Source organism: Tautonia sp. JC769 (assembly GCF_040717455.1).
Classification (GTDB): domain Bacteria; phylum Planctomycetota; class Planctomycetia; order Isosphaerales; family Isosphaeraceae; genus Tautonia.
On record NZ_JBFEFH010000009.1, the window covers coordinates 1 to 57,671 of the forward strand.

At 68.4% G+C, this 57,671-nt stretch carries 44 protein-coding genes (1 of these 44 running past the window's edge); 24 read left to right on the forward strand and 20 right to left on the reverse strand.

Features of this window, described 5'->3' with window-relative positions:
- Positions 1 to 118: 118 nt before the first annotated feature.
- From AB1L88_RS11140 to AB1L88_RS11155, 4 genes are all read right to left on the reverse strand, one after another.
- Positions 119 to 580: a hypothetical protein gene (locus AB1L88_RS11140; RefSeq protein WP_367096731.1), complete on the reverse strand. Its 462-nt coding sequence runs from the start codon at positions 578 to 580 to the stop codon at positions 119 to 121.
- Between the two features lie 359 nt (positions 581 to 939).
- Entirely contained in the window at positions 940 to 2,451 is a 1,512-nt protein-coding gene (locus AB1L88_RS11145) for a Gfo/Idh/MocA family oxidoreductase (RefSeq protein WP_367096732.1), read from the reverse strand.
- Positions 2,452 to 2,722: 271 nt separating this feature from the next.
- Positions 2,723 to 3,244: a hypothetical protein gene (locus tag AB1L88_RS11150; RefSeq protein WP_367096733.1), complete on the reverse strand. Its 522-nt coding sequence runs from the start codon at positions 3,242 to 3,244 to the stop codon at positions 2,723 to 2,725.
- Positions 3,245 to 3,260: 16 nt separating this feature from the next.
- Complete coding sequence (locus tag AB1L88_RS11155; protein WP_367096734.1) at positions 3,261 to 4,415, reverse strand: Gfo/Idh/MocA family oxidoreductase; 1,155 nt, start codon at positions 4,413 to 4,415, stop codon at positions 3,261 to 3,263.
- Positions 4,416 to 4,865: 450 nt separating this feature from the next.
- Here AB1L88_RS11155 and AB1L88_RS11160 point away from each other — a divergent pair, with 450 nt between their 5' ends.
- Positions 4,866 to 5,348 carry a (2Fe-2S)-binding protein gene (locus tag AB1L88_RS11160; protein ID WP_367096735.1) on the forward strand — a complete coding sequence of 161 codons (483 nt, stop codon included), beginning with the start codon at positions 4,866 to 4,868 and terminating at the stop codon, positions 5,346 to 5,348.
- On the forward strand, positions 5,345 to 7,522 hold the full coding sequence (locus tag AB1L88_RS11165) for a molybdopterin cofactor-binding domain-containing protein (protein WP_367096736.1): 2,178 nt from the start codon (positions 5,345 to 5,347) through the stop codon (positions 7,520 to 7,522). The genes AB1L88_RS11160 and AB1L88_RS11165 overlap by 4 nt, the downstream gene beginning before the upstream one ends.
- Before the next feature lie 434 nt (positions 7,523 to 7,956).
- Here AB1L88_RS11165 and AB1L88_RS11170 read toward each other — a convergent pair whose 3' ends face one another.
- The 4 genes from AB1L88_RS11170 to AB1L88_RS11185 form a co-directional block, all read right to left on the reverse strand.
- A complete protein-coding gene (locus tag AB1L88_RS11170) occupies positions 7,957 to 8,514 on the reverse strand; it encodes a hypothetical protein (RefSeq protein ID WP_367096737.1) in 558 nt (185 codons plus the stop codon).
- Positions 8,515 to 9,677: 1,163 nt separating this feature from the next.
- Positions 9,678 to 10,796 (reverse strand): hypothetical protein, encoded by a 1,119-nt coding sequence (locus AB1L88_RS11175; protein ID WP_367096738.1) that lies wholly within the window; start codon positions 10,794 to 10,796, stop codon positions 9,678 to 9,680.
- Positions 10,797 to 11,450: 654 nt separating this feature from the next.
- Entirely contained in the window at positions 11,451 to 11,921 is a 471-nt protein-coding gene (locus AB1L88_RS11180; RefSeq protein WP_367096739.1) for an SRPBCC family protein, read from the reverse strand.
- Positions 11,922 to 11,984: 63 nt separating this feature from the next.
- A complete protein-coding gene (locus AB1L88_RS11185; RefSeq protein WP_367096740.1) occupies positions 11,985 to 12,800 on the reverse strand; it encodes a DUF6498-containing protein in 816 nt (271 codons plus the stop codon).
- A gap of 246 nt (positions 12,801 to 13,046) precedes the next feature.
- On the opposite strand from AB1L88_RS11185, the gene AB1L88_RS11190 reads away from it, so the two are divergent.
- The 7 genes from AB1L88_RS11190 to nadE all read left to right on the forward strand — a co-directional run bounded on the left by AB1L88_RS11190 (position 13,047) and on the right by nadE (position 26,049).
- Positions 13,047 to 16,436 carry a hypothetical protein gene (locus tag AB1L88_RS11190; RefSeq protein WP_367096741.1) on the forward strand — a complete coding sequence of 1,130 codons (3,390 nt, stop codon included), beginning with the start codon at positions 13,047 to 13,049 and terminating at the stop codon, positions 16,434 to 16,436.
- Complete coding sequence (locus tag AB1L88_RS11195; protein WP_367096742.1) at positions 16,433 to 16,840, forward strand: hotdog domain-containing protein; 408 nt, start codon at positions 16,433 to 16,435, stop codon at positions 16,838 to 16,840. The genes AB1L88_RS11190 and AB1L88_RS11195 overlap by 4 nt, the downstream gene beginning before the upstream one ends.
- A 117-nt stretch (positions 16,841 to 16,957) precedes the next feature.
- A complete protein-coding gene (locus AB1L88_RS11200; protein WP_367096743.1) occupies positions 16,958 to 17,452 on the forward strand; it encodes a DUF427 domain-containing protein in 495 nt (164 codons plus the stop codon).
- A gap of 199 nt (positions 17,453 to 17,651) precedes the next feature.
- Positions 17,652 to 17,840 (forward strand): hypothetical protein, encoded by a 189-nt coding sequence (locus AB1L88_RS11205; protein WP_367096744.1) that lies wholly within the window; start codon positions 17,652 to 17,654, stop codon positions 17,838 to 17,840.
- Between the two features lie 588 nt (positions 17,841 to 18,428).
- Positions 18,429 to 23,234, forward strand: coding sequence for a S8 family serine peptidase (locus AB1L88_RS11210; RefSeq protein WP_367096745.1), 4,806 nt, complete (start codon positions 18,429 to 18,431; stop codon positions 23,232 to 23,234).
- Between the two features lie 253 nt (positions 23,235 to 23,487).
- A complete protein-coding gene (locus tag AB1L88_RS11215) occupies positions 23,488 to 23,856 on the forward strand; it encodes a hypothetical protein (protein ID WP_367096746.1) in 369 nt (122 codons plus the stop codon).
- Between the two features lie 123 nt (positions 23,857 to 23,979).
- A complete protein-coding gene (nadE, locus tag AB1L88_RS11220) occupies positions 23,980 to 26,049 on the forward strand; it encodes an NAD(+) synthase (protein WP_367096747.1) in 2,070 nt (689 codons plus the stop codon).
- On the opposite strand, the gene AB1L88_RS11225 is transcribed toward nadE, so the two are convergent.
- From AB1L88_RS11225 to pheA, 11 genes are all read right to left on the reverse strand, one after another.
- Positions 26,031 to 26,747, reverse strand: a complete 717-nt coding sequence (locus tag AB1L88_RS11225; RefSeq protein WP_367096748.1) for a DUF4058 family protein — start codon at positions 26,745 to 26,747, stop codon at positions 26,031 to 26,033. The two genes, nadE and AB1L88_RS11225, sit on opposite strands and share 19 nt — an antisense overlap.
- 93 nt (positions 26,748 to 26,840) lie before the next feature.
- Positions 26,841 to 29,117, reverse strand: a complete 2,277-nt coding sequence (locus AB1L88_RS11230) for a DNA translocase FtsK (RefSeq protein ID WP_367096749.1) — start codon at positions 29,115 to 29,117, stop codon at positions 26,841 to 26,843.
- A 189-nt stretch (positions 29,118 to 29,306) separates the two neighbouring features.
- Positions 29,307 to 29,582, reverse strand: coding sequence for a DNA-directed RNA polymerase subunit omega (locus AB1L88_RS11235; protein ID WP_367096750.1), 276 nt, complete (start codon positions 29,580 to 29,582; stop codon positions 29,307 to 29,309).
- Complete coding sequence (gene gmk, locus AB1L88_RS11240; protein ID WP_367096751.1) at positions 29,575 to 30,177, reverse strand: guanylate kinase; 603 nt, start codon at positions 30,175 to 30,177, stop codon at positions 29,575 to 29,577. The genes AB1L88_RS11235 and gmk overlap by 8 nt, the downstream gene beginning before the upstream one ends.
- 80 nt (positions 30,178 to 30,257) lie before the next feature.
- Positions 30,258 to 31,139 (reverse strand): YicC/YloC family endoribonuclease, encoded by an 882-nt coding sequence (locus AB1L88_RS11245; protein WP_367096752.1) that lies wholly within the window; start codon positions 31,137 to 31,139, stop codon positions 30,258 to 30,260.
- A gap of 159 nt (positions 31,140 to 31,298) precedes the next feature.
- A complete protein-coding gene (secG, locus tag AB1L88_RS11250) occupies positions 31,299 to 31,859 on the reverse strand; it encodes a preprotein translocase subunit SecG (protein ID WP_367096753.1) in 561 nt (186 codons plus the stop codon).
- Positions 31,860 to 32,000: 141 nt separating this feature from the next.
- Entirely contained in the window at positions 32,001 to 32,783 is a 783-nt protein-coding gene (gene tpiA / locus AB1L88_RS11255) for a triose-phosphate isomerase (protein ID WP_367096754.1), read from the reverse strand.
- Between the two features lie 146 nt (positions 32,784 to 32,929).
- The gene (aroF, locus tag AB1L88_RS11260) at positions 32,930 to 33,967 is read right to left on the reverse strand and encodes a 3-deoxy-7-phosphoheptulonate synthase (RefSeq protein ID WP_367096755.1); all 1,038 of its coding nucleotides are present in this window, start codon (positions 33,965 to 33,967) and stop codon (positions 32,930 to 32,932) included.
- 983 nt (positions 33,968 to 34,950) lie between these two features.
- A complete protein-coding gene (locus AB1L88_RS11265) occupies positions 34,951 to 35,832 on the reverse strand; it encodes a methyltransferase domain-containing protein (protein ID WP_367096756.1) in 882 nt (293 codons plus the stop codon).
- A 254-nt stretch (positions 35,833 to 36,086) separates the two neighbouring features.
- The gene (locus AB1L88_RS11270) at positions 36,087 to 36,740 is read right to left on the reverse strand and encodes a DUF4058 family protein (RefSeq protein ID WP_367096757.1); all 654 of its coding nucleotides are present in this window, start codon (positions 36,738 to 36,740) and stop codon (positions 36,087 to 36,089) included.
- Between the two features lie 46 nt (positions 36,741 to 36,786).
- A complete protein-coding gene (gene pheA / locus AB1L88_RS11275; RefSeq protein ID WP_367096758.1) occupies positions 36,787 to 37,959 on the reverse strand; it encodes a prephenate dehydratase in 1,173 nt (390 codons plus the stop codon).
- A 504-nt stretch (positions 37,960 to 38,463) separates the two neighbouring features.
- Here pheA and dnaK point away from each other — a divergent pair.
- From dnaK to AB1L88_RS11350, 15 genes are all read left to right on the forward strand, one after another.
- Complete coding sequence (dnaK, locus tag AB1L88_RS11280; RefSeq protein ID WP_367096759.1) at positions 38,464 to 40,404, forward strand: molecular chaperone DnaK; 1,941 nt, start codon at positions 38,464 to 38,466, stop codon at positions 40,402 to 40,404.
- 241 nt (positions 40,405 to 40,645) lie between these two features.
- The gene (locus tag AB1L88_RS11285; RefSeq protein WP_367096760.1) at positions 40,646 to 41,050 is read left to right on the forward strand and encodes a hypothetical protein; all 405 of its coding nucleotides are present in this window, start codon (positions 40,646 to 40,648) and stop codon (positions 41,048 to 41,050) included.
- 43 nt (positions 41,051 to 41,093) lie between these two features.
- Positions 41,094 to 41,630, forward strand: coding sequence for an SMI1/KNR4 family protein (locus AB1L88_RS11290; RefSeq protein ID WP_367096761.1), 537 nt, complete (start codon positions 41,094 to 41,096; stop codon positions 41,628 to 41,630).
- Between the two features lie 56 nt (positions 41,631 to 41,686).
- Positions 41,687 to 42,388 (forward strand): Uma2 family endonuclease, encoded by a 702-nt coding sequence (locus tag AB1L88_RS11295; protein ID WP_367096762.1) that lies wholly within the window; start codon positions 41,687 to 41,689, stop codon positions 42,386 to 42,388.
- 16 nt (positions 42,389 to 42,404) lie between these two features.
- Positions 42,405 to 42,758: a hypothetical protein gene (locus AB1L88_RS11300; protein ID WP_367096763.1), complete on the forward strand. Its 354-nt coding sequence runs from the start codon at positions 42,405 to 42,407 to the stop codon at positions 42,756 to 42,758.
- 145 nt (positions 42,759 to 42,903) lie between these two features.
- Positions 42,904 to 45,564, forward strand: coding sequence for an ATP-dependent chaperone ClpB (clpB, locus tag AB1L88_RS11305; RefSeq protein ID WP_367096764.1), 2,661 nt, complete (start codon positions 42,904 to 42,906; stop codon positions 45,562 to 45,564).
- Positions 45,565 to 45,870: 306 nt separating this feature from the next.
- Positions 45,871 to 46,239, forward strand: coding sequence for a hypothetical protein (locus tag AB1L88_RS11310; RefSeq protein ID WP_367096765.1), 369 nt, complete (start codon positions 45,871 to 45,873; stop codon positions 46,237 to 46,239).
- A 263-nt stretch (positions 46,240 to 46,502) separates the two neighbouring features.
- Positions 46,503 to 47,315: a DUF1559 domain-containing protein gene (locus AB1L88_RS11315; protein WP_367096766.1), complete on the forward strand. Its 813-nt coding sequence runs from the start codon at positions 46,503 to 46,505 to the stop codon at positions 47,313 to 47,315.
- Positions 47,316 to 47,455: 140 nt separating this feature from the next.
- Positions 47,456 to 48,262, forward strand: a complete 807-nt coding sequence (locus tag AB1L88_RS11320) for a choice-of-anchor M domain-containing protein (protein WP_367096767.1) — start codon at positions 47,456 to 47,458, stop codon at positions 48,260 to 48,262.
- A 272-nt stretch (positions 48,263 to 48,534) separates the two neighbouring features.
- Positions 48,535 to 49,533 carry a DUF1559 domain-containing protein gene (locus tag AB1L88_RS11325; protein ID WP_367096768.1) on the forward strand — a complete coding sequence of 333 codons (999 nt, stop codon included), beginning with the start codon at positions 48,535 to 48,537 and terminating at the stop codon, positions 49,531 to 49,533.
- 99 nt (positions 49,534 to 49,632) lie between these two features.
- On the forward strand, positions 49,633 to 52,071 hold the full coding sequence (locus tag AB1L88_RS11330; protein ID WP_367096769.1) for a spermidine synthase: 2,439 nt from the start codon (positions 49,633 to 49,635) through the stop codon (positions 52,069 to 52,071).
- Between the two features lie 485 nt (positions 52,072 to 52,556).
- On the forward strand, positions 52,557 to 53,603 hold the full coding sequence (locus AB1L88_RS11335; RefSeq protein ID WP_367096770.1) for a DUF1559 domain-containing protein: 1,047 nt from the start codon (positions 52,557 to 52,559) through the stop codon (positions 53,601 to 53,603).
- Between the two features lie 255 nt (positions 53,604 to 53,858).
- Positions 53,859 to 54,029 carry a hypothetical protein gene (locus tag AB1L88_RS11340; RefSeq protein WP_367096771.1) on the forward strand — a complete coding sequence of 57 codons (171 nt, stop codon included), beginning with the start codon at positions 53,859 to 53,861 and terminating at the stop codon, positions 54,027 to 54,029.
- 165 nt (positions 54,030 to 54,194) lie between these two features.
- Positions 54,195 to 56,027 (forward strand): CRTAC1 family protein, encoded by a 1,833-nt coding sequence (locus tag AB1L88_RS11345; protein WP_367096772.1) that lies wholly within the window; start codon positions 54,195 to 54,197, stop codon positions 56,025 to 56,027.
- The gene (locus AB1L88_RS11350; protein WP_367096773.1) at positions 56,024 to 56,932 is read left to right on the forward strand and encodes a DUF3179 domain-containing (seleno)protein; all 909 of its coding nucleotides are present in this window, start codon (positions 56,024 to 56,026) and stop codon (positions 56,930 to 56,932) included. Before AB1L88_RS11345 ends, AB1L88_RS11350 begins: the two co-directional genes overlap by 4 nt.
- A gap of 109 nt (positions 56,933 to 57,041) precedes the next feature.
- Here the strand turns inward: AB1L88_RS11350 and AB1L88_RS11355 are convergent, their stop codons facing one another.
- Positions 57,042 to 57,671: the end of a sigma-54 dependent transcriptional regulator gene (locus AB1L88_RS11355; protein ID WP_367096774.1), read on the reverse strand. The gene runs 816 nt beyond the window's last position; 630 of the gene's 1,446 nt are visible here — the last part of the coding sequence; the start codon falls outside the window, past its right edge; its stop codon occupies positions 57,042 to 57,044.

Here is a 57,671-nt window from a genome sequence, read left to right on the forward strand (position 1 = left end):
AGTGCCACCCGCCGGGGCACGCTGCGCTTTGCCCCGGCCACACGGCGTTTGTCGTTGTGCGTCGTCACTCAACGACAATCGAGTTTTGGGTCTGATCTTGCCCCGGCCTCCCGTCCGATTAGGAGTCATCATTCTTTTTGGGGGCCGTCTCTCGATCTTCACTTAAAATACGTTCAATTGCACTCAAGTCGATTGAATCAAAGGGATGATCGGTCGGTTTAGATGTTTCGATATGAAATTTAATGAGCTTTTTAACTTCTGTGTTGAACTTTGCTGCATTTGCAAGACTCTGCAATTCTGTCAGTTTGCCAATCGCCCAAGTTAGTTTATTTTTAATATATTCTGCTTGTCTGAGATCTCTAATTTGTATTGCTGTTGACTCTATTAATAGCGTAAGTTCTTCTATGCCTATGTGTATTTCATAGTCGTGGTGTGAATTGCTCGAAAAGTCCTCGACCTGAAATGATTTATAGCAAAGCGTCTGCTCAGAGTCATTCCATCGAAATTCGCTCGATTTTCCTTGCAGAACAATTTCTGACCATCCGTGGTCACGCTCGGAGCCGCGTCGACGAATTCTCATTCGGATGTCTCCAGTTATGCTTTGGGTTATTGCAACGGGTGTAGGAACTGGAAACTTCACGGGCGGGTAGCACTGGTGGCTTCACCCGTGTAAGGCGATGGCAGGCGTTTTCAGGCTTGGAAAGCCCTTGAGGTGGAGCAAGCGGTCCTCGCATCGGTTGTCGATCGGGCCAGGTGTGGAGACGTCGGCCGGTGATTCGAAGGTGGTGGTTGGGGACGAGCGGAGGGGACACTGGTGAGGGCACCAGTGCCACCCAAATTCACTCAGCGAGAGGGGGAATGCGGGGGGCGCGGGGGAGGCTGGGGTCAAGAGGATGACCCCAGCCTCCCGGAAGAGAGTGCCCGTGGAACCCGAGGGGCTCAGGATCGCTTGGCGGGGTCCTGGCCGTCGACCCAGTCGCCTTCGAGCTTCTGGTAGTCGGGGGGGTAGAGGAGGGAGCCTTCGTCGCCGGCTTCCCAGCCGGCGACGTGGTTGGGCTTGCCGCGCTGGTGGGAGACCTTCTCCCACTTCTTGGCCCAGGAGTCGTCGGCCTCGGAGACCTCGCCGGAGTCCTTGTCGAAGAAGTAGGCCTTGCCGTTGCGGTAGCTGTCGACGCCGAGGTTGACGGTGGCGATGGCGGCGTAGCCGAGGTCGGCGGGGCAGAGGGTGTCCTGGTTGCGCGAGCGGACGCACTCGAAGAAGTGGGTCCAGAGGGCGCGGGTGTCGGCGTCGCCGCGGGCGTCGAAGCCGGCGTCGACGACCTCGACGCCGCCCTCGCCGGCGGCCTCGCGGGTCGGCGGGGCCGGGGCGCCGCGGAGGACCTGCGGGGTGATCTCGAAGCCGTTGTAGGTGAACTTGATGGTGCCGGTGTGGCCGCGGATCACCTCGTCGATCGGGGTGTCGTTGACCATGGTGGCGGTGATGATGACCTGGGCGCCTTCGTCGTAGTCGGCCACGACGGTGGCGACATCGGGCACGTCTCGGCCGTCATATTCGAGGTACAGGCCGCCGCCGCCGACGACCCGGCGGGGGAACTTCAGGCCCAGGGCGATGAGCATGTGGGTGAGCTGGTGGACGAACAGGTCGGTGTACATGCCGCCGCCGAAGTCCCAGTAGCAGCGCCACTGGGCGTAGCGGGCGCGGTTGAACGGCTGGTCCTTGGCCAGGCCGAACTCGGTGCCGAGGAACATCTTCCAGTCGACCGTGTTCGGGTTCATGTCCTCGGTCAGGGGGTAGTACCGCCACTGGCCCATGGCGCTGTTGCGGTAGTACTGGGTCTGGGCCTGGACGATCTTGCCGATCTGGCCGCCGGTGATGCGGTCGTGGGCCATCTTCCACTGCGGGTGGGCGGTGGACTGGACGCCGACGGTGAAGACCTGGCCGGTCTTCTTGACGGTCTCGGCCACACGACGGGCTTCGTCGATCGTGTGGGTCATCGGCTTTTCGCAGTAGACGTCCTTGCCGGCCTCCATGAAGTCGATGCACTGCTTGGCGTGCCAGTGGTCGGGGGTGGCGACGAGGACGACGTCGATGTCGTCGCGGTCGAGCAGCGTGCGGTAGTCCTTGGTGACGTTCTTCTTGTCGTCGACGTTCAGGCCGCACTTCTCGGCCGAGGGGTAGAGCCCGCGGCCGACGTCCTTGTTGCCGTCCCAGACGTCGCAGACGGCGGCGATCTTGACGTTCGCCTCGTCGCCGAGCTCCTGGAGGTGGCGGATGTGGCCCTGGGCCCGGCCGCCGGGGCCGATGATGGCGACGTTCAGGCGCTCGTTGGCCCCCTTGACTTCGCCGATCGCCGGGTGCGGGAAGGCCCCCACGGCCGTGGCGGCGCCGGCGGCCAGGCCGGAGGTCTGGAGGAAGCCGCGGCGGTTTACCGTCGTTTTCTTGTCGGTCATCGAGAAATCACTCCGGACGTGGCGGATTGGTTCGGGTGGATCGGTCGCTCGACTTCGGCACGATCGGCCGCGGCGCGGCCCGGGGATGCCCGTCGAGCGAACGAGACTGCCAACGGATCATGTTACCCGATCGGGAGAGGGAGGGGCGAGGGGGAGGGGGTGAGAGTCGGGGGGGAATTTCAGCCACGGATGAAACACGGATCGAACACGGATGGGGGAAGGAGGAAGGGGTTGGCGTCCGGGTTGGGATCGGCTGGTCGGGGGGCGGTTCTCAACAAAAGACGGTGTCGAGGGCCGAAAGGCGGGGGAAATGCTCCCGGAAGAACGGGGCGAAGAACAGGCCGGGGGGCAATTCGAGCGAGGGAAGCGTCAGCAGGGCCGTGCCTGTTTCTTCATGCGTGTATTGCTGATGGCACCAGGAGACGAACGGATGGGGCGTCTTCGGGGGCGAGATGGCGCCGCGATGGAGTTGCTCGTCATCAGGGGGCGGATACGGGGCAATGGCCAGGACGTCGTCGGGGGTCCACCACACGCGCACCGGCAATATGTTCGCCTGCTCAATGATCAGGGTACCGGAGCCGTCGTTGAGGACCGGGAGCAGGTCGTCCCAGGACAGGAAGCGGCCTTGCGCGTTGATCTTGCGACGAAAGCGCCGCTCGATCATTGCATTGAGGACCATCAACCCATACGCGAGGGGAATGGAAAGGAGGACCGCCAGGGGCAAGAGGAGCAAGATGATCGGCGCCAGCGGCCAGAGATACCAGGGCCATGACGGAGGATCGTTGTGGGACATCGGAGAGGCCCCGAGGTCAGGCGATCGAGGGGGCCTCGATCTCGTCGATCGTGACGACCCGGCGTTCGTCGACGGCGCGGCGGACGAGCAGGCCGGTCAGGGTGGCGAGGCGGGCATCGTGCAGGGTGACGGGGGGCGCGATCGGCTCGGGGGAGCGGATGGCGACGAGGAACGAGGAGAGGGCGAAGCGGGTGTCGGGGAGGTTGCCGGGGTGGATCGAGCGGCGGGGGAGGGAGCGATCGCGGAAGGTGGCGGTGCCGGTGCCGAAGTCGAAGCCGCCGGCGGTGCCGACGATGCGCTGGGAGATGCCGGTGAAGGCGTCGTCGGCCGGATCGACCCAACTCTGGACGAACGAGGCGTGGAAGCCGTTCGGCCATTCGAGGGTGACGGAATAGTGGTCGGTCACGTCGCGCTCGGGCTGAAGCTCGGCGAAGATGTCGCGGCGGCCGAAGCCGATGGCGCGCGACGGGGGGCCGTCGGCGACCCAGTGGAGCCAGTCCCAGATGTGCACGCCTTGCTCGATCATCCAGTCGCCGGACTGGTCGCGCTTGCCGAGCCAGCCGTCCTGGCCGTCGACCGGGCCGTTGCTGCTGGTCCAGGAGCTTCGGGCTTCGAGGAGGGTGCCGAGTTCGCCGGATCGGGCCAGCTCGACGCCCTCTCGGAACCGGGGGTTGGAGCGGCGCTGGAAGCCGACGTGGACGACCTGATCGGGGCGGCGGTCGGCCTCGGCGATCAGCAGGTCGCACTCGGCCAGGTCCAGGCCGAGCGGCTTCTCGGCGTAGAGGTGCTTGCCGGACGCCACGGCCAGGCAGCCCCAGGACACGTGCATTTGGTTGGGGATGGCGATGAGGACGGCGTCGACGTCTTCCCTGATGAGCAGGTCGTGTGGGTCGGCGTAGGCGTCGGGCCGACGCCCTCGGGCCTTCTCGGCGATCCCCTGGGCGCGGCGCCGGGGGCGTTCCTCGACGTCGGCCACGGCGACGACCTCGGCCTCGGGCAGGTCGAGGGCCGAGCGGAGGAGGTTCGTGCCGCGGTTTCCCAGGCCGATCAGGCCGAGGCGGACGGGGGGCAGGTTCATCGCTCCCTCGACGTCCTTCCCCTGCGAGATCGCCCAGCCGGCGGCGGCCGAGCAACCGAGGAAGTGACGGCGATTCAGTCGGATCGGGGGCATCGGATCCTCCTCTTCGACTTGAGTCTTTACCGGGGAGCGAGGCCGGCCGACCGTCCCGCGCGGTCGTCCGTAAGGGCGGGCCGAAGCGCACCCTGATTGCGATTGTGCTTTCAGTTTACCATCCGTTCACCTGCGCGGGCAACGGCCGGTCTGATATTGAGCGAGTGGCGATGGCGAAGTCGCTTCGGCCGCTCCCGTAGGGTGATGTCGAGTCTTCGAAGACGCACCTCCGGATTCCAACGCGGATCGGTGCGTCTTCGAAGACTCGACGGCACCCTACAAAAACTGGCGCGCCCTGCGAAACGAAACGGCCAGATTGATCAGGAGGTTGCTCGACCGCGGCGGGGCCGGGTCGGTAGGATCGAGGCTCGGCGTGGACCGGGACGAGGCGCTTGCTCGCCCGGTCGTTTTCCATCGGATCGCGAGCCGACAGCCGTCGAGGAGGGATCGATGCCCCCTACCCTGGAACTTCGCGTCAACGGCCAGCCGCGCAGGGTCGCGGCCGAGCCGGATCGGCCCTTGCTGGGCGTGCTGCGGGATGAGCTGGGCCTGACGGGCAGCAAGTACGGCTGCGGCGAAGGGCAATGCGGCGCGTGCTCGGTCATTATTGATGGCATGGCGGCGCGGTCGTGCGTGGTCCGGCTGCGGGCGGTGGCCGACCGGGAGATCACGACCATCGAGGGGCTCGAAGCCGACGACGGAACGCTGCACCCGGTCCAGCAGGCGTTCCTCGATTGCGACGCCCTGCAATGCGGCTACTGCACGCCGGGGATGATCATGGCCGCGACCGCCCTGCTGCAGGACGACCCGGACCCGACCCCGGAGGCGATCGCCAAGGGGCTCGACCGCAACCTCTGCCGCTGCGGGACGTACCCGAAGATCGTCGCCGCGATCCGCCAGGCCGCCGATCGGATGAACGGGGGTGACCGATGAGCAGGAACACGGATCATCCGACGTTGGGCAATCTGGATTTCGAACTGGAGCCGGAACGCTACGAGCTGATGTCGGGCCTGGCGTCGATCCAGCTGGATCGACGCGACTTCCTCCGGTCGCTCGGCGGCGGCCTGGTGGTGCTCTGCCTGCTGGGCAGGGCCGAGGCGCAGGAGTCACGCCGGGGCCGAACCGGAGGAGGCGGCTCGGGGGGCGAGCCGAGGGAGATCGGCGCCTGGCTGCAGATCGGCGAGGACGGCACGATCACCGCCTTCACGGGCAAGGTGGAGGTGGGCCAGAACGCGCGGACGTCGCTGGCGCAGGCGGTGGCCGACGAGCTGCGCGTGCCGGTCGATGCGGTGGCGATGGTCATGGGAGACACCGACCGCGTGCCGTATGATCGCGGCACCTTCGGCAGCCGGACGACGCCGACGATGGCCCCGCAACTGCGCCGGGCCGCCTCGGCGGCGCGGTCGATCCTCGTCGGCCTGGCCGCCGACGAGTGGGGCGTGGAACGCTCGGAGATCGAGCTGGCCGACGGGGCGGTGACGCATCCGCCGTCGAACCGGTCGATCGGCTTCGGCGCCTTGACGCAGGGGCGCCGGCTCGTCGAGGCGATCGAGGAGGACGACGCGCCCCGGCCCCGCGATCGCTGGGAGGTCGCCGGCCGGGACGCCCCGAAGGCGAACGGACGCGACTTCGTCACCGGACGGCATCGGTATGCGTCGGACATCACCCGACGCTTCATGCTCCGCGGCAAGGTGTTGAGGCCGCCGGCCTTCGGGGCCTCGTTGAAGGGGATGGACGCCTCGAATGCCGAGGCGATCGACGGCGTGACGGTCGTCCGCGAGGGGGATTTCGTCGGCGTCGTCGCCCCCGACGAGCCGACGGCCGAGCGTGCGCTTGAGGCCATCAAAGCCGACTGGACGACGCCCGAGGGGGATCGACCCTCGTCGCAAACGCTCTTCGATCATTTCAAGCGTACGGCCGAAGACAGGCGCGGGCGGGACGATTCCGGCCCGATCGGTCAGGCGCTCAGCCAGGCCGACGCGGTGGTCGAGGCCCGCTACACGATCGCCCCCATCGCCCACGCCCCGCTGGAGCCGCGCGCGGCGGTGGCCGAGTGGGACGGCGACCGCCTGACGGTCTGGACCGGCACGCAGCGGCCGTTCGGGGTGCGGGAGGAGCTGATGAATGCCTTCCGCCTGGCCGAGGATCAGGTCCGCGTGATCGTGCCCGACACCGGCAGCGGCTACGGCGGCAAGCACACCGGGGACGCGGCGGTCGAGGCGGCCCGGCTGGCCCGGGCGGTCGGCAGGCCGGTCAAGCTGGTCTGGTCCCGATCCGAGGAGTTCACCTGGGCCTACTTCCGCCCGGCCGGGTTGATCGAGGCGAGGGCCGGGGCGTCGAAGGACGGCACGCTCGCGGCCTGGGAGTTCACGAATTACAACTCGGGGGGATCGGGGATCGAGCCGCCTTACGCGATCGCCGCGCGTGACATCGCCTTCGTGCGGGCCGATTCGCCGCTGCGGCAGGGGTCGTATCGGGCGCTCGCGGCGACGGCGAACCACTTCGCCCGCGAGTCGATCGTCGACGAGCTGGCCCACGCGGTCGGCATGGACCCGCTGGACTTCCGCCGGAAGAACCTGGACCAGGACCGGGTGCGGGCCGTGCTCGACGCCGCCGCCGAGCGGTTCGGCTGGCAAGGGGCGAGCGTCGAGCCGGGCCACGGCATCGGCCTGGCCTGCGGGATGGAGAAGGGCGGCCACGTCGCCTCGTGCGCCGAGGTCCGCGTCGACGATTCGGGCCGGGTCGAGGTCGTCCGGACCGTGACCGCGTTCGAGTGCGGCGCGATCGTCAATCCGCTGCACCTGACCAACCAGGTCAGCGGGTCGGTGGTCCAGGGGATCGGCGGCGCCCTGTTCGAGGCGATCGCGTTCGAGGACGGCCGGATCCTCAACGACCGCTTCTCCCGCTACCGCGTCCCCCGCCTCGGCGACGTGTTCGATCGCGTCGAGGTCGTCCTCGTCGATCGGCCCGACCTGCCCTCTGCCGGCGGCGGCGAGACGCCGATCGTGGCCATCGCCCCGGCCCTCGGCAACGCCATCTTCGCCGCCACCGGCCGGCGGATTCGCTCGCTCCCGCTCGCCCCCAGAGGCCGATTACCGGAAGCGTAAGGGTACCCTCAATCCTGGATGAGTTTCGCGAGCAGCTTATGGATGGCCCCGATTCCTCTCCACCCGGGGCCACTCCGTCGCACGCGGGCTGGGGAGCACTGGCGGCTTGCTTGCCACCCGTGGTTCTAAGCCCCGACGACGCCCCCATTGCGTTCGTGTCATGGGCCGACGATGCCCATGGTCGCGTTTGTGAGCCTATTAGCTGAGGGGCCTTGGGGGCATGCCCGGCTCGGAAACTCCTAATCTGATCGGGTATTGGTGGCACGCCAGCAGTGCCAACCGGCTGCTGTGCGTCGGAGACGGCTGGGGTCAGGATGCCCCAGCCGTCCGAGGCCGCTGCCTGCCTTGGGTCGAGAGGTCCCGAGTCACTCGCCGCGACATCGACAATCAGGTCGAATCGCTGGACTCGCAACCCGGGGTTGGCGTCCCCGTAATCAATCGACCTCGCAAAGCCTCGTCGCCGCAGCGGCCCTGCTGCCATCGAACGTCTCAAGCGCGACCTGTACGGCATAATTGCCAGGGGCGAGCGGTGGCGTATCGATGCGGATGAGATCCGCAAAATCGTGATCCGGCGACGCCGGCGTCTCAAGGTACTGACGCTCGGCGATCGGTTCGATACCCTCAAGCTCGTCCCCCGGCTGGAAAGCGTCCTCGGGGAGAATCCGGACGACCCAGTACAACGTTTCTGGGATCGACTCATTGACCTCGACCAGGGCGCTTGCCCCGACGGCCAGGGAATCGGCCGTCAGGATGACGCGAAGGTTTCGGACTCCATAATGACTGGTCGGTCCCTGCGGGGATCGGCCGAAGGTCCTCGCGACCTGAGGCGATACCTCGTCTAGTCGATCCTCCGAAACCTCGGGTACGGATTCAGGCGCGGCCGCAATCGTGTTCCGGTTGGCGACCAGCTTCGACGATGTTGCGAATGCTGCACCAGCCAACAAGGCGACGACCGCGATTCGTCCAGCGACAACGATTGCTCGACTCATCATGTCCTCCTGGAGAAACCTGGAGTTGCGCAAACAGGGGATTCACGGACAAAAGCGTGCGTTGAAATTGAAGGTGTCGTTGATGATCGTCTTAAATGAATATCCGTCAACGTCGAGTGTTTGCGGGTCCCCTGGGATTAGAGTATTTGCAGTGTATACAAGGTTAGATCTGTTTGAGGTTCCGCACTCGCCGTAGGCGTCATAAGTAGCTACTCCTTGGACACTTCCTACCAAATATACAACGCAATCTTCCATTCCAGGATCGCAGTCGAAATCGACATGGAACGCGATTTTGGCTCTGACTTCCCAATGACCTTCGATAAAGATTCACTCCTGGCTAATGATATTAAATCCACCGATGGCGGTGGCCTCGGATTCGCAATCCGAATAGCTTGGTAGAGCGGCGCCGAGAGGCGTCGACATCATTGTGAATGATGCTAGCAAGGCCGCAGAAATCGATGGCCAAAGCCGCTGGATCATCATGCCCTCCTATGACCTTGAAGTGCAAAATCAATCGATGCCTAGCAACTCTCCGAAAGACGCAAGGAGAAGCAATAGTTTGTTGTGCCGCAATGTAGGTAAATCTGTTTCCGGAAGTCCTCTAGGAGGATGCCCCTGCATTTGATCCCCTTGCTCGCAGTCTTGCTATTGTTGGTGACGAAGGGGATTTGCCAGTTGAGGTTCCGGTTTATGAGAATGCTCAACCAGTGTCATTGCGATTTTCAGAATAATCCAAGAAAGCCCGATTGCTAGATTTATCTATTTCAGGGATTCTTTGAGGTGTCAAGTGAAATCTTGGATTTTCGCGTGTGATGGCCGACGGGTGGCCGGGGCAAGCGTAGTGTGCCCCGGTGTCGCGGGCTGACTCCACCGGGGCACGCTACGCTTTGCCCCGGCCACACAAGAAACGCAGGTGGCCCAAATAACGTCCGCGTTGAAGGCGTCGGGCGAATCGTACGTCGTCACGTGTCGATTGAATTGGGTCGTGATGCCCTCGCTTCAGGCGGTCGTACCGTAAGAGCAACGGATGGGCGAGCAACCCGGACAGGACGTCTGAGTCCGGTTGGTGTTTCGAGGCCACGATGTCGGGCCGGGGCCTCCGGGGCGCGGGGCGTCTTGAACCGCTCGATGGTCTTGCTACGGCGGCGGTTGCGGTCGGCTGCGCGCTAGCGGCGCTGGGTGTAGCGGCGGACCTCGGGGGTGGTGAGGTAGATGGAGACGATGACGGTGACGGCGAGGATGGCCAGGCCGAGGTTGACCTGCTCCCAGGCGATGCGCTCGGTGAGGGGGACGATCCGGGGGACGAAGACGGCGTCGGGGGGGGGGGAATCGCCGGGGGGAGGGACGGACTGGAACGCGTCGACGGGGGCGGTCGAGGCGACGACGATCGGCATGACGATCAGGGCGACGACGTTGATCAGGCCGCCGAGCAAAAGGGCCGCGATCAGGAAGCGGGCCGAGCGGTTGCGGATCAATCGCACGGCGGCGAAGACCCCGAAGGCGCTGACGGCCGCCAGCAGGAGGAACCCCCAGCGGTGCGGCAGCTCGGGCTGCGTGAGATAGAGCGCGATCGACGCGATCGCCAGCCCCACGCCGACCAGGCCCGAGATGAAGCCGACGATCAGGACGCCGAAGGGGATCGGCGGGGGAGGCAGCGCGGGGGCCTCTTCCAGCAGGTCGAACGACTCGTCGCGCAGCCCGGTCTCCAGGTCGAGGTGGCAGCGGGGGCAGATGGACATGCCGGCCGGGACGACCCCGCCGCACGAGCAGCGCCGGGTGGTGAAGCGGGCCTCGGCCCCGGTCTTGCGGCGGGGGCGGACGGGCTCGTCGTCGTCGATCAGGCCGGCGGCGTCGGCCTCGGCATAGGGCGAAGGCCCCTCGGCCGGGGCGGTCGGCAGGATCCCCGAGGAAGGCGGGCGGGCCGATGGCTCAGCCGATTTCGGCTTCGGCGGGGTCGGTTTCGGTTTCGGCGGGGGGCTTGCCGGTCGATCGTCTTCCTCGAACAGGAGCGGGAGGTTGAACTGGTCGCGGAGGTCGCCCGAGATGACGGGCAAGTCCGGCTCGTCGTCGCCGGACGGGGGGCGCTGGAGGGGCAGGTTGTTGGTCGAGGGGGATGAGGCCGGGGCGGCCGTGCCCATGCTCGGCTGCGACGGGCGGGCCGACGACCCGGCATCGCCGACCCGGAAGGTGGCGGTGCATCGCGGGCACTTCAGTTTCTTCCCCTCGGCGCCGTCGGGGACGTTAAGCACCGTCTCGCACCGGGGGCATTGCGTCCTCGAAGGCATGGGCTGCGATCCGCCTTGGGTTCGCCGGTCATCGACGGCGTCGCGCACGATCCGATCCGAAACGCCCCACCGCCGCGTTGCCGACCGATCCGCCTCGATTTGTCCCATCGTACACCACCCCCGGCGAACATCGAAGCCCACCTTCGCCGATCGGCCGAGATCGGACGGCCTTCGGGGACGCCCGAGGCCCGGAATCGACCCATCGTCTCGCAGGGCAACCCGGGAGACGTCGGGTTTCGACCCGCCGCCCCGGCCGGAGCCCGTCAGGCTTGCCGTCAAATCACTTCACTGCACTGCACTGCACTGCAAAAAACGCCGGCCCGGAGGGACACTACGAAATCCCTCGGGCGGCGCGGCCATGAAGGGATTGTTCGAGAATCGGCGTCGATTCTTGAGGAACTGTGATTTTTTTTCGGGAAATGATCCGAGTGATCCCGAACGGCCCGGATCGGCGTCTGCTCATGAGGGGTGGGGACCGATCCCTCGACCTCGCGGGGAGATCGGCCCGCGCAGGGGCCCGTGCCAAGGGGCAACTCGACCGGGCGGTCTCGAATGGTCCGTCGCGGACGTTGGCCGACCGGCGGCCCGGAATCCCCGAAGAAACGCACGAGGATCGGGCCGGGAGGCGGAGGGGACGCGAGGGCCCGGAGGGGGTCAGGCGGTGGTGGGGCCGAACGAGCCGGATTCGACGAGCTGCCGGGTGACCTCGTGCCGGTAGTCGAACATTTTCTGGAGCTTGCTCCGAATCACGCCGTCGCCGAACAGCCGGCCGAGCATCCCCATCGGGGGCTCGTAGTCGACCTCGTCGCGGAGGATGGTCCCCCCCCGGCCGTCGTCGAGGAACGAGTGGACGTGATACCAGCGGGCGAACGGGCCGGAGACCTGGCGGTCGGCGAAGCGATGCGGCGGCTCGTACTCGGTGTGCTCGGCGACCCATCGCATGGGGACCGGGCCGACCTTCGAGACGAGCACGACCCTGGCGCCCGGCCTGATCGAATCGGCCTGCTGCTCGACGTGGACGTGTTCCCAGGGGGGGATCAGGTGTTGCAGCGCCCCGGGGCTCTCGTGGAAGGCGAAGACCGTTTCCGGGGGGGCGGCGATGCGGCTTTCCTTGACAAAGGTCATGGGCGATTGGCTCGTCGTCAAGATTGAGAGGGAGCGATCAATTCGGATGGTTCCCTGTTCGGTTTAGGCCGAAGCGGCCGGAGCGTCGAGCCTCCGGGCGGCCATCAGCTCGGCGGCGGTCTTCAGGCCGATGAGCAAGACCAGCGCCGGCGTGGGCGATCCGAGGAGCATGACGGCGAATCCGCCGAAGATCAGGACCACATGCAACAGCACCACCCGGCCGTAGGCCCGGATCATCAGGCCGATCGGCGAGGGCTCGGCCTCGGCGTTGGCCTTGCCTCGGAGCTGATCGCGGAGGACCGAGACGGCCAGGCTGACGCCGATCAGGATGCCGGCCAGGGTGATCTGGCCCGTCGGCAGGCCCGCTTGCGGTGCTCCGAAGCCGAAGCCGAGGCCGAAGCCGGGCAAGCCCCCGAACCCCCCCGCCGGCCCCCGGCCGACGAACAGGAGGAACACGAAGACCCCGTGCACCGCCCAGAACAGACCATAATGGACGAGGAAGAACAGGACCATGCCCAGTCGCCCGGCGACGGGGATCGGGCCGTTGAACGGGCGAGGATGGGCTTCGGAGGGGATGAGGGGGGCGCCGGGCTCGGCATCGGGCTCAGGATCGGGGACGATCGGGGTCGCGCGGGCCTGCCGGGTGATGGTGGCCAGCCGCTGCTGGAGGGGGCCCGGCACCAATCCGGCCATCGAGGTGACGGGGCCCCGGCTCAGGAGCATCCGGGCGGCGGTCTCGAGCCCTCGCAGGCCGTTCTCGATCCAGAAGACCACCATGACCGGCGCGACCGACCAGCCGAAGAACAGGACGCCGACCATCGGCGCGAGGTTCTCGACCAGGATGGCCGCGGGGTGCGGTTTCGGGGCGGCGACGGGCATGGGAGCACACTCCGGAATCAACGAAGGATCGGGAACAGGAGAGGTCAGGCACTTCGATCGCGTTCGAAGGTCTTCATCAATTGCAACGGCCCGAAGCCCAACCGGGAGCCTCGGCCCGGATCGAATCCGGGAAAGCCCCGCCCCCTTGACCGGGTCCGGGGGAGCGACCTAGCATAAGATGCATCTCAAGAGCGGCCCGTGATCTCGGTCCGCCTCCATTTTCCGAACTCATTTGCTCATCCCGAGATGAAGACACCGAAGCCGTCCGACCGACCCGCCGGAGCGCCGGAGCCGGGGGCCGGGACCGAAGCCGCCGCGGCCGAAGCCCCGACCCCGCCTCCCGAGCCGATGACTCCCCAGCGCGTCCAGGAGTGGAACGCCTACTACGACCTGTTCGTGGCCGGCTTCGCGCTCTTACTCTGTTTCGCCGCCTCGGCGACGATTATCGATAACTCGGTCGTCTGGAGCCACTTGCGGACCGGCCAGTTGATCGACCAGGCCGGCGGCCCGATCACGACCGAGCCGTTCTCGTACGCCGTCCCCGAGGGGACCCGGTGGGTCAACATCCCCTGGATCTTCCAGTGGGCCTCGTACCACGTCCACGAACTGGGCCGGAGCCTGGCCGACACGTTGGAACGCCCGGTTGAGCAGCGCGACGACTTCGGGGCGGCGGCGCTGGTGGCGGTCAACGCGACGCTCCGCCTCCTGGCGGCCCTGATGCTGTTGATGATCCGGAGGCCGGGGCCGGGCCTCTGGTGGGTGGCGGTGACGACCGTGCTGGCGATGGGGGCGATCGTCACCCCGCTGGGCGGCCAGCCGCTGCGGATCGCCCTGGGGGGCATGGTCGGCATGGGGGCGGTGGTCTCGCCGTCGACCTGGGGCCTGATCCTGCTGGCCCTGATGCTCCTGCTCCTGCACTGGACGTACAACCTGGGACGCCGGGGGGCGCTCTTCGCGGTGATCCCCCTGTTCGCGCTCTGGGTCAACGTGGACCTGTCGTTCGCGGTGGGCCTGCTGCTGCTGGCGGCCGTGGTGATCGGCTCCGGGCTGAAGCCGGGCCGATCGGACCGGGTCGAGGCGAACGCCCCGGGCCTGGTGCCGGGCCTGGCGGCGCTCGGGCTGAGTGCCCTGGCCTGCCTGGCCAACCCGTCGACGGTCTACGCCTTCTCGTCCGGGTTCTCGCCCTTGCTGGACGTCTTCCGGCCCGCCCCCGAGGCCCTGATGCAGGAGCAGGTGACGCTCCTGCCCTTCCTCCCTCGCGGGGAACGCAGCCGGGAGCTGTTCTTCGGCGTCGAGTACGGGACGATCCTCAGCTACTACCTGTCCCTGATCTTCCTGGGCCTGGTCTCGTTCGTGCTCAACCGCAAGCGGTTCGACCTGGGCCGCTTCCTGATGTTCCTGGTCGCCGCGGTGATGGCCGGCCTGCTCTGGCGGTATCAGGACGTGATGGGCGTGGTGCTGGCCGTCTGCCTGGCCCTGAACGGGCAGGAATGGTTCCAGGAGACCTTCGGCACCGAGGGGCGCATGGGGGCCGGCTGGCGGGTCTGGTCGGTCGGCGGCCGCCTGGCGACGATCGGGTTGATTACCGTGGTGACCCTGGCCGGCCTGACCGGCTACGGCAAGCGGTTCGGCGAGCCCCCGTTCGGCTTCGGCCTGGAGGCCGACCGCTTCGCCTTCGAGGCGGCCGACTACCTCCGCGAGGCCCCGATCGAGGGCCGGGTGATGAACCTCCGGCTCGCTCTCGGCGACGCGATGAACTGGCGGACCTATCCGAACCGCCAGGTCTTCGTCGACAGCCGATTGCCGCGGTCGGTCGTCGAGGACGTCCTGCAGGATTACGAACGGGTCCGCCGCGCGCTCGCCGACGGCGACACCGAGACCTGGCGAGAGATCCTCGACCGCCACGGCGTGAGCGTGTTGATGGTCGACCTGCCCGGCGCCGGCGAGCTGCGGTCTCGCCTGACCGATGCCCTCGACGCCAGCCCCGACTGGATCGGCTTCTACGACGACGGCCAGGTCTTGCTCTACGGCCGGCTCGACCAGAGCCCGGTCGTCAGCCAGGCCGACAGGGACTATTTCGGCGAGCGACGGCTCGACGCCGAGGAGATCGTCTTCAACCGGGGCAATCCGCCTCGGCCGTTCGACCGCCCGCCGCGACCGACCGACGTGCTCGACCGCTTCTCGAACGTCCGGGCCCTGGCGCCGATCCAGCCGCACGTGCTGGCCGCCCGCCGTTGGCTCGATCGCGGCCTGAGGGCCGCCGGGGGGAACCCCGACGCCTTGCCGAGCATCGCCATTTGCTTGCTGGCGGTCCAGGAATGCCGGGACGCCCTGGCCGTCCGGCCGGACGACCCCGACGCCTTCTTCGTGCTGAGCATCGCCTACCGCTACCTCGCCCAGCAGGAGACCCAGCTCCTGGCCGCCGCCGAGGATCCGGCCCTGCTGGCCGGCACGACCCCCTCGCCGCTCCGGCTGCGGCAGTTGCAGCGGATCACGGCCCTGAACAGCTTCATCCAGACCGTGCCCAAGCCGCCGGCCAATGCCGAGGCCCGGATCGCCCTGCGCGGTGCCCACCTCGAACTGGCCGGCCTGTACGAGACCTCCGGCTTCCTCGACCTGACCCGCGACCAGCTCGGCGCGACGCTCGACCTGTTCGACTCGGAAGAGCTGATGACCGAGGAGGATCTGGCCTTCGTCGAGGGGATTCGGACCGGCTATGACAGCCTGACCGAGCAGATCGAGCAGGTCCGCGTGCAGCTCGAGGAGGCCGAGCTGGAAGGCCAGGTCGACCTGGCCCAGCTCGGTGCCGCGGCCCTGAACCAGGGGCTGGCCGAGCTGGCCCTGAGCTACCTGACCCAGGCCGAGCGATCGGGGATCGGGCTGGCGACCGTCCGCATGCAGCTGGTCGACCTGCTCTGCGACATCGGCCGGCCCGACCAGGCGATCACCTACCTCGGCGGCGGCGACGAGGTGAGCCTCTCGACCGGCCCCGGCACGGTCCCGTTCCGCCAGGGGCGGGTCTACTTCCTGATGGGAGACTCCCGGACCTCTTCGGAACTGTGGCGGAACCTCGCGATCCCGCAGCTCCGCGCCTCCCGATCGCAGGAGGCCATCCAGACGGCCACCCTGATGACCACCGGCCAGCCGATGGCCGCCATCCAGGCCGCCCTGAGCGTGCCGAACCAGCTCCGCCAGCAGGCCGAATGGGAGTTCGCCCTCGGCCTGAACCTGCTCGAAGGCGGCTTCCCGGGCGAGGCGGGCGAACCGCTCCAGGCGTGCCTGGAACTCGAGCCCGAGCTCCCCGGCCGCCCGATCGCCGCCTATTACCTCGAACGCCTCGGCCTCGACGTCCCCGAGCCCCCTGCCGAGGAGGAACCGAGCGACGCCGAGGCGGCCGCCGATCCCGAGCCGGCCGCCGATCCCGAGCCGGCCAACTCGGACCCCGGCACGCCGGAGCCTGCTCCCTCGCAGCCCGAAGCGACCGAATCGGAACCGGCTCCGGCTCCCACGCCGGAGCCGGAGCCGGAGTCGGAGCCGGAGTCGGAGTCGGAGCCTGCTCCTTCACCAGAGCCGGGCCCGGAACCCGCACCAGAGCCGGAGCCTGATTCTGACGATCCGGGAGCGACGGGGCGATGAAGACGATCCCGCGATCCGGGATGACGGGCGAGGAGCGGATCACGGTCGATGAGTCGAACCGGATCGTCTTCGCCGACGATCGGATGCCGGCCGTCCTGTCGACCCCCTGGCTGGTCGCGCACCTGGAGTACGCGGCCAGGCACGCCATCGCCCCGTGCCTGGAGGAGCATGAGCGGTCGGTCGGCACGTTCATCGAGGTCGAGCACCTCGGGGCGAGCCCGGAAGGGGCAACCGTCGTCTGCCGGGCCCGGGTCATCCATGTGGACGGCCCGAGCGTGACGTTCCAGGTCGAGGCGCGCGACGAGGTCGAGCTGATCGCCCGGGGCATCCACCGCCGCCGGGTGATCGACGTCGATCGCTTCGCCCGCCGCCTGGCCCGGAAGCGCGGCCGCCTGCAAGGCTGACGGCCCGACTCGCCGTTGCCTCGGCGCCGCCTACAACGGCCCGGAGACGGGCCGCGCTCGCGACACCCATCGCCCCCGAGCGATCGGCCCCCTTGCTTCGGGAGTCGATCGCCACCCATGAGGCCGAAACCGATCACGCCGAGGGCCGGTCAGGAGTCGGTCTGGGATTATCCCAGGCCCCCTCGGGTCGAGCCGCTCCGCCGTCGCGTCCGGGTCATCTTCCAGGGCGAGGTGATCGCCGAGTCGCATCGCGCGCTGCGCGTCCTGGAGACGAGCCACCCGCCCGGCATCTATGTGCCGCCCGAGGACGTCCGGCGCGACTTATTGCGGCCGTCGTCCCGGTCGAGTTTCTGCGAGTGGAAGGGGAGGGCCGTCTACCATCATGCCGAGGTGGGCGGCCGTCGCGCCGTCGATGCCGCCTGGAGCTACCCCGACCCGGTCCCCGCGTTCGCCTCGATCCGCGGGTATCTGACCTTCTATCCGGGGCGCGTCGATGCCTGTTTCCTCGACGACGAGCGGGTGACCCCGCAGGACGGCGGGTTCTACGGCGGCTGGATCACCGGCGACCTCGTCGGCCCGTTCAAGGGGGGGCCCGGCTCCTGGGGATGGTGACGATGGCGCTTGCCCGGGCCGGGGGTCGGTTCGTGCGATCGTCCCGATCGCGACGCCGCCTGCGGGGCCGTGCCGCGGATTCCCGTGGCGACGCGGCACGACCCCGGCCGACGATGGGTGAAACGGCCCGCGCGGAGGGCGCTCGGCGAGCGTCCCATCGCTCAACAGAGACTCGATTGAACACGGGAGGATCTGTCTGATGGACTCCCCGGATTCCCGCCCCCCTGCCCCGGGCCCCGGGTCACCCCCGCGCGAGGGTGACCCGGCCGCCTCGTGCCGCCCCTCCTGCCCGGCGTGCGGGGGCACCCTGGTCGAGATCAAGGCCAAGCTCATCTGCTCGCGCTGCCGGACGATCTGCGAGACCTGCTGCGAGGGCGGGCCGGGCTGATTCCCGGACCCCCTTCGATCGGTCGTTGTGCTCGATTATGCGAGAATGTGACTGCGCATCGGGCCCCATTGCCCGCGTGCCCGAGGGGGCGGGCCGGGGTTCCTGAGAGATCGGGTTTGGGTGATTTGTGCGTGCGTGGATGTTTCAAGGGGTGTCAACCTTCTGGCAAAACTTTCCGAGAAAGTTCTTGCGTGCGAGGGCCTGGGGCCGCAGGATGACACCCGCAAGTGGATGGCCGGGGCGATTCACGCCCCCCGCCGCGGGCTCACCGCGCCACGGTCATCGGGTCGACGATGAAGTTCTTCCAGTCCCTTCGGACGCGGATTCTTTGATCCGCGAGTTCCGAGGTGGCGGGCCGGTCCCCGGTCTTGTTGTGAGTTCGGTCTGCCGTCTCGGACGGTGATGATGGTCGTCCGCGCCTGTTCAGCGGCTGCACAGGTCAGACGACGAAACGACAGCGGTTTCCTTCCCTCATTCGCATTGCAAGCGGGTCGCGCCGACGCGGTCTTCGCCCGAGAGTGCTTGTGCGCCGGTCTCTGATTCTGTTCCGACCGCGTCTGATGCGACCGACCAAGGAGTTCACCCGGGATGCGATATTCACGATCGATTCCCCGAACCGCCCGACGGCTGCGGACCCTGGAGGCGCTGGAAGGGCGCGTGCTGCTCTCGGCCTATGCCGGCCAGCAGCAGGTGGCCGAGGGCGCGGTCCTGGTCCGTTGGGATGGCGTCGAGGCGCTGGCCAGGCCCGACGAGTACATCGTCCGCCTGGATGGCCTGTCCGGCGACGCGGCCGACCAGGTCGCGGCGGCCGGCGCCCGACTGGAGGCGGAGGGGGCGGCGGTCCGGGTCGAGGAGTACCTCGGCCGCGACGGCCTGTTCCGGGTCAACGCGGCCCCGGGCACGGCCCCCGAGGCGGTTTCGGATCGCATGGCGGGCGTCGACGGGCTGGTCTACCTGGAGCCGAATTACATCCTCACCGGCCAGGGGGAGCCGATCGTCCCCGACGACCCGCTGTTCCCGTTGCTCTCGGGCCTGGACAACACCGGGCAGACGATCCTCGGCGTCCCCGGGACCCCGGACGCCGACATCGACGCCCCGGAAGCCTGGAGCATCACGACCGGCGACTTCTCGGTCGTCGTCGGCGTGATCGACAGCGGGATCGACTACACGCATCCCGACCTGTATCTCAACGTGGCGATCCATCAGGGCGAGATCCCGGCCGCGCTCCGGGCCGCGGTGATCGACCTCGACGGCGACGGCCTGGTCAGCTTCCGCGACCTCAACGCCCCCTCCAACTCCGCGTTCGTGGCCGACCTGAACGGCAACGGCATCATCGACGCGGGCGACCTGCTGGCCGATTCGAGGTGGGCCGACGGCCTCGACACGAGCGGCAACGGCTACGTCGACGACCTCTTCGGCTGGGACTTCTTCGCCAACGACAACAACCCGTTCGACGAGCACGGCCACGGCACCCACGTCTCGGGGACGATCGGGGCCGGCGGCGACGACGGGGTGGGCGTCGTCGGGGTGAGCTGGGACGTGCAGATCCAGCCGCTCCGCTTCCTCGGCCCGACCAATACCGGGCCGACCTCGGCGGCCCTCTCCGCCATCAACTACGCGACGATGATGCGGCAGAGCGGGGTGAACCTGAGGGTGACCAACAATAGCTGGGGGGGCGGCGGCTTCTCGACCGCCCTGCGCGACGCCATCGCCGCCAGCGGCGAGGCCGACATCCTGTTCGTCGCCGCGGCCGGGAACAACAACAGCAATAACGACCTCCTGCCCGTCTATCCGGCCAGCTACGGCCTGGAGAACATGATCACCGTCGCCTCGACGACCAATCAGGATGTCCGCTCGGGCTTCTCGAACTTCGGCGCGAACTCGGTCGACCTGGCCGCGCCTGGCACCGCGATCCTCAGCACCTTGCCGGCGTTCGTCACCCCCTCGCGTTACGGGTTCTTCAACGGCACCTCGATGGCCACGCCCCACGTGTCGGGCGTGGCGGCGCTGGTCGCCTCGATCGCGCCGGGGGCCGACGCGGCCCTGATCAAGGAGGTGATCCTGGCGGGGGTCGATCCCCTGGACAGCCTGCAAGGGGTCGTCGCGACCGGGGGCCGGTTGAACGCCTTCTCCACCCTGCAATTGCTCCAGGATAACAGCGACGAGATCCGGGACTTGCCGCCGTTCCAGGGCGTCGAGCCGCTCGGCTCGCTCGTCTACGAGACCACGACCACTGGGTTCCTCAGCCCCATCGTCCCTGATGCGGCCGACCGCTACGGCTTGACCGTCGATCCCGGGCAGACCCTCACCATCGAGGTCGCCGCGACAGGCGGCCTGCAACCGATCGTCGAACTGGCCATGGCCGACGCGCAGGGGAACCTGCAACTCGTGGCCTCGGCGGAGGCGTCGGACGGCGTGGCCCTGATCCAGGCCGAGCCGGTCGGCGGGACGTTGAACTCGCCCGGCCGCAACGCGCCCTCGGCCCGGTCGTACGTCGTGACGGTCCGGGGGGCGAACGACGGGGGAGGCCGTTACGACCTGCGCGTCTTGCTCAACGCGGCGCTGGAGGGCGAGGGCCGGGGCGGGGTGTCGAACGACGCGATCGACGCCGCCCAGTCGCTCGACCCGGCGTTCGTCTCGATGCTCGGCGGCTACGACGACCCGGTCTCGGCCCGGCCGGCCCGGGCCGCGGTGCTCGGCCGGATCGACGCCGGGGCGCAGGCCACCGTGCCTTCGAGCCTGGCCGACGCCGAGGGAGACGCCGGCAACGCCTGGCCGTTCCACATCGGCGCGTTCGGCCAGCCGAGCATGCGCTACCAGCAGATCTACTCCGCCTCGGAGTTCGCCGGCGGCGGCCTGATCGATGAGATCCGGTTCCGTCGCAACCTCGGCGCCTCGCCGTTTTCCAACGTGGTGTTCGACGCCAGGATCAGCCTCGGCTACGCGGCGACGACCGTGGCCACGGCCTCTCCGGTCTTCGCCCAGAACATCGGCGAGGGGTTCGTGACGGTCTTCGACGGCCAGATGACCCTGTCGAGCCTCGGTAACGGCTCGCCGAACCCGTTTGACATCATCCTCGACGTGGCGGCGCTGTTCGACTACGACCCGAGCAAGGGGGACCTCCTGCTCGACATCGAGCTGCGCAACTCCCCCTTCTCCGCCTTCATCGACGCCTCGGGGGCGGCGCAGCAATCGTCGACGACGCGCATCTACTCCTTCCCCGGCGACGTCGATGCCGAGGTCGGCATCGTGGGAGTCACGGCCGCGGCCCCCCAGCCCTACGGGCTCGTCACGCAGTTCGGCTTCGTGCCCGACACCGACCTCCATTCCGTGACGCTCCGGGCCGGCCAGTCCCTGACCCTGGCGGTCGAGGCCCTCTCCGCCGGGTCGGCGCGACTGGAGCTGCTCGACGCCGACGGCACGGTGCTGGCCCAGGGGCGTTCGTTCCGGCAGCAGAACGAGCTGATCGTCAACGGCAGCTTCGAGACGGGCGACTTCACCGGCTGGACCGTGCAGACGACGGGCAGCCCGTTCCAGCCCTGGTCGGTCAGCGGGCCGGGGTTCGGGGGCGGCTTCGACATGGAGACGACCCAGCCCCAGGACGGCTCGTTCGTCGCCTGGAACGGCTTCGACGGCGGCGGGCCGATGGAATTCACGATGTTCCAGGACGTCTCGATCCCGGCCGACACCAGCCCGACCCTCTCCTGGACCGATCGGATCCAGTGGAACTTCACCCTCGGCGGCCCCGCCACCTTGCCCAGGACCCGAGAGGTCCTGATCGTCGACCCGGGCACGAACGAGGTGCTTCAGCAGGTGTCGTTCTTCTCGACCGGCACCCAGTCCGAGAACCCGACGGGCGACACCGGCTGGCAGTCGCACTCGGCCGACCTCTCCGCCTTCGCCGGCTCGACGGTCCGCCTGCTGTTCCGCGAGATCATCCCGCAATCGGGCACCGGCCCCGGCCAGGCCGAGTTCGACGCCATCAGCATCGACCTCGGCCTGAATGAGCCGATCCCGACGAATGTCGATGACCTGATCCAGTTCGTCGCCCCCGCCTCGGGCACCTATTTCGTCCGGGTCTCCGGGACGGCCGACACCGCGTACAACCTGGTGGCGACCCGCGGCCTGACGTTCGACCTGGAAGGCAACGACGAGCTGGCCGCGGCCCAGCCGGTCCTCTCGCCCCAGGCCGCCGGCCGGCACTGGGTGCTCGGCCATGTGGGGGTCGCCGGCCAGGGCATCGAGTCGACGATCACCTTCGACGAGCTGCCCTTCCAATCGGCCAACGGCGTGAGCCTGGCCGGGGTGACGTTCGGGTACACGATCGACGGGGTCTCCTCGGACCGCGCGCTCTTCAACGCCCTCGGGCCGGGCACGACGACCTACACCAACGACCCGAGCCTGGTCGGTCTGACCATCGGGGTCCTCTCGCTCGAGTTCGACGAGCCGGTGACGTCGCTCGAATTCGGCCTGGCCCTCTCCACCACGATTTCGACCCCGAACGGGGCCACGGTCTCGCTGTTCGACGCCGACAACAGCCTGATCGGGACCTTCCAGGTGGCCGTCAGCCCGCAAACCTTCTTCTTCACCTCCGGCCTGTTCCGGTACGAGGGGGCGCCGGTCGCTCGGGCCGAGATTGCCCCGAACGCCTCGGTCGCGGGCTCGTTCGTCCTCGACAACCTGAGCTTCGCCTCCCCGTCCGACCCCGACCTCGACGTCTATGTCGTCGAGGCCGACGGCAACCGGATGCTCGACATCGACCTCCTGCTCCCGGCCTGGGGGCCGGGGGCGTTTGAAAACGGCCTGATCCCGGTCGTCCGCCTCTACGACCCGTCCGGGAACCTCGTGGCCGAGGCGGAGGGGACCGCCTCGAACCGCCAGGTCAGCCTGAAGTACAAGGTGCCGAAGCAAGGCGGCGGGCGTTACTCGATCGCCGTCGAGGCCCTGGGCGACACGGTCGGGGAGTACGTCCTGAGCATCAACGGCGCGTCGTCGCCGGGCGGCACCACCCCCGGCAAGGCACCGGCCGGGCCGGGACGGGGTCAGGGACAGGGGCAAGGTCGGGTCGCGGTGGCGGTGGCGATGGCCGCCCTGACACCCGATGCGCCGGCGGTCCCCCCGGCGATCCTCGGCGGCCCGTCCCGGTCGCCGAGGCCGGTCGCGGCCGACACCGCTCCCGGCGCCGGCCGAGCCCCGGTCGATCGCGGCTGGCCGATCGACACCGGCCCCGCCCCGGCCTCGCCCGCGACCTTGCCTCCGGTCCAGGGCTCGGACGATCGCGGGGAATCGCCCGGGTCGCCTGCCGACGGGGCGCTGATCGACCTGGCCCTGGAGACGCTCGACCGCTCGGGACTCGTGCCGAGCCTCCGTCGGCCGGCCCGCGTCGGCTCCTGATCGGCCGCCGCTCCCGAGCCGGTCACGCGCGAATCGCCCCGGCATCCGCCCCGTTCATATCCGGGCGGGTGTCGGGGCGTGCTGCCCTCGGCGTACCCCGCGCCCGGGAGCGGGCGGAGGTCCCGCCGGGGTCGTCCCGGTCGTCCCCCTCCTGTCCACGCCGGGGGAAAAATGCGAGAATATGGCGAGCAACGGGGCGAATGACCCCTGTTGCGTTTCGTCCTGCGCGATCCAGCCGAGAGGGCCGACCATCATGATCGCCATTCCCTTCGCCTGCACCGACTGGTCCTCATTCCACGAGCTGAAGGGGCTGGTCCGCCTGGAAGACGACGAGCTGGTGCTCGAATTCCGGGTGAATTACTGGGGATGCTACTCGAAGGCCAAGGTGCACGAGGTCCGGATTCCCCGGGAGCTGGTGTCGGCCGTCGGCCTGCGCGAGGGGTGGTTCGGCGACCAGTTGACCCTCCAGACCGCCTCGCTGCGCGCCTGGGGCGACTTCAACGGGGCCCCCGACGGCCGCGCCCGGCTCCGGGTCGATCGCGCCGACCGGGCCGCGGCCCGCGAGCTGGTCGCGATCCTGGCCCCCGAGAAGATGGCCGAGCCGGTCGACGAGTATCTTTGAACCAATCCACGCCCACGCGGGCGGCGATGGCTGGGCTTGGGCGGCGATTCGTCCTACACTGTCAGGACTGACGAGCCGATCTCAAGAAACCCAATCCCCGAAGAGCCCAGGGAGGCCATCGCCGTGCTCGCTCGGCATCAGGCACACGTGGCGGTCGCGTCGCTGAACCAGACGGTCGGCGACTGGAGCGGCAACGATCGCCGGATCCGGGAGGTCATCGCCGCGGCCCGGGACGAAGGGGTCCGCCTGCTCTGCCTGCCCGAGATGTGCATCCCCGGCTACAGCCTGGGGGATCGCCTCCTGCGCTCGGGCACGATGGAACGGTCGTGGGCCCGGATGCTCGCCCTGACCGAGGCGACCGAGGGGATCGCCGTGGCCGTCGGCCTGCCGGTCCTGTGCGAGGGGGTCATCTACAACGCGATGGCCCTGCTCGCCGACGGCAAACTCGCCGGCCTGGCCGCGAAGGAAAATCTGGCCACCGGCGACGTCGAGTACGAGAACCGCTACTTCAACCCCTGGCCCCGGGGCCGGGTCGTCGAGCTGCGGGGGCCGGACGGCACCACCGCGCCGCTCGGCACGCAGATGTTCGACCTGCCGGGCCTGGGGGTGGTGGCCTTCGAGATCTGCGAGGACGCCTGGCAGGGGATCCGGCCGGGATCGGCCTATGCCCTGTCGGGGGCCGAGATCTTGATGAATCCGTCGGCCTCGTGGTTCTCGATCGGCAAGCACCGGATGCGCCGCCGGCTCGTCCGGCAGATCAGCCTCGAAGACCATTGCGTGTATCTCTATGCGTCGTTGCTCGGCTGCGACGCCACGCGCTTGATCTTCGACGGCAGCCTGTTCGTCGGCGTGAACGGCCGGATCGAGGCCGAGGGGCGCCGGTTCGTCTTCGACCGCGAGTGGGAGCTGGTCCACCGGGTCGTCGACCTGGGAGAGATCCGCCACTCCCGGATGGAGGAAGGTTCCTGGCGCGGCCAGCTCGCCCGGGTCGGCGTCGATGCGATCCCGCAGACGGTCCGCCTGACCGGCGACTTCACGACCGATCGCGTGCCCCCCCCTCCCCCGCCCTATTACGAGCCTCCCGAGCCGGAGCACCCGGACCCGTCGCTCCAGTTCCTCGAAGCGAGCGTTTTGGGGGGGCGGGCCATTACCGGGCGCGATCTGGATTACCTGGAACTGGAGCTTGCGCTCTCCCTCGCCCTGCGCGACTACGTGGGCAAGACGGGGATCCCCTCCTGCTGCCTCGCCCTCTCGGGGGGCCGCGACAGCGGGATGGTCGCCCTGCTCGTGCACCGGATGTATCGCTACGCGAACCCGGGTCTGTCAATCGACGAGGTCCGCCGCCTCGTCTCGGAACGCTTCTTCTGCGCCTATCTCGCCACCGAGAACTCGGGCGAGGCCACCCGCAACGCCGCCCGGGCCGTGGCCGAGGAGGTCGGCGCGACCTATTACGAGACGAACATCCAGGAATCGCTCGATTCGTGCGAGGCCACCGTCTCCCGCCTCACCGGCGACGCCCTCTCGTGGGACAACCCCGCGCACGACATCACGCTCCAGAACATCCAGGCCCGCCTCCGCGGCACCCTGATCTGGACGCTCGCCAACATGCACAATTCCCTCTTGCTCGTCACCAGCAACAAGAGCGAGGCCGCCGTCGGCTACACGACGATGGACGGCGACAGCTCCGGCGGCCTGGCCCCGATCGCCGACGTGCCCAAGAGCCTGGTGAAGCTCTACCTCGCCTGGGCCGCCGACTTCCACGCCTTGACCGGCTTCGACCGGATCAACGTCATGGACGCCACCGCCGAACTCCGCCCGCCCGACAAGGCGCAGACGGATGAAGCGGACTTGATGCCCTTCCCCATCCTCGACCAACTGATGTACGCCTTCGTGCAGCTCTCGCTCGACCCCGTCTCCATCTTCCGACGCCTCTGGCCCGCCTTCGCCGACCACTACGACGGCGACCCCCGCGCCTTCGCCGCCCACATCCGCAAATTCGTCCGCCTCTTCTGCTTCGCCCAGTGGAAGCGTGAACGCTTCGCCATCAGCTTCCGCGTCACCGCCTTCGACCTCGACCCCAAGACCGGGTTCCGCTTCCCCCCCGTCCAGACCCCCTTCACCGACGAACTGGCCGAGCTGGATCGGTATGTGGAGGGCCTGATCTCGGAAACCGATCAAGGTTCGTCGAGGTAGGCATCCGATGCCGCCGCCGCATAGGTTGCCTCCAGGTCGACCGCCACGGCCTCATGCACCGTTAGCGGCAAGGGGATCGTCGGCAAGGGCTGGCCGACGGTCATCGGGCGTCGCCAGACGGCGAGGAGTCGCCCGCCCGTCGCGGCCGACTCGCCGACCCGGTACGAGACGGCATACGGGCTCGGGGTCTTCGGTTGATCCAGGCCGAATTCCCGGGCGATCTCATCTGCGAACGAAAAATCATGGGGCTTGGGCAACAGATCGATGAGGAGGAGATGCACCCCGTCAAGGAGATAGCCGAGATAGCGGTTCAGATAATTGTCTTTCGAGTCGTTGCGATCCTTGTTGCGGGGCGAGATGGTCTCGACCGCCGCGACGAGCCAACCGGCCTGCTCGATGAAGAGCACGATGTCATAGTCGAGTCGTTCGACGGCAACTTCGAAGTCGGGTTCCATCTCCAGTAATGTACCGCCCCCGCCGGTTGGCGGCTCATGGCCCGGGGGGCGGAGATCGGGGTGGAGCTTGACACCAATGTCGGGCCGTCGAACGGCATCACCGATCGCCAGCCTCGGCGCTGTGCCGAGGAAGGCTCGGTAGCCGGCCGGGAGTCGTCGCTTCAGCGATCGGGCCAGTTCCGTGATCCAGAACTGATGCAAAGCACCCCAACCGTCTTCGCGTTTCCAGTCGTGTAGCGGCATCTCGGCCTCCTGGGAACACCCGGCTCCTTGGAGTTTCATCTTCCCAGGGGGCTCGATTCGGGTCAACGGCGGGTGATGGGGCGTGGCCCTCGCTCAGGCCGCGGCCTCGCCGAGGCTCTCGGGCGGATCGTCGCCGGCCTTGAGGGCCTCCCATTCTTCCCACGAGTAGAGGACCTCGCGGGCGGAGCCGGACTTGTACTCGCCGACGATGCCGTCCTCGGCCATGAAGTCGATCAGGCGGGCGGCGCGGCCGTAGCCGATGCCGAGGGCCCGCTGCAGGAGGGAGCAACTGCCGCGCTGCTCCCGGACGATCACCTCGATCGCGGCCTCGTACAACTCGTCGCGGTCCTTCAGGGCCGAGCCGTCCTTGCCGCCGACCCCGGTGCCGACGCGGAGCTGCATCAATTCCTTGCTGAACTCCTGCGGGAACTGGCTCAAATAGTTGCAGATGCGTTCCACTTCCAGGTCCGACACATAGGTGCCCTGCGCCCGGACCAGGTGGGAGGTGCCGGGGATCAGGAACAGCATGTCGCCGTTGCCGAGCAGCTTGTCGGCCCCCATCTCGTCGAGGACGACGCGGCTATCCCCCCGGCTCGACACCTGGAAGGCGATCCGGGCGGGGAGGTTCCCCTTGATCAGGCCGGTGATGACGTCCACGGTCGGCTTCTGCGTGGCGACGATCAGGTGCATGCCGACGGCCCGGGCCTTCTGGGCGAGCCGGACGATGTGGGCCTCGACCTCCTTGGCGGCCGTCATCATCATGTCGCTCATTTCATCCACCACGATGACGATGTGCGGCATGAAGGTCGGGATGCGCTGGGCCTCCTCGTCGTCCTCGGGCTGGAGCCGGGCGTAGATCTCGTCGGGGCCGAGCTGGTTGTAGGAGTGCAGGCTGCGCACCCCGGCGCGGGCGAGGTACGTGTATCGCTCGTCCATCTTCTCGCAGGCCCAGGCGAGGAGCGACTCGGCCTTCTTCATGTCGGTGACGACCGGGTGCATCAGGTGGGGGACTTGCTTATATTGGGACAGCTCCACCATCTTCGGGTCGATGAGGATGAGCTTGCACTCGTCGGGCCGGCGGGTCATGAGGATGGAGGTGATCATCGCGTTCAGGCAGACCGACTTGCCCGTGCCGGTCCGGCCGGCGATGAGCAGGTGGGGCATCTCGGCCAGGTCGAACGCCAGGGGGGAGCCCTTCACGTCCTTGCCCAGGAACAGGGGGATGAACGCCCGCTTCAGGCTGTCGCCGGACGCGACCCCCTCGATCACCTCGCGGAGCCGGACCATCGAGCGGCGCTCGTTGGGCACCTCGATGCCGACGGTCGTCTTGCCCGGGATCGGCGCGACGATCCGGACGCTCGGCACGGCCAGGGCAATGGCCAGGTCGTTGGCCAGGCCGACGATCTTCGAGACGCGCAGGCCGGCCTCCAGCTCGATCTCGAACTGGGTGATGACCGGGCCGGTGTCGATCTGGACCACGCGGACCTGGCAGCCGTGCTCCAAAAGGGTCTTCTCCAGCATCAGGGCGCGGGCCTGGATGGAGGCCTCGCGCTCCTGCACGGGGATGGCCGACGACGGTTCGAGCATGTCCATCGGCGGCCCCTGGTAGCCCGAGGCCGACCGCTGCGGCGATGCCGGCGGGCGGACCGCGGGCACCCCCGGCGTCGGCGGCGGGCCGGCGGTGGCCGCGGCCGGTCGGGTCGGGGCCGGGACCCCTGAGGGCGGGCCCCCCGCGTGGGGGGAAACCGGGGCGGGCAGGTCGGCCCCTCGCGGCCGGGCGATCGCGGGGACGGAAGCACCGTGGTGCGCGGGCATTGGCTCGCCCGCCGCGCCGAGCAGCCCCGGCCGGCGTCGGGGGAGGATGAAGATCAGGTCGTGGCAGAGCGTCAGCCCGACGACCGCCGCCGAGGCGAGCACCAGGGTCAGGCCGATCGGCCCGACCTGGCCGCGGAGCCCCTCGCCGATCAGGACCCCGAGGTATCCGCCCGAGCCGACCGGGGCCGCGCCGGGCAGGTCGGGCCGGAGCTGCTGCAGGGCCGCAGAGGTCACCCCCATGATCACGCCCAGGCCGAGCAATCGGGCGGGCGGGTCGGTGATCGGCCGGGCCATCAGAACCCGGGCCGTGACGATGAGCCAGGCCGGCAAGGCCAGCAAGGCCCCGAAGCCGAAGCCGGTGTACATCAGGTGGGCGAGGGCCGCGCCGACCGGCCCGCAGGGGTTGGCCAGCGCATCACCCCGGTTCGGCGGGTAGACGGCCGTACCGGGGGCGTCGGCCGGGTCGTACCCGAGCAGGCTCAATGCCAGGAACAGGCCGCCCACGAGCAGGGCCAGGCCCCGTCCGTTGCGCCAAAGTCGCTGACGATCGAGCATGAACGCCCCCCGGGCCATCCGACGGGGCCCGGACGCACCCTGATCGAGGTCGCCAGGCGCGACCCTCCGGGGTCGGCCTGTCCGCGACCCCTGGTGCGAACCCGGGCCCGATCGATCCGTTAGGCGATCATCGGCAGATCCGGGCGGCGAGCTTTGCTCCTCGTCGGCCCGATCCGGGGCAAGCCGCGCTCAGTCTTCCGGCTGGGTAAGGTCGACCGTCTCGCCGAGCGGGCCGCCGATGTCCTCGGCCTCGTCCCGCATGCGGACGTTGCCGGCGAGGTCGAGGAAGATCTTGTCCTGCATGATCTCCTGGATCACGATGGCCATCTTGTCTGGCGTCCGGATGTCGACCAGCGGGCGGGCCCCCTGGTTCAGGGCGATCATGCGCTTCTGGATCAGGGTGGAGAGCTTGAACCGGCCGCCGACGCGGTTGACGATCTCTTCTTCCTTCAGTTCCTCATGCATCGCGGGCGTCTCCTCGGCAACCCGACTCGGCCAGCAAGGCGGCCAGGTTGGCCACGGCGCGGTCGAGGTCGTCGTTGATGATGGTGTGGGTGTACAGATGTCTGGATTCGAGTTCGCGTCGGGCGTTGTCGAGCCGACGGCGGACGACGGCCTCGGGTTCGGTGCCGCGCCCCCGGAGGCGGGCTTCGAGGATCTCAAGGTTGGGGACGGTGATGAAGATGGTCTCGGCCGACGGCACGGCGCGGAGGACCTGCATGGCCCCCTGGACGTCGATCTCGAGGATGACGCACTGGCCGGACTCCAGCGAGGCGATGACCGGCTTGATCGGCGTGCCGTAGAGGTTGCCGTGCACCTCGGCCCATTCGAGGAACTCGCCCCGGTCGCGGGCGGCCTCGAAATCGCCCCGGGAGACGAAGTGGTAGTCGCTCCCCTCCACCTCGCCGGGCCGGGCCGGGCGGCTCGTCGCGGAGACCGACAGGCGGGCCCCGACGCCGGGCCGCTGGAGCACGCGGCGCAGGATCGTACTCTTGCCGCATCCGGAGGGGCCGGAGACGACGAGCAGGCGGCCGGGGAGGTGGGTCCAGTCGTAAGTCATGGGGCAGTCGGCAGAAGGCAGGAGGCGGTAGGCAGTCGGGGAGGAGAAGCCGAGCGTTCGGAGATCAGGGGACAGGAAGGTCATTCGACGTTCTGGATCAATTCGCGGATCTTCTCGAGGGCCCCTTTGATCTCGACGACGGAGCGGCTGATCTCGACGTCGTTGGCTTTTGAGCCGATGGTGTTGGTCTCGCGGCCCATCTCCTGGACGACGAATTCGAGCTTGCGGCCGGGGGCGTCGTCGGAGGAGAGGACGGCGTCGAACTGGTCGAGGTGGGCGCGGAGCCGGGTGATCTCCTCGGCGATGTCGGAGCGTTCGGCGAAGATGGCGACCTCGCGGATCAGGTGCTCGGGCTCGATGGTCAGGCCGCGGTCCTGGATCAACGAGGCGACCCGCTCCGTCAGGCGGTCGCGGTAGGCCGAGACGACCTCGGGCACGCGGGAGGCGATCCGGTCGAGGTGGCCGGTGACGTCGAGGGCCAGCGAGCGGAGCTCCTGCCCCATCGACCGGCCTTCTTCGAGCCGGCTGCGCTGGAGCTGATCGAGGGCCTCGACGACGATCGGTTCGAGGGTCGGCCAGTGCTCCCTCGGGTCGTCGAGGGCCGGTCGGGCCGAGTCGACGACGCCGGGCAAGGAGAGCAAGGCCGAGAAGAAGTCGGGGGGCGACTGCTCGCCGCCGAGGAAGGCGAGCAACTGGGCGCGATAGCCTTCCAGGGCGGCGAGGTTCAGCCGGTAATCCTCGGGGCGGCGGAGGGATTCGACCCGGAGGTTGAGCTGGACCGTGCCGCGCTTCAGGCGGTGGCGGACCAGACGCTCGATGTCCGCCTCCAGGGCCGAGAACGGCTCGCTGATGCGGGTCGAGAGCTTCAGGTGCCGCCCGTTGACGCTGCGGACCTCGACGCTGATGGTGCGGGCCTCGTCTTGCCGACGGGCTTCGCCGAATCCGGTCATGCTCAGGAGCACGGCGAGCCCTCCGGGATCAAGGGGGACCAGGTGGAACCAGGGGAGACGAGGCCGATTCGCGGCGCCGGGGTCCCGCCCCAGAATCGAACCCGGGCCCGTCCGCTGCCGGGGCAGCGGCGGGCCGGAACGGGGGAGGCGGGAGTCGTCCTGTCCGTCACGTCAGTTCGACTCGGGGGCCGGAGTCGGGGCCGGGGCCGGATCGCTCTCCGGGGCCGGGGCCGGGGCCGGCGCCGGAGTGGCCGGTTCGCTGGCGGAGGCGCCGGGGGTCGGGGGCAAGTCGGACGTGCCGAGGTCGAGGTCGAGGCCGAGCGGGTCGGCGTCGGCGTCGGTGCCGAGGTCGGCGTCGAAATCCGGGGTCGGGGTGACGGCGCCGGTTCCCTCGGGCAGGAACGCGCCCCCGGGCACCTGCTGGGCGGTCCGGGAGACGTTGGCGTTGACGACCAGGCCCATGTTCAGGGCGATCCAGACCGAGGCGGTGACGATGGTGATCCGGGTGAAGACGTCGCCCGCCCGGGTGCCGAAGGCGCTCGACCCGCCGACGCCGCCGAAGGCCCCGGCGAGCCCGCCCCCCCGGCCGCGCTGGATGAGGACCAGGCCGATCATGAGGATCGAGACGAGGCCGATGAGGATGTAGGTCAGCACGGGCGGCAGCAGGTAGCCGAGGAAGGTGCAGACGACCAGCGCGATGAGGCTGCTGATCACATAGGGCAGGATTTCCACAGTCGGGGACCTCGCTAGGGGATCGATCGGGACGATCGGCGACGAGCAGCAATCAATCGGCAAGACCCGTCGGGCAAGAGGGCCGGGCCGAGGCCCGACGGGCTGGTGGAGCGGTTTGCCTTGGCTTGCCTTCGGTCAAGGTCACGCCTTGCCGGCCTGGGTGACGGTGCGGGCGGCCTCGATGATGCCGAGGAAGTCGGCGGCCTTGAGGCTGGCCCCGCCCACCAGGGCGCCGTCGATGTCGGGGCGGATGAGCAGGTCGGCGGCGTTGTCGGGCTTGACGCTCCCCCCGTATTGGATGACGACCCGGGCGGCGATCGCCTCGCCGAAGCGGTCGGCCAGGCGGGCGCGGATGAAGGCGTGGACGTCCTGGGCCTGTTCGGGGCTGGCGGTCTTGCCGGTGCCGATGGCCCAGACGGGCTCATAGGCCAGGACGACGCCGGCCATCTGGTCGGGTTCGAGGCCGGCGAGCGAGCCGTCGAGCTGTTCGGCCACGACGGCCTCGGTGCGGTCCCCTTCCCGTTCGTCGAGGGTCTCGCCGATGCAGACGATCGGGATGAGACCGGCCTTCAGGGCGGCGTGGAGCTTCTGGTTGATGAAGGCGTCGGTCTCGCCGAGGCCGTGCCGGCGCTCGCTGTGGCCGAGGATGACGTGGGTGCAGCCGACGTCGTTGAGCATCGCGCCCGAGAGTTCGCCGGTGTAGGCGCCCGAGGGTTCGGGGTGCATGTTCTGCCCGCCGAGGCCAACGGGGGAGTTGGCCAGGGCGGTGTCGATCCGGTGCAGGAAGACCGAAGGGGGGCAGACGGCGACGCGGACGGCGTGGTCCTGGCCGACGCCCTCCTTGACGGCCTCGGCCAGGGCGACGGCGTCGGCCTCGGTCGAGGGGTTCATCTTCCAGTTGCCGGCGATGAACAAGGGTCGCATCAGGCGGAGTCCCGGGCGTTAAGGGGTTGCGGGATCTTTGGGTTCGCGTAGGGTCCGCTGTGCGGACCGATCGTTTCGGGGTGATCCGGCAGGTCGGTCCGCACGGCGGACCCTACGACGGTCATTCGGGTCGAGGCGATCGGGGGTCAGACGGCCAGGCTCTCGCACGAGTCGACGGTACGGCCGAGGACCTCGGCCAGGCGTCGGAGGTCGTCGACGAGGGCGGCGAACTGGTCGGGCAGGAGGGCCTGCGGGCCGTCGGAGAGGGCCTTCTCGGGGCAGGTGTGGACCTCGATGTGGACGCCGTCGGCCCCGGCGGCGACCGAGGCGCGGGCCATGGCCGGGATCAGGTCGGGCCGGCCAGTGGCGTGGCTCGGGTCGGCGACGATCGGCAGGTGGCTCTGGCCCTGGGCGTTGGGGATGGCCGAGAGGTCCATCATGTTGCGGGTCGAGTCCTCGAAGCTTCGGACGCCGCGCTCGCAGAGGATGACCTTGTGGTTGCCCTGCGACATGATGTATTCGGCCGACATGAGGAGATCCTTGACCGTGGCGCTCATGCCCCGCTTGAGCATGACCGGCTTGTCGGTGCGGCCGACCTCCTTGAGCAGGTCGAAGTTCTGCATGTTGCGGGCGCCGATCTGGAGCATGTCGGCGTAGTCGCAGACGAGGTCGAGCTGGCGGGGGTCCATGACCTCGGTGATCGTGGGCATGCCGAAGCGGTCGCCGGCGGCCTTGAGGAGCTTCAGGCCGTCTTCGCCCATCCCCTGGAAGCTGTAGGGGCTGGTGCGGGGCTTGAAGGCGCCGCCGCGGAGGATGTTGGCCCCGGCGTTGCGGACGGCCTCCGCGATGCCGAACAGCGACTCCTCGCACTCGATGGCGCAGGGGCCGGCGATGATGCCGAGGTGCCCGCCGCCGATGCGGATGCCCTTGGCCTCGATGACCGACGGCTCGGGCCGGAACTCGCGGCTGGCGAGCTTGAAGGGCTTGAGGACCGGGATGACCTGTTCCACGCCGTCGATGGCCTGCAAGGGGGTGGCCTGGAGCTTGCGCTCGTCGCCGATGACGCCGATGATGGTCCGGGAGACGCCCTGGCTGAGGTGGGGCTGGAATCCGAGTTCTTCGATCCGCTCCAGGACGTGCTGAATCTGGTCGGGGGTCGGCTGCGGCTTCAGGACAATGATCATCGGCCTCGGATCTCCGGCTCGATCGGTGCGGACTCGTGATGGCGGCGGCGGCACGGTCGGTCGAGCCGATGGACCCGGGTGCGTGGCGCACCCTCCCCGACTCGGGTGTGGAAACGTCACAGTGTACCGGACCGGTCCGGGCAACGGAAGTGCAAAGCCGGACGTGGAAACGGTCGGGCCGGGAGGGGGGATTCGGCAGGGCGTGCCCGATGAGTTGCGGTGCGCGGGTTGATGCGCCCCTTGATGCGCCGCCAGGAGGCCGGGGGCGGGAGGGGTTTTCTGTTGGGGGATAAGACGTTGCGGCGAGGAGGCGTGGTTCGTTTCGGGAATCGGAGGGGGGAGGTGTGAGCCACGGATGGAACACGGATGGAACACGGACGGGAGGGGAAGGTGGGGAGGGGTGGAGGGGGGATGAGCGAGGGAGGGGGAGGCCCGGTGCGCCGGTCGGTGCGCGGCCCGGTGCGCTGGTTGATGCGCAGCGTGATGCGCCGGGATTGGAATGGGGGCGATGGAGGAAACGATTGGTAATAAGGGAGTTGCGGCGAGGGGGTGGAGTTCGTTTCGGGAATTCGGGGGAAGTTCGTCTCGAGAGCCGGAGGGGGATTCGTTTCGGGAATCGGAGGGAGGGCAGCGGCGCTCGATGAGAGTCGGGCGCATGGAGTGGTGAGCCGGTGGAAACGGCGTGCAAGGAGTCGTGGATTGGTGGGTGGATTGAATCAAGGGGGGTGTTTCGTGTTTGGGAGGCCAGGATGGGGCAATCTCTTGGGGATGAGGACCCGGTCGAGGGGATGCAGAGAGTTTGCGACCGTAATGGTGACGCCGCCTGGTGGTTCCGAATACAGTCATCGGACGAGAGCCGAAGTGCCAGCAATGGCTTCAAGGGAGAGCGGTGCAGGAAGATCGGCCGACGAAATGATCGGGAAATGGAGGGGTTTTGGTCACACAAAATTGGGATGAAGGGTGAGGGAAATGGAGGAGGAGGATCAGGCGAGGGGCGGCTTGCGGGCGACGAGCCAGAGGTTGCTGGCGAGGAGCTTCAGGGGCCAGGCCCGTTCGAGCAGGGCGTTGAGCCGGTAGAGGGGGCGGTCGAGGCGGTTGAAGGCGGTCTGGAGCCAGCGGGGGAAGCCGTAGAGCATCGTCGGCAGGACGAAGGCGAAGCCGGCGTCGAGGACCTGGAAGCCGGCGGCCCGGAGGATGGTGGTGGTGGTGGCGATCGTGTAGAGGCGGTCGTGGGCGTTGTGCCTCAGGGTGCGCTGGAGGGCCTCGGTGTAGCTGAAGCGGTGCGGCAGGCAGGTGATGACGAAGGTGCCGCCGGGCCGGAGGATGCGGGCGACCTCGTGGAGCGAGGTGGCGTCGTCGGCGACGTGTTCGAGGACGCCGTTGGAGGTGATGACGTCGAAGAAGCCGTCGGGATAGGGCATGAAGACGGGGTGTTCGAGCTGCCGGTACTGCAAGGCGCTGAACCGGTGCAGGACGTGGAAGGGGCCGGGCGGGTAGAGGTCGGCGCCGTGCAGCTCCAGGGCGTCGCCGAGGCGGAGGCGGTAGACGCAGGAGTCGATCGCGTGCTGGCAGCCCCACTCGAAGACGCGGCCGTGCAGGTGCGGGGTGATCTGGTCGAGCACCCGGAGGCGGCGGCGGAGGGGGATGTCCTGCTCGATGTGGGCGGCGGTGTAGGCGAAGTCGGTGCCGAGGACGCCGGAGATGGTGTCCTCACGCTTCTGGCGGTCCCAGAGGGCGCGGATCTGCTGGATCTCGGCGTCGTGGTCCCAGCGGACCGGGACGGGTGCGGCCCCCTGCCCTTCGCGTTGAAAGGATTGCGAGGGACGCGTGAGGCTGGGGCGGGTCGACGCCGGATGGTCGGCCATGGGGGCGGGTTCCTTCCCGGGGGAGATGGCGGTTTGGTCGGGAGATTTGTGCGCGACCGCAGGGGTTTCCTGGGGTGGCTGGGGTCGTCTTGACCCGGAGAGCGAATGGGCAGTCGGGCGGCCCGTGCGGTGTTGACTGGGGGCAGGATGATCCTGACCACCTCGCTGGGCACTCCGGCGGTTTCCGTTTGCTCGCAGCGTCGGGGGGACGGAGCCCTGTGATTGTGTTCTATCGTCGATTCGGCCGGTCTTGTCTAGCGGAGCCCTCGGCCGCGGAGGAGGCCATCGGCCCAGGCGGCATCTGCGCCGGAGAGGGGGGGGATGGGGTCGGCGCGGTAGTCGGTGTGGTCGTAGCGGCCGTTGGCGTAGGCGCGGTCGATGAGGGCCTGGAGGTCGAGCGGGATGTCGTCGTCCGAGTCGCGGAGGGGGATGGGGAGGATCGGGAGGCGTTCTCGGAGCGAAAGGCGGAAGAGGACGGGGGAGGAAGGGGCGCCGGCTCGCCAGATGCTACCCAGGTAGGCCGAGCGATCCGGGTCGGGGACGAAGCGATCGAAGAGGGAGACGCGATCGCCATCCCTGCGGAGGTCGATCTCGACCTGATTGATCCCGAGGGCCGATCGTTCGGCCTGATCGCGGCGGAGCCAATCGCGGAGGGGGCCGGGCCGTTTGTCCTGAGGGCCGAAGAACTCGACCGTCGTGATCACCCGGCCGTCGTCCTGGAGGATTTTCAGGTAGCGGCTCCGAAGGATCTCGTCGTCGCCGATCCACTCGCGGTGATCGATCCGGGCGCGGAGGTCGTCCGGCAATCGGGAGTTGAGCGCATGGCTTCCATAGACGAGCACGGACGCACTCACGTCGCCCCACCAGGCGTCCAGGTACGGGTCCATGCCGGGGAAGGGGCTGGTCATGGGCACGAGGCTCCCGGGGACGAGAGGGGGATGCCCGCCGTGACCGTCAGCTCTCGACGGAGCCGACGCGGGGGTAGGAGCCGAGGACTTCGAGGCGTTCGCAGCGCTTGCGGACGGTGTCGAGGACCTTGGAGACGTCGGGGTCCTGGGCGTGGCCTTCGACGTCGAGGAAGAAGAGGTAGGAGGGGTTGGCGCCGGGGAAGCTCTCGGCGGAGAAGGGGAAGGACTCGATCATCGTCAGGTTCAGGCCGGCCTTCTCGAACGGGGAGAGGACCTTGGAGAGGGCGCCGGCCTGGTTGGAGATGCGGAGCAGGAGGGTGGTCTTGTCGCGGCCGGTGGGGGCCTCGGACTGCTCGGCGATGACGGCGAAGCGGGTGACGTTGTAGAGCTGGTCCTCGATGTTCTCGGCCAGGACGTCGAGCCCGTAGGCGTCGGCGGCGGTCCGGCTGGCGATGGCGGCGGAGAACTGCTCGCGCTGGGCGATCTCGGCGGCGTGGGCGGTCGAGACGACCTCGACGAGCGAGGCCTGGGGCAGGTTCTTGCTCAGCCAGTGGCGGCACTGGGAGAGGGCCTGGGCCTTCGAGTAGACGCGGCGGACGTCGGCCCAGGGGGACTTGCCGAGCAGGCAGTGGTGGATCCGCAGCTTGACCTCGGCGCGGATCTTCAAACCGGCGTGGCGGGTGAACATCTCCAGGGTGTCGGAGATGCGGCCGTCGGTCGAGTTCTCCAGGGGGACGAGGCCGAACTGGACGTGGCGGCGGTTGACCTCCTCGAAGACGGCGGCGATCGAGCCGACGGGGACGTGCTCGACGGCGTTGCCGAACTTGGCGATCGAGGCCAGGTGGCTGTAGCTGTATTTGGGGCCGAGGCAGGCCACGCGGAGGCTGCGCTGGACGGACCGCGAGCCGCTCATCAGCTCCCGGAAGATCAGGCGGATGGTGTCCGCGGGCAAGGGGCCCCTGCTCTGGGCGAGGGCCTTGTCGATGACCTCCTCCTCGCGGGCGGGGGACCAGACCTCCAGGCCGTCGCGTTCCTTGACCTGGCCGATCTGGGAGGCGACCTCGGCGCGTCGGTTCAGGAGCTGGACGAGATCCTTGTCGATCCGGTCGATCTCGGCCCGGAGGCTGGCCAGGGTCGGGGCGCGTCGGGCGTCGACACGGCCTTTCCCCCGGCGTTGGGTGGCGTCGGGGGAGGGGTCGCCTTTGGGCTTCGTCGGCATCGGGACTCTCGTCGGCGAGCGGTCGGCCCCGGGAGGGGGCGGGGGAGGCGGGGGACTTCGACTCGGTTGGATTGCAAAGTGATTACAAGGGGGTGGATGGGATGTCAAGCGAATTCTCTTTGGCCGCTTCCGCCCCCGGTCGACTTCGCTTACAATCGGGCGGATGAGGGTCGCGGCCGGGCCGGCGTCCGGGTTCTGCCAAATCGGCAGGGCTGGGAGACGCGGCCCGGAACGGGGCCTGCCATTTCGGCGCTTGCCGGACGGGTTTCGGGCGGATTCCGCGGGGGTCTTCTCGCCGGAACATCGTTGCTTTCAGGGGCTTGCGTTGCTCCGCCGTCGAGTTGCTCGAAGCAATGGTACACCGCTTGCGTTAAGGGACTGATCAGATTGCCCGCCTGGGTGCCCGGGGAGTGATCCGGGTCTTGCAGGACGGGGGGGGCGGGCGGACCCTTTCGGGGTTCGGCCTGGGCCCTGGGGCGGATCACTCGGGAAAGGAGCAGCGACGTGGCAGAAGGCGAAAAGATTATCGGGATCGACCTGGGCACGACCAACAGCGTGGTGGCCGTGATGGAAGGCGGCGACGTGACGGTGATCGCCAACCAGGAAGGCAGCCGGATCACCCCGTCGGTCGTCGCGTTCACGACCAAGGGCGAGACGCTCGTCGGCGAGCCGGCCAAGCGGCAGGCGATCACCAACCCGAAGGGGACCATCTACTCGATCAAGCGCTTCATGGGCCGTCGCCACAGCGAGGTCAAGGGCGAGGAGCGGATGGTCCCGTACGAAATTACGGGCGGGGAGAGCGATTACGTCCGCGTGCAGTCGGGCGGCAAGGACCAGACGCCCCCAGAAATCTCGGCCTTGATCCTCCGGAAGCTGAAGGAAGCGGCCGAGAGCTACCTGGGCCACAAGGTCCGCAAGGCCGTCATCACGGTGCCGGCCTACTTCAACGACAGCCAGCGGCAGGCCACGAAGGACGCCGGCCAGATCGCCGGGCTGGAGGTGGCGCGGATCATCAACGAGCCGACCGCCGCGGCCCTGGCCTACGGCCTTGATAAGAAGAAGAACGAGAAGATCGCCGTCTTCGACCTCGGCGGCGGCACGTTCGACATCTCGATCCTCGACGTCGGCGACGGCGTGTTCGAGGTCCTCTCGACCAACGGCGACACGCACCTCGGCGGCGACGACTGGGACGAGGCGCTGATCCACCACATCGCCAACCAGTTCCAGAGCGAGCAGGGGATCGACCTGCGCAAGGACCAGATGGCCCTGCAGCGCCTGAAGGAGGCGGCCGAGAAGGCCAAGAAAGACCTCTCGTTCCAGGCGCAGGCCGACATCAATCTGCCGTTCATCACGGCCGACCAGACCGGCCCGAAGCACCTGACGATGACCATCAGCCGGGCCGAGTTCGAGAAGCTCACCGACACTCTGTTCGAGCGCTGCAAGGGCCCGGTCAACAAGGCCATGCAGGACGCCGGCCTGAAGCCGAGCGACATCGACGAGGTGGTGCTCGTCGGCGGCTCGACCCGGATGCCGCGCATCCAGCAGATCGTGCAGGACATCTTCGGCAAGGAGCCGCACAAGGGGGTCAACCCCGACGAGGTCGTGGCCATCGGCGCGGCCATCCAGGGGGCGGTCCTGACCGGGGACGTCAAGGACCTGTTGCTCCTGGACGTGACCCCGCTGTCGCTCGGCCTGGAGACGAAGGGGGGCGTGATGACCGTCCTCGTCCCCCGGAACACGACGATCCCGACCGAGAAGAAGGAGACCTTCACCACCGCCGACGACAACCAGTCGGCCGTGACGATCAAGGTCTACCAGGGGGAGCGGCCGATGGCCGGCGACAACCGCCTGCTCGGCGAGTTCAACCTCGACGGCATCCCGCCGGCGCCGATGGGCGTCCCTCAGATTGAGGTGACGTTCAACATCGACGCCAACGGCATCCTCAACGTCTCGGCCCGCGACAAGGGGACGAGCAAGGAGCAGAAGATCACGATCCAGTCCTCGGGCGGCCTGAGTCAGGACGAGATCGAGAAGATGCGGCGCGACGCCGAGAGCCACGCCGCCGACGACAAGCGCCGCCGCGAGCTGGCCGAGGCCCGCAACGAGGCCGAGCAGCACGTCTACCGGATGGAGAAGCTGATCTCCGAGAACAAGGAGAAGCTCTCCGAGGCCGACGTCTCGGCCGTGCAGGCGGCCATCGCGAAGGTCAACGAGGTGAAGACCTCGGACGACCCGGCGACGATCCGGTCGGCCATCGACAACCTGATGCAGGCGAGCCGGGCGATGTCCGAGCACCTGTATGCCGCCTCGGGGGCCCCGGGGGCCGAGGCCGGAGCCGCCGGCGCGGCCGGTCCCGGCGCCGGACAGGCCGCGGGCGGCGACGGCGCCTCGCCGAGCGGCGAGGGCGAGGACGTCATCGACGTCGAGTTCGAAGAGAAGAAGTAACGTGACGCGAGGCGGGTCACCGTGACATGACCCCGGCGGGGTCGCCGATCCGATCGGCCTGGACGCGGTCCGGGCAGCGAACGGACCCGGCGGCCCCGGAGCCGATTCGGCGGCCATCGGGGCACCGCCGATGCCGCCCGGCCCGAGGGCTTGCAAGGCTTTGACCGCACCCACCCCCCTGCCCGGCTCCACCCGATGCCCTGGAGCCGGGCCTCGTTGCCCCGATTCCGGGAGGATGGCGATGGTTCTTGACGATGCCCGGCCGGTCTACCCCTTGCTCGTGAAGATGGCCCGCGAGCTGGCCGAGGACGCTCGCAACGGCAAGCGGGGCGGCTGGGTGACCTACGACGACCTGTGCAAGCGCTGCGGCGAGGAGCTGTCGATCAAGGAATCGCCCCGCACCGTGTTCGCCCGCCGGCTCAAGCCGATCCAGGCCGCCTGCCTGGAACACGACAAGCCCGACCTGGCGGCGCTGGTCATCCAGAAGCCCAAGCGGAGCGATTCGGGAGAGCTGCTCCGCCCCTCGGCCGCCTGGTGGGAGATCTACGTCTCTCGCTCCGAGGCCGAGTCCGAGGACGTGCGCTTCTGGTTCGAGCGGTACCGGGTCGCCCGCGACTTCGACTGGCCGGACGAGCCGTTTTTCTGAGCGAAGGTCGGGTCGGCTCGGCTTCGTGCGAGGAGCCTCGTTGATGAGCACGTCCTTCGACGGTTTCGACCTGGGATCGTTCTGGGAGGAGTCCGACTACGCCCGGGAGCATTACCAGGACGAACCGCCGACCGAGGAACTGGTGCGAGCCATCGAGCGGGAACTCGGCTACCGGCTCCCACGCGCCTACGTCGAGCTGGCGGGGCACCGGAACGGCGGGATCCCTCTGAAGCAGAACCACCGGACCGACAAGCCGACGACCTGGGACGACGACGGCATCGCGATCACCGGGATTTTCTCCATCGGTCGCCAGAAGCGGTATTCACTCTGCGGGCCACTCGGGAGCCGGTTCTGGGTCGACGAGTGGGACTATCCGCCGATCGGCGTCTACTTCGCCAACACCCCGACGGCCGGGCACGACATGGTCGCCCTCGACTACCGCGAGTGCGGCCAGGAGGGTGAGCCGAAGGTCGTGCATGTCGCGCAAGGGGACGAGTTCGAGATCACCGTCGTGGCCGAGGACTTTGCCTCCTTCATCCGGGGCCTGAAGGACGACGACGAGTACGAGGCCGGCGCCTGACCGGCCGATTCGATCGGTCCGAGCGATCGACTCCAAGTGACCGGGAGGACGGGGTGATGGCATCACGAACCGAATCGGACGTCGATCGCCTGAGGCATCCGGACGTGGAGCCGACGCCCGCGGAATCCTGGTACGACCGCTCGACGATCCCGGACGATGAGATGCACACGATCGAGGGCCAGACCGAGGAGGACTTCTTCCGGTTCGCCCCGGAGAATCGCTACTGCGAACTGATTGATGGGGTCGTGTACATGCCCTCTCCCGTGACCTGGCGTCATCAAGAACTTGTTTTTTTCTGGATGTCGTTGCTCTCGACCTTCTGCAGCGAGCGAAATCTGGGGAAGGTCGGGATGGGGCCGGCGGTGCTCCGGATCGCGCCGGGGCGGGATCTTGAGCCGGATGTCTTCGTCGCACCGGTCGGCGTGGAACCGCTTCCCCCGCAGGGGTTGGCGATGGGAGAGGCGGTCTTGGTCGTCGAGATGCTCTCGCCCGGCAACCGCTCGCACGACCTGAAGCGTAAGGCGCAGATCTACCGCGAGGCACGGATCCCGGAGATTGTCTTCGTGGACGATCGGGACAAGGTCCTGATCGTCGAGCGGTTGGCCGGGGACGAGTACGAGACGGTTCGGCTCGGTTCGGGCCGGTGGGAGTCGTCGGCGGTGCCGGGCTTCTGGCTCGACGTCGCGTGGCTCTGGGAAGACCCGTTGCCGAGCCCGCATCGGCGAATCAATTTGGTCCTCGGGAACCCGGCCGGCTGAGCATCGAGACCAGGCCATGACCGACCTCGATACATTGATCCGGCGCTGCTGGCCGATCCTGAGGGAGGCGGTGCAGATGGGCAGGACGGTCACCTATACCGAGCTGGCGGGGCGGGCGGGGCCGCCCTTGAACCGGAGGCACCTGCATCGGCAGTTGCTGATTCCCCTGTCCGACCGCTGCCGGCGCGCGGGCCTGCCCGACCTGGCGGCGCTGGTCGTCCGGAAGGATACGGGGATGCCCGGAGGCGGCTGGCACCTGCCGCATCCGGCGGCCGACCCGGACCGGGCCTGGGCCGAGGCTCTGGAGCATTGCCTGAAATACGAGTGGCCGCGCGACGTGCCGGCCGGATTGCTGGAAACCGAAGGGTGAACCGCGAACGGTTTTCCGGGGCATTGAGGGCGAACGATTCGGGGGTTTGTGTCGTACTTGTCATGAACGAACTGAAGGTTCGAGAGAATTCCATATGACGCTCGGGCCGATGCCGGCCCGGGGGTGGGGGGAAGGGAGGACGATCATGGCGATGCGATTCGAGAAGCTCACGCTCAAGAGTCAGGAGGCGGTGCAGCAGGCCCAGGGGATTGCCCGGGAACACGGCCATCAGCGGCTGGTGCCGATGCACCTGCTGGCCGCCCTGCTCGACCCGGACCAGGCGGTCATCACGTCGATCCTGCAGCACCTCGGCGTCAGCCCCGCGCAGCTCAAGAAGGCGGTCGATCAGGGGTTGGCTGCCCTGCCGAAGGTCTCGGGGGGGGACCAGACCCTCAGCCCCGAGCTGGCCCAGGCCTTCGACGCCGCGCAGGCCGAAGCGGACCGGATGAAGGACCAGTATGTTTCGGTGGAGCACCTGCTGATCGGGCTCTGCAAGGTCAAGAGCCGGGCCCAGGAGGTGCTGGCGGCCCTCGGCGTGACCGAGGAAGACGTGCTCAAGTCCTTGCAGAATGTCCGAGGGGGGCAGGCCGTGACCGACCCGAACCCGGAAGACAAGTATCAGGCGCTCGAGCGGTACGGCCGAGACCTGGTCGAGCTGGCCCGACAGGGGAAGATCGACCCGGTGATCGGCCGCGATTCCGAGATCCGGCGCGTGGTGCAGGTCTTGAGCCGTCGGACGAAGAATAATCCGGTGTTGATCGGTGAGCCGGGCGTCGGCAAGACGGCGATCATCGAAGGTCTGGCGCAGCGGATCGTCTCGGGAGACGTGCCGGAGACCTTGAGAGACCGCAAGCTGATCGCCCTGGACATGGGGGCGCTCATCGCCGGCACGAAGTACCGCGGCGAGTTCGAGGACCGGCTCAAGGCCGTCCTGAAGGAAGTGACCGGTTCCGAGGGGAAGGTCATCCTGTTCATCGACGAGCTGCATCTGGTCGTCGGGGCCGGCAAGGCCGACGGCGCGATGGATGCGGCGAACCTGCTCAAGCCGGCCCTGGCCCGGGGCGAGCTGCGCTGCGTCGGGGCGACCACGCTCGACGAGTACCGCCAGCACATCGAGAAGGACCCGGCGCTCGAACGGCGGTTCCAGCCGGTGTTCGTCGGCGAGCCGACGGTCGAGGACACGATCTCGATCCTGCGGGGCCTGAAGGAGCGGTACGAGGTCCACCACAAGGTCAAGATCAAGGATTCGGCGCTCGTGGCGGCGGCGAAGCTGTCGGACCGCTACATCACCGACCGGTTCTTGCCGGACAAGGCGATCGACCTGGTCGACGAGGCGTCGAGCCGCTTGTCGATGGAGCAGCAGTCGGTGCCGACCGAGATCGACATGCTCCAGCGCAAGCTCCTGCAACTGCAACTGGCCGAGCGGATGCTCCAGGGTGAGCACGAGGAACACGCCCAGGAACGCCTGGCCGAGATCGAGGACCAGATCGCCGACATCGAGAAGCAGCTCCAGGACCTCCGCCGCCAGTGGGAGCTGGAGAAGTCGGGGCTGGGGGACATCCACGGCATGAGGGAGCGGCTGGCGCAGATCCAGATCGAGTTCGGCCGCGCCTACGACGAACTCCGGCAGATGCAGCAGCGCGGCGAGCTTCCCGGCGAGGACCGCTATCGGGCCCTCGCGCAGCTCGACGCCGAGCGGAAGGAGCTGGAGCGCCGGATCGGCGAGAGCGAGGCGAACGCCGAGGCCGACGGCCAGGCGCAGGAGGGCCGGCGCCTGCTCAAGGACGAGGTGGACGCCGAGGAGATCGCCGAGGTCGTCAGCCAGTGGACCGGCATCCCGGTCAGCCGGATGCTCGCCACCGAGCGGGAAAAGCTGTTGAAGCTGGAGGATCATATCCACCAGCGTCTGGTGAACCAGGAGCAGGCGGTGCATGCCGTCTCCGAGGCCGTCCGGCGCGCCCGGGCCGGGTTGCAGGACCCGAACCGGCCGATCGGCTCGTTCCTGTTCCTCGGCCCGACCGGCGTGGGGAAGACCGAGCTGGCCAAGGCCCTGGCCGAGTTCCTGTTCGACAGCGAGCAGGCGATGGTCCGGATCGACATGAGCGAATACGGCGAGCGGCACAACGTCGCCCGGCTGATCGGCGCCCCTCCCGGCTATGTCGGCTACGAGGAGGGGGGCCGGCTGACCGAGGCGATCCGACGACGGCCGTACTCGGTGATCCTGCTCGACGAGGTCGAGAAGGCGCATCGGGACGTGTTCAACGTCCTGCTCCAGGTGCTCGACGACGGCCGCCTGACCGACGGCCACGGCCGGACGGTCGACTTCCGGAACACGGTCATCATCATGACCTCGAACCTCGGCAGCCAGGCGATCGCCGAGCTGGCCGGGGCCGACCGGGAGGACGAGATGAAGGCCGCCGTCCGCGAGGTCCTGCGGCGCGAGTTCCTGCCCGAGTTCCTCAACCGGATCGACGAGACGGTCATCTTCCACCCGCTGGGGATGACCGAGCTGACGCAGATCGTCGACATCCAGCTCCGCAGGCTTGAGCACCTGCTGACCGAGGCGGGCCTGTCGCTGAGGGTGACGCCCAAGGCGAAGTGGCAACTGGCCGAGGAGGGGTTCGACCCGACCTTCGGCGCCCGGCCGCTCAAGCGGGTGATCCAGAGCCGCCTGGCGAACCCGATCGCCACCGGCCTGCTCGACGGCTCGATCGCCAAGGGCTCGACCCTCCAGATCGACTGGGACGAGGCCGCCGGGCGCTTCACCTTCAGCCCCGCCGACGCCGGGACCCCGGCCGAGGCCTGAGCATTCGGGTGATCCGAGTCTTCGGGGCGGCCCGGACGCGAATGATGGCGTCCGGGCCGCTTGCATGCGCGGGGGCGAGCGTCAAGGCAGCGTTCAGGGGGGGGGGGGGGACGCCGGGTTGCCGGTCGTCGCCGCGAGGGGGAGAGGCCGCCTGCGGCGGGGGCGGACGGTCGCCGCGGGATCGACGCAACACGTGGGAAAAATGCTTGACAGCGCCCGTTGCATCGGAACACTATAGGTCCATATCCGCAACGTGTGACCGGGACATATCCCCGAACGTCGGTTCGTCGGAATCAACCCTTCTCCATGAGTGATCGCCTGGCCCGACAACGCTGGTGGATTGCCTCCCTGTACTGCCTGACGGTGGTGCTGGCGCAGGGCGTCCACGCCCCGCACGGGGAATTGCCGGCGGTCGGCGGGCACGCTTCCGCAGAGTCTTGCGGCGACGATCACGCTGAGAACGGAGACGAGCGATCTGTTTGGGATCGCGCCGGCGATGCTCCTTGCGTGAGCGATTGTCCCTCGTGCGAGTTCATCCTGAGCCATCAGGCCCTCCTGGCCGATCAAACCGAGGCCGCGCCCGCAGCTCGGGGCGCCGACCCGGTCGATTTGATGGCGGCGGAACCCCTCTTCGCCCTCGCACTGGCCCGTAACCGGGCTCCACCTCTCGCCTGAGGGATCGACCGGCCGCGTCTGCGCGCACATTCTCGTCGCGAAGGCGTGATCTGACCGGATTATGGCCTCGGTGCGTCGTCGCACGATCGTCGCCGCATCCTGGCCCACGCCATCGAGCATCGCCACGGAGTCATTCCAACCGACTCCGGGCGGGAGCCCATCGGCATCCACAGCCGAGCCGTCGCCGAACGCAAGGCCCGATCGCGGGCCGTCTCGCCGCGTTCGTCGAGTGTGGGGTCCAGACATCTTACGGAGGTTGATTGATGCGTAGTTCTCGTCGCGAGGGTCGTCGGCAGGCGTTCACGCTGGTCGAGCTTCTCGTGGTGATCTCAATTATCGGGATCCTGGTGGGGTTGCTCCTGCCGGCACTGGTCTGGTCGCGTGAGTCGGCGCGGAGGGCCCAGTGCCAGAACAATATGAGGCAACTCGGGGCGGCCTGGTTGATGTTCGTCGAGAAGAATCAGGGCCGGTTCCCCGAGACGAGTCATTACAACACGGCGCCGGGCGACATGCACAAGTCGTGGGTGTTCAAGCTCGAGCCGTACCTGCAGAACCTCTCCGAGATTCGGATCTGCCCGTCCGATCCGGACCGCGTGGCACGCCTGAAGGGGCAAGAGGCCGAGGATCCGACGATCCAGGTGCTCGACCCGGTGACCAACACCATGGTCGCCGCGGTGTTGCCGAAGACCTCGACGAGCTATGCCTACAACGACTACCTGGATGGGGGTTGGCGGGGGAGGCGCGATCCGTTCGGGCGACCCATGCCATCGACCCCGGCCGATCAACGCAGGGTCCGTCAGCTCGCGGAACTCACGTCGCCCGCCCGGACGATCCTGATGTTCGAGGGCCGGGTGGCGACGACCCTCTATGGTGACCACACCCATTCCGGGACCTGGCACCAGCCCACCCCGCCCCAGACGTACTGGACCAACGTGACCAGCGAGATCGCCCCGGGGCGTCATCGGGGCAGCGCGAATTACCTGTACGCCGACGGCCATGTGGAGTCGTTCGAGGAATCAGAGTTGAAGCAGCGGGTCGAGCGAGGAGAGCGATTCGCGGAACCCGGCAAGGGCTGATCGCCCGTCAGCCTCCGTTTCCCCCCGATTCTGGGGGAGGTCCCGGGCCGGCCCGAGCGGGTCTGGGCGGCCGCCGGCAAGGGTTGTCGGCGGGGATTCGAGCGTCAAGCGTCAGTTGTACGAAAAGGAGCGTGATTCGTATGAGTCTTCATCGGTATCTTTCTCGGGTGGTGGGGGGCGGGATCCTCGCCTTCGCGGCCTCATGGGGCCTTGGGGGGGCGGCGTTCGCCGACCCGGTGGTCATCTCCGGCGGTCACTGGGACCTGGACGTCGAGTACGATGGGGCGAATGAGGAATTCGAATTCCACTGGCACCTTCACGGCACCGACACGTCGATCGAACCGGACGAGGCGATCCTGTACCTCGATCCGACGAACACGGGGCTGAGCCGTCCGGGCGGATCGCAGTGGGATTTCCTCGGGACCGGGGCCGGCGATCCGGTCTATATCCTGCCGTTCGACGAGCCGACCGACCTGTCGAGCCTGGTCTGGCTCGGCCTCTCGGCCGAGGAGATCGCCACCGGGACCTTCGATCCCAGCTCCATCACCCTGAGCCTGGTCGGGTTCAGCGGCCCGGGCGAATTCTCGCTGTTCACGACCGATTCCTTCGGCAGCCCGAACGTCTTCATGGCCACCTCCGACGGGCTGAGCGGCGGCGACGCCATCAACCTGACGCTCGGCAGCCATCGCCATGCGAACTGGGCCTTCACCGAGCTGGGCCTGTACGGCCTGACGTTCGAGGCCTCGGGGACGCTGCCGGGCGGTCAACTGATCCGGAGCACCCCGACGACCTTCTACTTCGGCGTCGGCGTGGACTCGTTCCCCGACCAGCCCGGAGTGATCCCGGAGCCGGCGAGCATCGCGATGCTGGGGATGGGAGTGGTCGCCGTCGGCGGGGCGGCCTGGCTGCGAAGGCGCCGCGAGGGGTCGGAGTCGAGGACGGTGTAAAGGGCGTGGGAGGTGGCACTCGCACAACGCCCTCTACACCGCGGTTCCCCCCGCGTGTGATGTCTCAGTGACGCGAGGGCCCGCGGGGCGGTCGGCAAACCGCCCTGCGGTCCTCCTCATTCTACGGCCTTCGTGCTCCCCCGGGCTAGGGAGCCGGTCGACGTTCAGGGTGACGTCGACCGGCTCCCCGTGGACGGACCTCGACGGCCGATACCCCGCAGGATGCTCTCCGGGCGGGCCCCATCATTTTTCATCCGTGCAGGAGAACCCCGATGCAACGAACCCCCGCCGTCCGACGAAACGGCTTTACCCTGATCGAACTCCTCGTGGTCATCGCGATCATCGGGGTGCTGATCGCCCTGCTGCTGCCCGCGGTGCAGGCGGCTCGGGAGGCGGCGCGGAAGGCGCAATGCCTGAACAACCTGAAGCAGATCGGGGTGGCGCTGCACAATTACGAGACGAATCACAGCACCTTCCCGCCGGGCTGGACGGCCTATTTCGAGGAGGAGCACCACCACGACGACGACCATGACGACCATGACGCCCACGGCCGGTTCCGGGACGAGGACGACGAGCTGGCCGGCTGGCCGGGGTGGGCCTGGGGGAGCATGATCCTCAATCAGGTCGAGCAGGCCCCGCTGTACGACGCGATCAACTTCGACCTGTCGGTCGATACGCCGTTGAACGCGACGATCCGGATGGCGAGGGTCGCGTCGTTCATCTGCCCTTCGGATAATGAGGTCGCGCTGGTGCCGGTGCGGGACGAGTACGACTCCGCGACGCTGACCGAGGTGAGCACGGGGAATTACATCGGCAGCAACGGGATCGGCGAGATCGGCCCCGACGACGGCCAGGGGATCTTCTACATGAACAGCCGGACGCGGATCGCGGACATCCGAGACGGCACCAGCCAGACGATCGCCGTGGGCGAGCGGAGCTTCAACCTCGCGCCGGTGACCTGGACCGCCCGGACGCCGCACGGCTGGAGTTACAAGACGCCGCCGGGCCAGGGGGGCGACGCTCGCTTCCAGTCCTTCCCGCACCCGGCGTTCTCGATGGTCATCGGGACCGTCGGGATTTCCGACCCGCCTCGGACGCCGAACCACCCCCGGGCGCACCCCGAGGATTACTGGAGCCGGCACCCGGGCGGGGTGAATTTCCTCTTCGCCGACGGGTCGGTCCACTTCATCCGCGACTCGATCGCGCAAGACGTTTTCCTGGCGCTGGCCACCCGGAGGGGGGGCGAGGTCGTGTCGGCCGACTCGTACTGATCCCGAGGACGGACCGTTCCGCGACCGGGCCGGATGGGGAACGCCGCGGTCCCGAACCCGCCGTCGCCCCCCTCATCCTGCCGGGAGCATCCTGGACTGATGAACGAGCCAAGCGCGTCTGAGGGGGGCCGGCCGGGGCCGCATCACGGGGTGGTCCTGGCCGTCTTCTTCGCCTCGGGGGCCGCGGCACTGATTTATGAAGTGTCGTGGTCGCGGCAGATCGGCCTCCTGTTCGGGCACACGGTGCATTCGGCGGCAGTGGTGCTGACGTGCTATTTCGTGGGCCTGGCGATCGGTTCGGTGCTGGCGGCGCGTTGGGTGAGGCGGGTGGACCCGCTGCTCGGCTACGGCCTGGCGGAACTGGTGGTGGCGGGATGGGCCCCCCTGGTGCCGATGGCGCTGGACGCGGTCGAGGGGTCGTCGTGGGCGGCCTGGCTCTCGCATCCGGAGCCGGCGATGCAGGTCCTGGTGCGGGTGGTGCTGGCGCTCGCCCTGCTCTTGCCGGCGACGGTGGCCCTGGGAGCGAGCCTGCCCTTCATGGCGGAGCATCTTTCGCCCGATCGGCGGTTGGCGCCGGGGCGGGTGGCGCTTGCCTATGCGCTGAACACGGCGGGGGCGCTGATCGGGGTGGTGCTGGCGAGCGCGGTCTTGATGCTCGCGGTCGGGGTCCGGGGGAGTGCCTGGGTCGCGGCGGGGCTGTCGGGGGGCTCGGGGGTCGTCGCGTGCTGGCTCGCGGTCTCGCGACGGGGAGCGGCCCCGAAGCCGGATCGGGGGCTCGCCGCTCGGGAGTCGGTCCCGGGGCAATCCGGGGAAGTCCCGGGCGGCTCGGCGAGGATCTGGTGGGTCCTGGCGGCGATTTCGGGCTTCGGGACGCTGGGGTTGCAGGTCCTGTACACCCGGATGTTTTCCCTGGTCTTTCATAACAGCACCTATACGTTCGGCGCGGTGTTGACGGTGTTCCTGGCGGGGCTGGCGCTGGGGTCGGCCGCGGTGGCCCGGTTGCATCGACGGATGTCGGCCGAGCGGCTGCTGGGGCTTGCGGCGGGGTTGGGGGCGGGGGCGGTGGCGCTCTCGGTGCCGGTGTTCCTGTGGCTCACGGATCTGGATTATTTCACCTTCGGGCGGACGTTCGTCGGCTACCTGCTGGGGGTGTTGGGGCTGGTGGCGCTGGTGGTCTTGCCGCCGGTGAGCGTGCTCGGCGCGATCTTGCCTGGCCTCTGGAAGGCGGCCGGCGCATCGGGCCTGGCGGGAGGCGCGGTGGTGGGCCGGTTGACGGCCTGTAACGCGCTGGCGGCGGCGACCGGGGCGTTGCTGGCGAGCCTCGTGCTGTTGCCGAATGTCGGGCTCTGGCCATCCATTGCTCTTATTTCCTTGATCTTCGGGGTGATTCCGGTCGCGCTCCTGATCCGAGGGGGACGGCGGCCTGAGGCCGCGGGGGTTGCCCTGGTGCTGCTGGGATTCGGGGGCGTCGCGGCGGTGGCCCCGGGGCGGGTGCGGACCTTGCCCCCGGATCCGAGGATCGAGATCCTCGAGGCCTGGGAGGGGTCGTACGGGTTGATCGAGGTGGTGCAGGTGGCCCCCGGGAATCGGATCCTCCGGCAGAACCTGCACTACGGACTCGGGTCGACCGGCCGGTCGACGGTCAGGGAGCTGCGCCAGGGTCACCTGCCGTTGTTGCTGCACCCCGACCCGCGCGAGGTCCTGTTCCTGGGGCTCGGGACCGGCCTGACCGCGGCCTCGGCGACGGTCCACCCGCAGGTCGATCGGATCGCGATCGTCGAATTGATCCCCGAGGTGGTCGAGGCGGCCCGCTACTTCGAGCCCGAGAATCTCGGCGTGGTGGGACACCCGAAGGTGTCGATCCGGATCGACGATGCCCGGCACGACCTGCTGGCCTCGGGCCGGTCGTACGACGCGATCGTCTCCGACCTGTTCGTCCCCTGGGAGAGTCGCGCGGGGTACCTGTACACGGTGGAGCAGTTCCGGCTGGCCCGATCTCGGCTGAACGAGGGAGGGCTGTTCTGCCTCTGGTTGCCGCTCTACCAGCTCGGGGCGAACGAGCTGACGATGATCGCCGACAGCTTCGCCTCGGTGTTCCCCGGGACGTCGCTCTGGTGGGGGCAGCTCTCGGCCGATACGGCGATGCTGGCATTGATCGGGACCGAGGCCCCGATCGCGATCCGACCGGATCGGGTCCGCGCCACCCTGCCCTCGCTGGCCGAGACGCTCGACGACGCCGAGGACTATCTCGGCTCGGCCGAGACCCTGGCTCGCCTCTACGTGGGAGACTGGCCGGCGCCCGCCAGGGGGGCCCGCCTCAACACGGACGAGCACCCCCGCGTCGAGTTCCTGGCGCCGATCCGACAGAGGAATGAGCGTATGCTCACCGGAGATCGCCTGCTCGAGCTGTTCGATCGGGTCTTCCGAGGCCTCCCGTCCCACCAACTGATCGGCGAGGGGGGATCATGTGATCAAGAGCTTGTGACGTATCGGCGTCGGGTCTGGCAGCGAGAACAGCTTGTTCGCCGCTCGCCCTGAGGATCCGGTCGGGGCGGACAGACGGGGGGCCCGAGGCGGCCGCGGCGATGGCACCAGGGCCCGAGCCGGGTTCCCGAGGGGCGGTCCCGAACCCGGTCCCCGGGAGTCGATCGGATCCCGGATCCGGGGGGCCGGGCCGGCGGTGAGTGTGTGTGCGAGTGGTATGGTTAAGATTTCGGGGGCGGCGAAAAATCTTTTGCGTTCCCCCCGCAGTGAAGCTATTGTTTGAGGCGCATTTAGTACGATACCGGTTTCGATCTGGCAAGGAATGGCCATAATCGGTCAGCGCTCCTCCCGGATCCGGTTGTCGCGATCGGAATCATCGCTCCTGGTTTCGATTGTCGGTGACGGCTCGTCGTTTCCTCTCCCTGCTCGTTTCCGTCAGCATGTCCGGTGTTTGCGCATGGGTGTCGGCAGCTATGGCTGCGTGCTCATGCGAGTGACCTGCTGTTGTTTCGGAGTCCCTTCTGACAGGAGAGCGACCTTTGAATCATCGAGAACGTCGCGGCTTCACATTGATTGAGCTGTTGGTGGTCATCGCCATCATCGGTGTCTTGATCGCCTTGCTGTTGCCGGCCGTGCAGAGCGCCCGCGAGGCGGCTCGTCGGGCCCAGTGCACGAACAACCTGAAGCAGATCGGGTTGGCGGTCCATAATTATCATGACACCTGGGGGTCGTTCCCGATGGGCGAGATGCCCGGCGGGCTGTCGCCCCAGGTCGGGTTGCTGCCCTTCCTGGAGCAGACCCAGGTCTACGACTCGTTCAACTTCCGGCTCGGCGACCCGGCCAACCCGGCGATCCCGGCCCGTTGGATCTGGACCCACCCGGCGACGATCACGGTCGGCCGGACCCGGATCAGCGCATATCTCTGCCCCTCGGAGATTTACACCGAGTACGCCAGCGACGCCTTCCAGTTCTGGGCCTCGAATTACGCCTGGAATTCGGGGACGTGGTACCCGAGGCTCCAGCAGTGGGACGGCCTGTTCGGCCGCTCGTATGGCCGGAACAACAGCACCGAGGCGACCATCGGCGGCTTGCCGAATAATGCGCTGAACATGATCAGCTTCGCCTCGATCAAGGACGGCTCCAGCAACACCTTGCTGTGCGCCGAGGTGGCCAACGGCCCGTTGGTGGCCGGGGCGGCCCGGACGAAGGTCTCCGACTGCTACGAGGCGGCCGGCGTGACCAACACCTCGACGGTCCAGGATGCCGTGGCCGCCTGCAACCAGATGGACTGGACCAACGGCCCGATCCCCTGGGGCGGGACCTGGCGCTACAAGGGTTACGCCTGGGTCGAGGGCTCGATCTGGCGCAACTGGTTCAACTCGATCCGGACCCCGAACCAGACCTGCTGCCGGGCCTTCGACTGGTGGTTCATCATGAAGCCTGCCTCGTCGTATCACCCCGGCGGCGCCAATGCGGTGATGGCCGACGGCAGCGTGAAGTTCTTCAAGGAAACGGTCGCCCTGCCGACGTGGATGGCCCTGAGCACCCGGGTCGGCGGCGAGGTGGTCAGCTCCGATCAGTTCTGACGGAGCCGGCGACGCGAACGCGAACGCGTTCTTGCCATCACGCGGACGCTCGCCCACCCTGGGGCAATGGCCCGGGGTGGGCCGCGTCGCGAGGCGTGTCGGCAGGCCCGCCCGGCCGAGTCCTCGATCGGGTGCTGCCGCCATCGCGAGGTGATTGTCCCTGGATTTCCTGATGACGTTCGTGCTGGCGAGGGGCCAGGGCGATCCGTCAGGGGTGTCTCGATTCGCCTGCTGACTTGAAGGGTTGTTGGTCTCATGTCAATCCTCCGACGGAATTCGCAACGGCTCGTGGTGTTGTTCTCCCTGGTGGGGATCGTCAGCCTCCCCGGCTGCGGCGAGGAGCCGCCTCCGCCGGTCGAGATCGATGAGATCGATTTCGAGGAAGCCACGAAAGAGGCGACCAAGGAATACGGCGGCGGCATGTAAGTTCGGGCGGTTTCCGGTTGCGAGGAGTTTCACAGGGCCAGGCCCCCCCCTCGGGCGATCCCGAGGCGGACGGGGCGGCGCCCTTCGATCGGAACGCGACGCACGCGACGGAAACCGCGCCCGACGGGTCTCGTCGATCGATCCAACGACTGGGTGAGACACTGCATGAGTTCGTTTCAGTGGGGGAGGCGGGGCGTCGCCTCCCCCCGACCGCTGGTGATGCTTGCGATCGCGGTCATTGCTGCGTTGGGTCCCGGCTGCAGCGGGGAGACCGAGGCACTGCTCGGCGCGCCGGGCGGTCAGGCGGCCGGCGCGGGGGCGAATCCGGAGCCGAAACCGAAGCCGGACTTCGGGCCCTGGTTCGTCGACCGGGCCGCCGCGTTCGGCCTGGACGTGGCGCCGCGCAGCGGTGACCCGCGGAAGCGTTGCGTCCTGGATTCGATCGGGACGGGCGTCGCCCTGTTCGATTTCGACCGGGACGGCGACCTCGATCTGTTCGTGGCCGGCGGCAGTGAGATTCGAGGCGATGAGGTGCGAGCGGCCGGCGGCCCCTGGCTGTTCCGCAACGACGGCCCCGGTCGATGGACCGACACGACCGCATCGTCCGGCCTCCGTCACACGGGGTGGGCCCAGGGTGTGGCCGTCGCGGATTACGACGCCGATGGCTTCCCGGACCTGATCGTCGTCCAGCACGGCCCCGACACCCTCTGGCGAAACCGGGGGGACGGCACGTTCGAAGACGCGACCCGAAGCGCGGGCATCGACGACCCGAACTGGGGCGTGTCGGCCACCTGGGGAGACGTGGACGGGGATGGTTGGGTCGATCTCTATGTGACGAATTATCTGGAGGTTGATCCGTTCGACCCCCCTCCCCTGTACGATTACCTGCCCGGCGTGCCCGTCTTCCAGGGGCCCGCGACCCTGCCGGGCCAGACCGACCGCCTCTGGCGGAATCGGGGGGACGGCACGTTCGAGGACCGGACCGAGCCGGCCGGGCTGTTGCGGGCGCCGAACAAGGGGATGTCGGCCCTGCTGGTCGACCTGGACGAAGACGGGCTGCTCGACCTGTATGTGACCAACGACACCCACGCCAACGAACTGTTCCGGGGGCTGGGCGAGGGGCGGTTCGAGGAGATTGGCGTCCCGGCGGGCGTGGCGTGCAACATGTATGGGATTGCCGAGGGGAGCATGGCCGTGGACGTGGCCGACCTCGACGGCGACGGGCGGCTGGACCTGGCCGTGAGCAACTTCCGCCAGGAAGGGAGCCGCGTGTACGGCAACCTCGGCGACCATTCATATGCCGACCTTTCCGGCAACTTCTCGCTCTGGGGGCCGACCGGAGGCTTCGTCGGCTGGGGCCTGGTGCTGGCCGACTTCGACGCCGACGGCTGGCCCGACCTGTTCCAGGCCAACGGCCACGTCTACCCGAACGTGCCCGATGCCCACTACGATCAGCCCGTGGCCTTCCTGCGCAATCGCGAGGGCCGCTTGATGGAGGAGGTCACGGCGAGGTGGGGGCCCGCGCTGGACTCCGTGCGGTCGGGCCGGGCGGTCGCCGTCGGCGACCTCGACGACGACGGCGACCTCGACCTCGTGGTCTCGACCATCGACGGACCCTTGCGCGTGCTGGTCAACGAGGGGAGGCCCGAGGGATCGGCCGTGACGATCCGGCTGGTCGGCCGATGGCCGAACCTGGAGGCGATCGGCGCCCTCGTGGAGCTGGAGGCCGCGGGCCGGACCTTCAAGGGCGCGGTGCGTCGAGGGGGGAGCATCCTGGCCGCGTCGGACGTCCGGCTCCACTTCGGGCTCGGCGATGCCGAGGCGATCGAGGCGATTCGGGTGCGATGGCCCGACGGCTCGGAATCCCACTTCGAGGACCTTGATGTCGACACGACTTTGACCCTCTCGCAGGACGGCTCGACCGTAGGAAGTCGGCCGTACCGACGTCCGGCCGATGGGCCCGACTCCCGATCCCGTTCCGAAGGCGAATTGCGATGAGCGAGCAACCCCACGATCCGCCCCCGACAACCCCCCCCGCCGGGCCGACCCCGACCCCGCCGCCGTCGGCGCCGCCCCGTTCGTCGTCGTGGCTGCCGCGCGTGCTGGTCGCCGTGGTGCTGATCGGCCTGGGGGGATTCCTGTTCTGGAAACTGGTCGGGGCCGACCTGTATGAACAGGTGAAGGAATACCAGATGGCGGTGCAGGATCGCGACCTGTCCGCGCCGGTCGGGTACCTGGGCCTGAATTATCGGAAGGAGTACAATTCTCGCCCGCCGCAATTCCACCTGGAGGAGGACGGGAAGAAGCTGCTCTGGGCCTCGGTCGGCGACGGCGAAACCCCCGAGCTCTATGACGTGACCGACGCGCAGTTCGACCCGATGGTCCTTCAAGGCGGTTTCGGCCGCGACTCGATCCCGGGCGTCGATTATCCGATCATCCAGGCACCTGATGGCGAGATTGCCCAGAACATCGGCGATCGGAACGAGGTGGTGGGCCTGGTGCTCGAATCCGGCCCGCGGGCGTACCCGCTGGGGGTCCTGACGAAGGTCGAGATCATCAACGACGTCGACGGCGAGACCCCCATCGCGGTCGTCTACGCCCGGGGCCCGGACACGGTGCGCATCTACCGGCGCGACGTCGAAGGCGCGGCGGTGACGCTCGGCACCACCGGCTACGCGACCGATGAAAAGGTCCCGTTGTTTTATGACCGCAAGACCAAGAGCCTCTGGCTGGAGGAGCCGGACGGCTCGGCCCTGACCTGCGTCAACGGCGAGTACGTCGGCACCCGGCTCCCCGCGCATAAAAGCCCGGAGCGCCTGACCTGGGGCGAGTGGCGTGGTCAGTATTCGGACACCGACGTGGTGGTCGGGAACGACCGATCGCAGCCGATCCCGGAGGAGTGATCGCTCGGATCGATCCCACCCCGGAAGGGCCATCCGTGGGGCGGAAAACGAGGGGACGGGCATCCCGACCAGTCGGAGCCCGTCCCCCGGTTCCGATCGAGGGGCGTGATCAGTCCCCGACCGCGACGCCCCGACGCGCCGAGGAGGCGGCCGGCGATCGGGGCTTGAAGTCGGCCTTGTCGATGGCGTGGATCCGGAGCTTCTCGCTGATGCTCCGGCGCGAGAGGCCGCTGTGGGCCGCCGAGCGGTCGATCCGGCCCCGATAACGTTCGAGGACGCCGCAGAGGTACGAGCGTTCGATCCGCTCGGTCAGCTCCCGGGTGATCTCGTGCAAGGGGCGGCGGATGTCGAAGCTGAGGTCGAGCGACCCTTCGTCGGGGCCTTCGGCGAGATACGGGGGCAGGTGCTCGACTCGGACGACATCGCCCGGGGCGGTGATCGCCAGCTGCTCGACCAGATGCTCCAGTTCGCGGACATTGCCCGGCCAGTCGTAGCGGGCCATCCGGCTCAGGGTCTCGCGGGCGAAGGTCTTGTCCGGGTAGCCCCGCTCGCGGAGCAGGTCGAGGAAGTGGTCGACCAGGAGCGGGAGGTCTTCCACCCGGTCGCGGAGCGGCGGCAAGGTGACGGTGACGACGTTGAGCCGGAAGAAGAGATCCTCGCGGAAGGTCCCCTCGGCGACGGCCCGGCGGAGGTCGACGTTGGTCGCGGCGAGGATGCGGGTGTTGACCTGCAGCGTCTC

Excerpts from the sequence above, each read along its gene's own strand:
- AB1L88_RS11140 (WP_367096731.1), bottom strand. The coding sequence starts at position 580 with ATGAGAATTCGTCGACGCGGCTCCGAGCGTGACCACGGATGGTCAGAA.
- AB1L88_RS11145 (WP_367096732.1), bottom strand. The coding sequence starts at position 2,451 with ATGACCGACAAGAAAACGACGGTAAACCGCCGCGGCTTCCTCCAGACC.
- AB1L88_RS11150 (WP_367096733.1), bottom strand. The coding sequence starts at position 3,244 with ATGTCCCACAACGATCCTCCGTCATGGCCCTGGTATCTCTGGCCGCTG.
- AB1L88_RS11155 (WP_367096734.1), bottom strand. The coding sequence starts at position 4,415 with ATGCCCCCGATCCGACTGAATCGCCGTCACTTCCTCGGTTGCTCGGCC.
- AB1L88_RS11160 (WP_367096735.1), top strand. The coding sequence starts at position 4,866 with ATGCCCCCTACCCTGGAACTTCGCGTCAACGGCCAGCCGCGCAGGGTC.
- AB1L88_RS11165 (WP_367096736.1), top strand. The coding sequence starts at position 5,345 with ATGAGCAGGAACACGGATCATCCGACGTTGGGCAATCTGGATTTCGAA.
- AB1L88_RS11170 (WP_367096737.1), bottom strand. The coding sequence starts at position 8,514 with ATGATGAGTCGAGCAATCGTTGTCGCTGGACGAATCGCGGTCGTCGCC.
- AB1L88_RS11175 (WP_367096738.1), bottom strand. The coding sequence starts at position 10,796 with ATGCCTTCGAGGACGCAATGCCCCCGGTGCGAGACGGTGCTTAACGTC.
- AB1L88_RS11180 (WP_367096739.1), bottom strand. The coding sequence starts at position 11,921 with ATGACCTTTGTCAAGGAAAGCCGCATCGCCGCCCCCCCGGAAACGGTC.
- AB1L88_RS11185 (WP_367096740.1), bottom strand. The coding sequence starts at position 12,800 with ATGCCCGTCGCCGCCCCGAAACCGCACCCCGCGGCCATCCTGGTCGAG.
- AB1L88_RS11190 (WP_367096741.1), top strand. The coding sequence starts at position 13,047 with ATGAAGACACCGAAGCCGTCCGACCGACCCGCCGGAGCGCCGGAGCCG.
- AB1L88_RS11195 (WP_367096742.1), top strand. The coding sequence starts at position 16,433 with ATGAAGACGATCCCGCGATCCGGGATGACGGGCGAGGAGCGGATCACG.
- AB1L88_RS11200 (WP_367096743.1), top strand. The coding sequence starts at position 16,958 with ATGAGGCCGAAACCGATCACGCCGAGGGCCGGTCAGGAGTCGGTCTGG.
- AB1L88_RS11205 (WP_367096744.1), top strand. The coding sequence starts at position 17,652 with ATGGACTCCCCGGATTCCCGCCCCCCTGCCCCGGGCCCCGGGTCACCC.
- AB1L88_RS11210 (WP_367096745.1), top strand. The coding sequence starts at position 18,429 with ATGCGATATTCACGATCGATTCCCCGAACCGCCCGACGGCTGCGGACC.
- AB1L88_RS11215 (WP_367096746.1), top strand. The coding sequence starts at position 23,488 with ATGATCGCCATTCCCTTCGCCTGCACCGACTGGTCCTCATTCCACGAG.
- AB1L88_RS11225 (WP_367096748.1), bottom strand. The coding sequence starts at position 26,747 with ATGCCGCTACACGACTGGAAACGCGAAGACGGTTGGGGTGCTTTGCAT.
- AB1L88_RS11230 (WP_367096749.1), bottom strand. The coding sequence starts at position 29,117 with ATGCTCGATCGTCAGCGACTTTGGCGCAACGGACGGGGCCTGGCCCTG.
- AB1L88_RS11235 (WP_367096750.1), bottom strand. The coding sequence starts at position 29,582 with ATGCATGAGGAACTGAAGGAAGAAGAGATCGTCAACCGCGTCGGCGGC.
- gmk (WP_367096751.1), bottom strand. The coding sequence starts at position 30,177 with ATGACTTACGACTGGACCCACCTCCCCGGCCGCCTGCTCGTCGTCTCC.
- tpiA (WP_367096754.1), bottom strand. The coding sequence starts at position 32,783 with ATGCGACCCTTGTTCATCGCCGGCAACTGGAAGATGAACCCCTCGACC.
- aroF (WP_367096755.1), bottom strand. The coding sequence starts at position 33,967 with ATGATCATTGTCCTGAAGCCGCAGCCGACCCCCGACCAGATTCAGCAC.
- AB1L88_RS11265 (WP_367096756.1), bottom strand. The coding sequence starts at position 35,832 with ATGGCCGACCATCCGGCGTCGACCCGCCCCAGCCTCACGCGTCCCTCG.
- AB1L88_RS11270 (WP_367096757.1), bottom strand. The coding sequence starts at position 36,740 with ATGACCAGCCCCTTCCCCGGCATGGACCCGTACCTGGACGCCTGGTGG.
- pheA (WP_367096758.1), bottom strand. The coding sequence starts at position 37,959 with ATGCCGACGAAGCCCAAAGGCGACCCCTCCCCCGACGCCACCCAACGC.
- AB1L88_RS11285 (WP_367096760.1), top strand. The coding sequence starts at position 40,646 with ATGGTTCTTGACGATGCCCGGCCGGTCTACCCCTTGCTCGTGAAGATG.
- AB1L88_RS11290 (WP_367096761.1), top strand. The coding sequence starts at position 41,094 with ATGAGCACGTCCTTCGACGGTTTCGACCTGGGATCGTTCTGGGAGGAG.
- AB1L88_RS11295 (WP_367096762.1), top strand. The coding sequence starts at position 41,687 with ATGGCATCACGAACCGAATCGGACGTCGATCGCCTGAGGCATCCGGAC.
- AB1L88_RS11300 (WP_367096763.1), top strand. The coding sequence starts at position 42,405 with ATGACCGACCTCGATACATTGATCCGGCGCTGCTGGCCGATCCTGAGG.
- clpB (WP_367096764.1), top strand. The coding sequence starts at position 42,904 with ATGGCGATGCGATTCGAGAAGCTCACGCTCAAGAGTCAGGAGGCGGTG.
- AB1L88_RS11310 (WP_367096765.1), top strand. The coding sequence starts at position 45,871 with ATGAGTGATCGCCTGGCCCGACAACGCTGGTGGATTGCCTCCCTGTAC.
- AB1L88_RS11315 (WP_367096766.1), top strand. The coding sequence starts at position 46,503 with ATGCGTAGTTCTCGTCGCGAGGGTCGTCGGCAGGCGTTCACGCTGGTC.
- AB1L88_RS11320 (WP_367096767.1), top strand. The coding sequence starts at position 47,456 with ATGAGTCTTCATCGGTATCTTTCTCGGGTGGTGGGGGGCGGGATCCTC.
- AB1L88_RS11325 (WP_367096768.1), top strand. The coding sequence starts at position 48,535 with ATGCAACGAACCCCCGCCGTCCGACGAAACGGCTTTACCCTGATCGAA.
- AB1L88_RS11330 (WP_367096769.1), top strand. The coding sequence starts at position 49,633 with ATGAACGAGCCAAGCGCGTCTGAGGGGGGCCGGCCGGGGCCGCATCAC.
- AB1L88_RS11340 (WP_367096771.1), top strand. The coding sequence starts at position 53,859 with ATGTCAATCCTCCGACGGAATTCGCAACGGCTCGTGGTGTTGTTCTCC.
- AB1L88_RS11345 (WP_367096772.1), top strand. The coding sequence starts at position 54,195 with ATGAGTTCGTTTCAGTGGGGGAGGCGGGGCGTCGCCTCCCCCCGACCG.
- AB1L88_RS11350 (WP_367096773.1), top strand. The coding sequence starts at position 56,024 with ATGAGCGAGCAACCCCACGATCCGCCCCCGACAACCCCCCCCGCCGGG.